54 protein-coding genes and 1 tRNA gene (1 of these 55 running past the window's edge) are annotated in these 57,303 nt (G+C 53.6%); 31 read left to right on the top strand and 24 right to left on the bottom strand.

The window, feature by feature from the left end; genetic code table 11:
- Positions 1-621, bottom strand: the 5' portion of a protein-coding gene (gene rpiA / locus ACYUBO_RS07875; protein WP_460373404.1) for a ribose 5-phosphate isomerase A. 36 nt of this gene lie to the left of the window's left edge; only the first 621 of its 657 coding nucleotides appear in the window; its start codon is at positions 619-621; its stop codon lies off the left edge, out of view.
- A 50-nt stretch (positions 622-671) separates the two neighbouring features.
- Positions 672-1,454, bottom strand: coding sequence for a 5'/3'-nucleotidase SurE (surE, locus tag ACYUBO_RS07880; RefSeq protein WP_460373405.1), 783 nt, complete (start codon positions 1,452-1,454; stop codon positions 672-674).
- A 78-nt stretch (positions 1,455-1,532) separates the two neighbouring features.
- On the opposite strand from surE, the gene ACYUBO_RS07885 reads away from it, so the two are divergent.
- Both ACYUBO_RS07885 and ACYUBO_RS07890 read left to right on the top strand, forming a co-directional pair.
- Positions 1,533-2,417 (top strand): ATP-grasp domain-containing protein, encoded by an 885-nt coding sequence (locus ACYUBO_RS07885; protein WP_460373406.1) that lies wholly within the window; start codon positions 1,533-1,535, stop codon positions 2,415-2,417.
- A complete protein-coding gene (locus tag ACYUBO_RS07890; RefSeq protein ID WP_460373407.1) occupies positions 2,414-3,322 on the top strand; it encodes a hydantoinase/oxoprolinase family protein in 909 nt (302 codons plus the stop codon). Before ACYUBO_RS07885 ends, ACYUBO_RS07890 begins: the two co-directional genes overlap by 4 nt.
- A gap of 77 nt (positions 3,323-3,399) precedes the next feature.
- Here ACYUBO_RS07890 and ACYUBO_RS07895 read toward each other — a convergent pair whose 3' ends face one another.
- Positions 3,400-3,987 (bottom strand): hypothetical protein, encoded by a 588-nt coding sequence (locus ACYUBO_RS07895; protein WP_460373408.1) that lies wholly within the window; start codon positions 3,985-3,987, stop codon positions 3,400-3,402.
- A 353-nt stretch (positions 3,988-4,340) separates the two neighbouring features.
- Between ACYUBO_RS07895 and ACYUBO_RS07900 the strand changes: the two genes are divergently transcribed.
- Positions 4,341-5,195, top strand: a complete 855-nt coding sequence (locus ACYUBO_RS07900; RefSeq protein WP_460373409.1) for a formate/nitrite transporter family protein — start codon at positions 4,341-4,343, stop codon at positions 5,193-5,195.
- A gap of 20 nt (positions 5,196-5,215) precedes the next feature.
- A complete protein-coding gene (locus ACYUBO_RS07905) occupies positions 5,216-5,755 on the top strand; it encodes a nucleotide-binding protein (RefSeq protein WP_460373410.1) in 540 nt (179 codons plus the stop codon).
- Between the two features lies 1 nt (position 5,756).
- On the opposite strand, the gene ACYUBO_RS07910 is transcribed toward ACYUBO_RS07905, so the two are convergent.
- The 4 genes from ACYUBO_RS07910 to ACYUBO_RS07925 are packed head-to-tail and all read right to left on the bottom strand — an operon-like array spanning position 5,757 to position 12,601.
- Positions 5,757-7,379 (bottom strand): ATP-binding protein, encoded by a 1,623-nt coding sequence (locus ACYUBO_RS07910; RefSeq protein WP_460373411.1) that lies wholly within the window; start codon positions 7,377-7,379, stop codon positions 5,757-5,759.
- Positions 7,333-8,307, bottom strand: coding sequence for a DNA double-strand break repair nuclease NurA (locus ACYUBO_RS07915; RefSeq protein ID WP_460373412.1), 975 nt, complete (start codon positions 8,305-8,307; stop codon positions 7,333-7,335). The genes ACYUBO_RS07910 and ACYUBO_RS07915 overlap by 47 nt, the downstream gene beginning before the upstream one ends.
- On the bottom strand, positions 8,304-11,471 hold the full coding sequence (locus ACYUBO_RS07920) for an AAA family ATPase (protein WP_460373413.1): 3,168 nt from the start codon (positions 11,469-11,471) through the stop codon (positions 8,304-8,306). Before ACYUBO_RS07920 ends, ACYUBO_RS07915 begins: the two co-directional genes overlap by 4 nt.
- Positions 11,468-12,601 (bottom strand): metallophosphoesterase family protein, encoded by a 1,134-nt coding sequence (locus tag ACYUBO_RS07925; RefSeq protein WP_460373414.1) that lies wholly within the window; start codon positions 12,599-12,601, stop codon positions 11,468-11,470. The genes ACYUBO_RS07920 and ACYUBO_RS07925 overlap by 4 nt, the downstream gene beginning before the upstream one ends.
- A gap of 85 nt (positions 12,602-12,686) precedes the next feature.
- Here ACYUBO_RS07925 and ACYUBO_RS07930 point away from each other — a divergent pair, with 85 nt between their 5' ends.
- Entirely contained in the window at positions 12,687-12,866 is a 180-nt protein-coding gene (locus ACYUBO_RS07930; protein WP_300333125.1) for a hypothetical protein, read from the top strand.
- Position 12,867: 1 nt separating this feature from the next.
- Positions 12,868-14,049, top strand: coding sequence for an O-phospho-L-seryl-tRNA:Cys-tRNA synthase (gene pscS, locus ACYUBO_RS07935; RefSeq protein ID WP_460373415.1), 1,182 nt, complete (start codon positions 12,868-12,870; stop codon positions 14,047-14,049).
- Here pscS and thiI read toward each other — a convergent pair.
- Positions 14,032-15,207, bottom strand: a complete 1,176-nt coding sequence (gene thiI / locus ACYUBO_RS07940; protein WP_460373416.1) for a tRNA uracil 4-sulfurtransferase ThiI — start codon at positions 15,205-15,207, stop codon at positions 14,032-14,034. The two genes, pscS and thiI, sit on opposite strands and share 18 nt — an antisense overlap.
- 63 nt (positions 15,208-15,270) lie before the next feature.
- Between thiI and ACYUBO_RS07945 the strand changes: the two genes are divergently transcribed.
- The gene (locus ACYUBO_RS07945; RefSeq protein WP_460373417.1) at positions 15,271-15,903 is read left to right on the top strand and encodes a DUF2150 family protein; all 633 of its coding nucleotides are present in this window, start codon (positions 15,271-15,273) and stop codon (positions 15,901-15,903) included.
- Entirely contained in the window at positions 15,904-16,356 is a 453-nt protein-coding gene (locus tag ACYUBO_RS07950) for a DUF5814 domain-containing protein (protein ID WP_300332506.1), read from the top strand. It abuts the gene before it with no gap.
- A gap of 69 nt (positions 16,357-16,425) precedes the next feature.
- Here the strand turns inward: ACYUBO_RS07950 and ACYUBO_RS07955 are convergent, their stop codons facing one another.
- On the bottom strand, positions 16,426-17,229 hold the full coding sequence (locus ACYUBO_RS07955; protein ID WP_460373418.1) for an EFR1 family ferrodoxin: 804 nt from the start codon (positions 17,227-17,229) through the stop codon (positions 16,426-16,428).
- A gap of 179 nt (positions 17,230-17,408) precedes the next feature.
- On the opposite strand from ACYUBO_RS07955, the gene ACYUBO_RS07960 reads away from it, so the two are divergent.
- The 3 genes from ACYUBO_RS07960 (at position 17,409) to ACYUBO_RS07970 (ending at position 18,868) form a co-directional block, all read left to right on the top strand.
- Positions 17,409-17,843, top strand: coding sequence for a C-GCAxxG-C-C family protein (locus ACYUBO_RS07960; protein WP_460373419.1), 435 nt, complete (start codon positions 17,409-17,411; stop codon positions 17,841-17,843).
- Between the two features lie 135 nt (positions 17,844-17,978).
- A complete protein-coding gene (locus tag ACYUBO_RS07965; RefSeq protein ID WP_460373420.1) occupies positions 17,979-18,656 on the top strand; it encodes a LytS/YhcK type 5TM receptor domain-containing protein in 678 nt (225 codons plus the stop codon).
- 139 nt (positions 18,657-18,795) lie between these two features.
- Positions 18,796-18,868 (top strand) — tRNA-Gln (locus ACYUBO_RS07970).
- Between the two features lie 502 nt (positions 18,869-19,370).
- Here ACYUBO_RS07970 and ACYUBO_RS07975 read toward each other — a convergent pair.
- The 4 genes from ACYUBO_RS07975 to ACYUBO_RS07990 all read right to left on the bottom strand — a co-directional run bounded on the left by ACYUBO_RS07975 (position 19,371) and on the right by ACYUBO_RS07990 (position 22,396).
- Entirely contained in the window at positions 19,371-20,000 is a 630-nt protein-coding gene (locus ACYUBO_RS07975; RefSeq protein WP_460373421.1) for a TetR/AcrR family transcriptional regulator, read from the bottom strand.
- An 81-nt stretch (positions 20,001-20,081) separates the two neighbouring features.
- On the bottom strand, positions 20,082-20,951 hold the full coding sequence (nudC, locus tag ACYUBO_RS07980; protein ID WP_460373422.1) for an NAD(+) diphosphatase: 870 nt from the start codon (positions 20,949-20,951) through the stop codon (positions 20,082-20,084).
- A gap of 31 nt (positions 20,952-20,982) precedes the next feature.
- Positions 20,983-21,780 (bottom strand): 4Fe-4S binding protein, encoded by a 798-nt coding sequence (locus tag ACYUBO_RS07985; protein ID WP_460373423.1) that lies wholly within the window; start codon positions 21,778-21,780, stop codon positions 20,983-20,985.
- Between the two features lie 301 nt (positions 21,781-22,081).
- Positions 22,082-22,396: a hypothetical protein gene (locus tag ACYUBO_RS07990; protein WP_460373424.1), complete on the bottom strand. Its 315-nt coding sequence runs from the start codon at positions 22,394-22,396 to the stop codon at positions 22,082-22,084.
- Positions 22,397-22,640: 244 nt separating this feature from the next.
- Here ACYUBO_RS07990 and ACYUBO_RS07995 point away from each other — a divergent pair, with 244 nt between their 5' ends.
- The 12 genes from ACYUBO_RS07995 (at position 22,641) to katG (ending at position 38,482) form a co-directional block, all read left to right on the top strand.
- On the top strand, positions 22,641-23,666 hold the full coding sequence (locus ACYUBO_RS07995; RefSeq protein ID WP_460373425.1) for a Fic family protein: 1,026 nt from the start codon (positions 22,641-22,643) through the stop codon (positions 23,664-23,666).
- A 63-nt stretch (positions 23,667-23,729) separates the two neighbouring features.
- A complete protein-coding gene (locus tag ACYUBO_RS08000; protein ID WP_300327967.1) occupies positions 23,730-24,161 on the top strand; it encodes a pyridoxamine 5'-phosphate oxidase family protein in 432 nt (143 codons plus the stop codon).
- Positions 24,162-24,295: 134 nt separating this feature from the next.
- On the top strand, positions 24,296-25,174 hold the full coding sequence (locus ACYUBO_RS08005) for an MBL fold metallo-hydrolase (protein WP_460373426.1): 879 nt from the start codon (positions 24,296-24,298) through the stop codon (positions 25,172-25,174).
- Positions 25,175-25,403: 229 nt separating this feature from the next.
- Complete coding sequence (gene cdhA / locus ACYUBO_RS08010; RefSeq protein WP_460373427.1) at positions 25,404-27,752, top strand: CO dehydrogenase/acetyl-CoA synthase complex subunit alpha; 2,349 nt, start codon at positions 25,404-25,406, stop codon at positions 27,750-27,752.
- Positions 27,749-28,285 carry a CO dehydrogenase/acetyl-CoA synthase complex subunit epsilon gene (gene cdhB, locus ACYUBO_RS08015; RefSeq protein ID WP_300327958.1) on the top strand — a complete coding sequence of 179 codons (537 nt, stop codon included), beginning with the start codon at positions 27,749-27,751 and terminating at the stop codon, positions 28,283-28,285. Before cdhA ends, cdhB begins: the two co-directional genes overlap by 4 nt.
- A gap of 3 nt (positions 28,286-28,288) precedes the next feature.
- Positions 28,289-29,665: a CO dehydrogenase/CO-methylating acetyl-CoA synthase complex subunit beta gene (gene cdhC / locus ACYUBO_RS08020; protein WP_460373428.1), complete on the top strand. Its 1,377-nt coding sequence runs from the start codon at positions 28,289-28,291 to the stop codon at positions 29,663-29,665.
- Positions 29,662-30,873, top strand: a complete 1,212-nt coding sequence (cdhD, locus tag ACYUBO_RS08025; protein WP_460373429.1) for a CO dehydrogenase/acetyl-CoA synthase subunit delta — start codon at positions 29,662-29,664, stop codon at positions 30,871-30,873. The genes cdhC and cdhD overlap by 4 nt, the downstream gene beginning before the upstream one ends.
- 13 nt (positions 30,874-30,886) lie before the next feature.
- The gene (gene acsC / locus ACYUBO_RS08030) at positions 30,887-32,323 is read left to right on the top strand and encodes an acetyl-CoA decarbonylase/synthase complex subunit gamma (RefSeq protein WP_460373430.1); all 1,437 of its coding nucleotides are present in this window, start codon (positions 30,887-30,889) and stop codon (positions 32,321-32,323) included.
- The gene (locus tag ACYUBO_RS08035; protein ID WP_460373431.1) at positions 32,320-34,221 is read left to right on the top strand and encodes an ASKHA domain-containing protein; all 1,902 of its coding nucleotides are present in this window, start codon (positions 32,320-32,322) and stop codon (positions 34,219-34,221) included. The genes acsC and ACYUBO_RS08035 overlap by 4 nt, the downstream gene beginning before the upstream one ends.
- A 59-nt stretch (positions 34,222-34,280) precedes the next feature.
- Complete coding sequence (locus ACYUBO_RS08040; protein WP_300328877.1) at positions 34,281-35,060, top strand: ATP-binding protein; 780 nt, start codon at positions 34,281-34,283, stop codon at positions 35,058-35,060.
- 109 nt (positions 35,061-35,169) lie between these two features.
- Positions 35,170-35,949, top strand: a complete 780-nt coding sequence (locus tag ACYUBO_RS08045; protein WP_460373432.1) for a 4Fe-4S binding protein — start codon at positions 35,170-35,172, stop codon at positions 35,947-35,949.
- Positions 35,950-36,286: 337 nt separating this feature from the next.
- Positions 36,287-38,482: a catalase/peroxidase HPI gene (gene katG / locus ACYUBO_RS08050; protein WP_460373433.1), complete on the top strand. Its 2,196-nt coding sequence runs from the start codon at positions 36,287-36,289 to the stop codon at positions 38,480-38,482.
- Positions 38,483-38,702: 220 nt separating this feature from the next.
- Here the strand turns inward: katG and ACYUBO_RS08055 are convergent, their stop codons facing one another.
- Positions 38,703-39,980 (bottom strand): ATP-binding protein, encoded by a 1,278-nt coding sequence (locus tag ACYUBO_RS08055; protein WP_460373435.1) that lies wholly within the window; start codon positions 39,978-39,980, stop codon positions 38,703-38,705.
- A gap of 156 nt (positions 39,981-40,136) precedes the next feature.
- On the opposite strand from ACYUBO_RS08055, the gene ACYUBO_RS08060 reads away from it, so the two are divergent.
- Positions 40,137-40,733, top strand: coding sequence for an acyltransferase (locus ACYUBO_RS08060; RefSeq protein WP_460373437.1), 597 nt, complete (start codon positions 40,137-40,139; stop codon positions 40,731-40,733).
- A 21-nt stretch (positions 40,734-40,754) separates the two neighbouring features.
- On the opposite strand, the gene ACYUBO_RS08065 is transcribed toward ACYUBO_RS08060, so the two are convergent.
- Positions 40,755-41,027, bottom strand: a complete 273-nt coding sequence (locus ACYUBO_RS08065; protein ID WP_460373439.1) for a type II toxin-antitoxin system RelE family toxin — start codon at positions 41,025-41,027, stop codon at positions 40,755-40,757.
- Entirely contained in the window at positions 41,024-41,254 is a 231-nt protein-coding gene (locus tag ACYUBO_RS08070) for a DUF7557 family protein (RefSeq protein ID WP_300328897.1), read from the bottom strand. The genes ACYUBO_RS08065 and ACYUBO_RS08070 overlap by 4 nt, the downstream gene beginning before the upstream one ends.
- Before the next feature lie 236 nt (positions 41,255-41,490).
- Between ACYUBO_RS08070 and ACYUBO_RS08075 the strand changes: the two genes are divergently transcribed.
- Positions 41,491-42,789 carry an ATP-binding protein gene (locus ACYUBO_RS08075; protein ID WP_300328901.1) on the top strand — a complete coding sequence of 433 codons (1,299 nt, stop codon included), beginning with the start codon at positions 41,491-41,493 and terminating at the stop codon, positions 42,787-42,789.
- An 18-nt stretch (positions 42,790-42,807) separates the two neighbouring features.
- On the opposite strand, the gene ACYUBO_RS08080 is transcribed toward ACYUBO_RS08075, so the two are convergent.
- Positions 42,808-43,644 (bottom strand): class I SAM-dependent methyltransferase, encoded by an 837-nt coding sequence (locus ACYUBO_RS08080; RefSeq protein WP_460373441.1) that lies wholly within the window; start codon positions 43,642-43,644, stop codon positions 42,808-42,810.
- 107 nt (positions 43,645-43,751) lie between these two features.
- Between ACYUBO_RS08080 and cooS the strand changes: the two genes are divergently transcribed.
- The 3 genes from cooS to ACYUBO_RS08095 are packed head-to-tail and all read left to right on the top strand — an operon-like array spanning position 43,752 to position 46,250.
- Positions 43,752-45,659: an anaerobic carbon-monoxide dehydrogenase catalytic subunit gene (gene cooS, locus ACYUBO_RS08085; RefSeq protein ID WP_460373443.1), complete on the top strand. Its 1,908-nt coding sequence runs from the start codon at positions 43,752-43,754 to the stop codon at positions 45,657-45,659.
- A complete protein-coding gene (locus tag ACYUBO_RS08090) occupies positions 45,656-45,979 on the top strand; it encodes a cupin domain-containing protein (RefSeq protein WP_460373445.1) in 324 nt (107 codons plus the stop codon). Before cooS ends, ACYUBO_RS08090 begins: the two co-directional genes overlap by 4 nt.
- Positions 45,980-45,983: 4 nt before the next feature.
- Positions 45,984-46,250, top strand: a complete 267-nt coding sequence (locus tag ACYUBO_RS08095; RefSeq protein ID WP_460373446.1) for an NAC family transcription factor — start codon at positions 45,984-45,986, stop codon at positions 46,248-46,250.
- On the opposite strand, the gene ACYUBO_RS08100 is transcribed toward ACYUBO_RS08095, so the two are convergent.
- From ACYUBO_RS08100 to ACYUBO_RS08110, 3 genes are read right to left on the bottom strand one after another with little or no spacing between them, the layout of a single operon-like run.
- Entirely contained in the window at positions 46,247-46,699 is a 453-nt protein-coding gene (locus tag ACYUBO_RS08100; RefSeq protein WP_460373447.1) for a hypothetical protein, read from the bottom strand. The two genes, ACYUBO_RS08095 and ACYUBO_RS08100, sit on opposite strands and share 4 nt — an antisense overlap.
- A gap of 13 nt (positions 46,700-46,712) precedes the next feature.
- Positions 46,713-47,393, bottom strand: a complete 681-nt coding sequence (locus ACYUBO_RS08105) for a metal-dependent hydrolase (RefSeq protein ID WP_460373449.1) — start codon at positions 47,391-47,393, stop codon at positions 46,713-46,715.
- Positions 47,394-47,425: 32 nt separating this feature from the next.
- Entirely contained in the window at positions 47,426-48,034 is a 609-nt protein-coding gene (locus ACYUBO_RS08110) for a response regulator receiver protein (protein ID WP_460373451.1), read from the bottom strand.
- A 146-nt stretch (positions 48,035-48,180) separates the two neighbouring features.
- Here ACYUBO_RS08110 and glyS point away from each other — a divergent pair, with 146 nt between their 5' ends.
- A complete protein-coding gene (gene glyS / locus ACYUBO_RS08115; RefSeq protein WP_460373453.1) occupies positions 48,181-49,896 on the top strand; it encodes a glycine--tRNA ligase in 1,716 nt (571 codons plus the stop codon).
- Positions 49,897-51,549 carry a DEAD/DEAH box helicase gene (locus tag ACYUBO_RS08120; RefSeq protein WP_460373454.1) on the top strand — a complete coding sequence of 551 codons (1,653 nt, stop codon included), beginning with the start codon at positions 49,897-49,899 and terminating at the stop codon, positions 51,547-51,549.
- On the opposite strand, the gene ACYUBO_RS08125 is transcribed toward ACYUBO_RS08120, so the two are convergent.
- Positions 51,482-51,928, bottom strand: a complete 447-nt coding sequence (locus ACYUBO_RS08125) for an Sjogren's syndrome/scleroderma autoantigen 1 family protein (RefSeq protein ID WP_300332255.1) — start codon at positions 51,926-51,928, stop codon at positions 51,482-51,484. The two genes, ACYUBO_RS08120 and ACYUBO_RS08125, sit on opposite strands and share 68 nt — an antisense overlap.
- A gap of 109 nt (positions 51,929-52,037) precedes the next feature.
- Between ACYUBO_RS08125 and ACYUBO_RS08130 the strand changes: the two genes are divergently transcribed.
- Positions 52,038-52,301: a stationary phase-response protein gene (locus ACYUBO_RS08130; protein ID WP_300332257.1), complete on the top strand. Its 264-nt coding sequence runs from the start codon at positions 52,038-52,040 to the stop codon at positions 52,299-52,301.
- Positions 52,302-52,304: 3 nt separating this feature from the next.
- Here the strand turns inward: ACYUBO_RS08130 and ACYUBO_RS08135 are convergent, their stop codons facing one another.
- From ACYUBO_RS08135 to ACYUBO_RS08145, 3 genes are read right to left on the bottom strand one after another with little or no spacing between them, the layout of a single operon-like run.
- Positions 52,305-52,718 carry a secondary thiamine-phosphate synthase enzyme YjbQ gene (locus ACYUBO_RS08135; protein WP_460373457.1) on the bottom strand — a complete coding sequence of 138 codons (414 nt, stop codon included), beginning with the start codon at positions 52,716-52,718 and terminating at the stop codon, positions 52,305-52,307.
- Between the two features lie 27 nt (positions 52,719-52,745).
- The gene (gene gyrA / locus ACYUBO_RS08140; RefSeq protein ID WP_460373459.1) at positions 52,746-55,232 is read right to left on the bottom strand and encodes a DNA gyrase subunit A; all 2,487 of its coding nucleotides are present in this window, start codon (positions 55,230-55,232) and stop codon (positions 52,746-52,748) included.
- Positions 55,222-57,195 (bottom strand): DNA topoisomerase subunit B, encoded by a 1,974-nt coding sequence (locus tag ACYUBO_RS08145; protein WP_460373461.1) that lies wholly within the window; start codon positions 57,193-57,195, stop codon positions 55,222-55,224. Before ACYUBO_RS08145 ends, gyrA begins: the two co-directional genes overlap by 11 nt.
- Positions 57,196-57,303: the final 108 nt, after the last annotated feature.

Raw genomic sequence — 57,303 nt, forward strand, 5'->3', positions numbered from 1 at the left:
ATATCGAGTGAACAGCCCTGATTCTATAATTCCCGGGATAGCGGCAAGCTTCATCTCAAGCTCTTCCGGCGAGGGGATCTCCGTGAATGTGCAGTCGATGATCAGGTTCCCGTTATCCGAGATGACGGGACCATCCTTTCCCGAGCCGGTCCTGATCTCCCCCGATCCCCCGAGATCAGTGATCCTCCTGAGTACCGGCGTACATGCAAATGAGAGCACCTCGACCGGAACTTTGCCGCTGAGATGCGTGACGCACTTTGACTCGTCGACGATGACAAGGAATGTCTCAGCAGCATCCACAACGCACTTCTCCCGGAGATGGGCACCGCCACGCCCTTTGATCATCCGCAGCTGTGGATCGACCTGATCTGCACCATCGATTGCCAGATCGAGGCGTGGATGTGCATCAAGGGTGGTGAGCGGAATCTCCATCTCAACAGCCCTGTAGGCTGTCTGGTAGGAGGTTGGCACTCCGAGAATGGTCAGTTTCTCCTCATACATCCTCTGCTGCAACCGCTCCATTGCATACAGCACTGTTGAGCCGGTGCCGATCCCGATTACATCACCGTCACGGACACGTTCTGCTGCCCTGTATCCGGCCTCCTGTTTGGCGCTATCCATATGATCTGGTATGATTGAAAGGGGTATGTAGCTTTGTATGCACCAGAATCCTATGCCGAAAACTGTCTTTTGACACCATCAAATGCAGCAGGGGCAGTGCAGTCCAGTGTCACGGGGGTGAGGGAGATCCTCCCCTCCCGTACCGCATGGACATCGGTTCCCTCTTCGGCATCCTCAACAAAGGGCCCGTCGATCCAGTAGTATGGCCTTCCTCTCGGGTCGAACCGTTCCTCAACACCTGTATGGAAGAGCTTGTGGGCAAGCCGTGTCACCTCGTACCCGCCACGGATCTCGGATGGGATATTCACATTCAGGACATTGCAATGCTCCGGGAATCCCTGATCGAATATCCGGGAACAGACATCCGTTATGATATGCCCAATCGATTCATCTTCGAGAAGAGCTGATCGCGGATCATCGAATTTCCGCCCCTGATCGCTCACCTGAAGGGAGAAGGCAACAGCAGGCGTTCCCTGGTTTGCAGCCTCAAGAGCGGCGCCAACGGTTCCTGAAGTCATGATGGACTCGAAACTGAGGTTCTCTCCGATATTGATCCCGGATACGACGAGATCAGGTTTCAGTTTGAGGGCATAGAGGCCGATGATAACCGCATCGGTCGGTTTTCCATCGACAGCATAGGCAGGGGAGCCATTGATATTCAGCTTATGCACCCGGATCGGCTCAAAGATAGAGATGGATCTTCCCACCGCGCTCTGCTGGGTGGATGGGGCGACGACGGTTACATCGGCGATCTCCGAGAGAGCAGCATATGCAGCCCAGAGACCACCTGAAGAGACACCATCGTCGTTTGTCAGCAGGACAGTCGGTTTCATGATTATGAGTCGTCGCCATGCAAAGAAATACCCTCGTATCGGCAAACCTCTTCTTCGCATGAGATCAATATTCCCTGTATGAAGGTTCTCCTCGCAGAGTATACGTTGCACCATGATCCCAGGCTCGCACCCGAAGGCGAAGCGATGCTGAAGACACTGAAGCAGAGTTTTGAAGATCTCGGATACACCGTGGTATCCCCCGGAGAAGGAGATTTTGGGGATGAGATCGAACGGCTTGCATCCGATTGCAGGTACGGGCTCGTCATCGCACCCGATCACCTCCTTGCCGGTTTCACAAGAAGGATGGAGGGGGTTACCCATAATGTCGGAACAGACAGTACCAATGCAGCAGTCTGTGCCAATAAACGACTGACCGCCAGTCTTCTCGCTGAGCATGGTATTGATGTCCCAAAGGAAGTATCAGCCGGGATGCGGGTGATCAAGCCGGTCAGGGGATCGGGCTCGGTCAATGTCCGGATCGGGGATGAAGAACCAGGGGATGGCGAGTTTGGCCAGGAGATCCTGACAGGAGATCAGATCTCGGTCTCGGTGATCGGATCCCGCGTCGTCGGTGATGTATGCAGTTTCTATAGCGGGGCACCGCCATTTGTCCTTGCCATCAACCGGCAGAAGATTACAATGGATGAGGGGAAGATCACCTACCTCGGCGGGGAGACGCCGGTGGATCATCCCCGTGCAGAGGAGATCAGGGAGATTGCACGGAAGGTTGTCACAACTCTCGGCTGCCAGGGGTACATCGGTATTGATATGATTGTCGGAGACCGGATCACCGTCATCGATGTGAATCCCCGGATCACGACAAGCGCAATCGGAATAGCCGCTGTGATGGAAGAGGAGATAGCTGACCTCCTGATCAAGGCGTCCGAGGGGATTGAGCCGGAGCCGGTTCACCTGAAGGGAACGGTGCTTTTTGATACACATGGTGGGATTATAAGGCAATGATCGGGATCGATATCGGAGGGGCAAATACCAAGATCGTCGATGGGGACGAGGTGATCATACGGTACTGCCCGCTCTGGAAGGAGGCGCCGATCACAGAGATCCTCTCGGAGTTTGACGGCGAAGCTGCTGTCGTGATGAGCGGGGAGCTTGCAGACTGTTTCTATTCAAAGAATGAGGGGATTTCGTTCATCGTCAACGCGGTGCGTGAGGTGCTTCCAAAAGCCCGGTTCTATGGAACGGATGGGCGGTTCCATACCAAACCGGTGCCTGAACTTGCAGCGGCAAACTGGCTCGCATCTGCGGATCTCCTGAGGGATCGGTATTCTGATTCGGTGCTGGTTGATTTTGGGAGCACCACCGCCGACATTATACCGCTCTCCCCCTTTGACGCACTGCTGGGACAGACCGATCTCACCCGTCTCAGGAAAGGCTATCTCATCTACTGCGGGATGCTCAGGACACCGGTTGCCTCGCTCCTCCGTTCTGTGATAATTAATGGAGAAGAGACGCCACTTTCAACAGAGTACTTTGCATCGGCCGGGGATGCACACCTTGTCCTTGGCCATATCACTCCTGAGGAGTATACGACTCCGACACCGGATGGAAAGGAGGCGACCCGGGATCTGAGCCTTGCACGGCTTGCACGATCCGCCTGTGCGGATCTGGATGAGATCGGTGAGGCAGGGGCGGTTGCGATCGCAACTGCATTCTGGAAGGCTGAACGGAACCTCATTGAAGAGTCGCTGAAGAGGATCGGGAAACGGCCGCTGCTTGCGGGCGGGATCGGATCTCGTCTTCTCGGGAGTTCCTTCGGAGGAACCGATCTCTTCGATGAGCTCGGGCAGTTTGCCGACGCACTCCCTGCATATGCAGTACGAGAGGTGGCAGAACGAAACGGTATCTGATCCCGCTCCTTCTCCTTGCCGGATCGGTTGCGATCACGGCACTCTCATTTCTCTTCGGGTACCCGTTCTTCTTCCTGCTATTCTTCTTCCCGCTCTTCTTTCTCAGGCGTAGGGGAACGAGAAGGTGCCCGGTCTGCGGGTGGGAGGCGAAGGGCGGCGAGCAGTTCTGCCCCTTTGACGGCACGCCCCTCGGCGATGAGCCCTGAAAGCGATATGATCCGGTTTGGAATGGGTATACCATACATATCAGTAAAATCTACAGAGAAACGAGGCGCATAGTTTCTGACTGTGCCCCGGTCAATCCTGATTCCCAGCGCCTCCAGAATGCGTGCTGTTCTGTGGAATGGATGTTTTTTAGCGATCGAAGTTGCGAGATCAACGAGTATAACCCCGTGGCGGGTATCAGGATAGAATGGCTCATCTGCATACCAGAGCCTCCCGCACCCACTGCACCGGTACCGTGCCACCTTTACGAATACCGGTTTTGTAATCTCATCAACAGAAAGGGTTGCGAACCGTTTCTTTTTGAGATCGTGTCTTCGAAGAGAGGAGGCACAGAGACTGCATTGCGTCGGGATCTCCGTGAATTCAACTCCGTCAAAGAGGGTGATCGATGATCTGATCATCTCCGAGAGGAAGGGGGGGATCATCTGTTTTCGAACCATCTGCACCTCAGTTACAAAAGCATTGGGCACGCAGGTAGTTAATCTGTCCTTTAAAGGGGAGGTATTCTGCGCGCAACCAGAGAGAATCGGAAATATTGGGGATTGACCCCGAAAAAGAGGGAGATGAAATGAGTTGAATATAAACAAAATGGTTAAGGTTTTCAATACAACTGGATTGACTATTTATATGTATCTAATAATCCGTTTTTTAGCCATTCTGAAAATATGCCCTACCAGAAACTATTTAGAAATGTTTTAATATCTTACCTTAAAATCATCAACTATGCCTATTCCGAAATGATCAGTTCATTTCGGTTGATAGGTTGGACATTTCAAAAGAGGTGTGTAGAAATATGGTATTCCATCCTCCAGTGCAGATTGTTGCAAAGGCGGGAGATGCAGGCAAGTATAAGGTAGGCCTGCCCGCCTGGAACATGATCATGCGTGGATTCATGTCCGGGGCATATATCGCCATGGGAGCAGGTCTTGCTACAGTCTGTAGCACAGGCGTTGCAGATTCCCTTGGACCCGGATTTGCAGCACTCGTTCGTGGTGCTGTCTTCCCTGTCGGACTTATTATTACAATCCTGACAGGTGCTGAACTGTTTACCGGCGACGCAATGCTCGCTCCAATGGCTGCTTTTATCCATAAGATCAGCTGGATGCAGGTCCTCAATCTCTGGGTCTGGGTCTATGTTGGTAACTTTATCGGATCTGTTGTCTATGCGTACCTGATGGCCTATGGCCCTCTCTCAAGCTGGGATGCAGCAGGAGCAGTCACCGTCAATGCCTTCGGTATGACGGCGTTAGGTATTGCAAAAGGAAAGGTATCCTATGTCGGCGGAGCCGCGATGTGGTCTCTCTTACTGAAGGCCATCGGCTGTAACTGGCTTGTGAACCTCGCTGTGCTGCTCGGTATATGTGCAGATGACGCCGTTGGCAAGTTCTTCGGCATCTGGTTCCCGATCATGGCTTTCGTTTCCAGCGGACTCGAACACAGTATCGCGAACATGTACTTCATCCCGGCCGGGATATTCGTGAACGGATTCCTGGCAGGAACGCCACAGTATATTGCCGAGCTGAACTGGGTCACCATGTGGACGAACAACGTCATACTGGTTACCATCGGCAACATCATCGGCGGTCTGCTCTTTGTTGGTATCATCTACTGGGTAGCATTCCGCAAAGAGATCGCTGCACTGAAGTAAAGTACTGGTAGTGTTATCACATGAAGATCGGAAATATAACGGTAAGAGTGACGATCATCCATCTGGGTGTCTTCGTCTTCTTCACCGCTATTTTCCTCTTCTCATTTTTTTCATCAGGTGACTTCAGGATGCTCCTCTGGGGTATCCCGACACTGATATTCATTCTCACCATTCCTATCGCAATGAACTACATGAGCCAGAGCCATTACAGGAGTTTAAAGCCGATGTACGAGGCTGAGGCAAAACCGATCCGGGCCAACCAGATCAGCGATGCGATGATGGGGAAGGTCGTTCGGTATGAAGGGCTCATTGAACATGTTCACTTCAAATTCCTTAACAGGCCACAGTACGTCATAGCAGATCGTACTGGAGAAGTATCAGTGAAGATGTTCACATCCCCTGAGGAAGATGTTGGGAAGGGGGATATTGTCGAGGTTCTCGGATCAATTATGCGCCGGTACATTATAACCGGAGATCCGATCGTCAATTGTGTTTCGATACGGAAAATTGTCAAAGAAACACGGGCTGAACCTGAAAAGAAAGAGAAGAAGAAGAGATAATCTACGAAAAACTATTCTTCAGGCCATCCCTGATCGGGTTGGTCTTCTTCATATCATCCTGTTTGATATAGCGATCAAACGCATGGATCCGGCAGCTGATCGGGAACGGGACCGAGAGGGTGCTGATCACCGCTTCTCCCCGTTCCAGTGTCTGGATCTCGCCATCCAGCGGGGTTAAATCCTGTTTTGCGCTCGATGCGATCATCTGCCGGTCGGTCTTGTCCGAGAGGCCGAGGACGACATAGGTGTTGATCTGGGCGAGGATCCGTGGATCGATATTCTTCGGCTGCTGGGTGATCACGCAGAGGCCGATCCCAAACTTCCGGCCTTCCATCGCACATTCGCGGAAGACAGCGGTTCCCCTGCCGGGCCCAAGCACCCGCTGCGCCTCCTCGATTGCAATTAAGACCTGGCCTGCCGGCTCGGTTTCATCTGCCCCAAATCCGTCATTCCTCCGCTCGTTTAAGAATGTCCGTGTGAGGAGGGAGAGGATGAAGAGCTCGGACTGTTCACGCATGCCGGGGATGTCAATTAAGACAACCTTCTGCTCTTCAAGGGCTCTCCTGATGCCATTGAGAGAGGAGCCCGATCTCCTGAAGAAGGGATTGTGGCGGGTCAGGATCTCAAGTTTCCGCTTGATTGATCTGAGTGAGGCTTCATGGAACTCCTTTAAGCGGCGGGCAAGCGGCGGGTTTGTCCCGGCATAGCCGTCATACCAGTCCTCGGTGAAGTCGGTTGCGGAAAAGAAGTCGATCAGGACTGAGCCGGAGATGTCGCTCAGCGTCTCTAAAATCTCGCTCTGCGCCTCCGAGAACTCGAATATCGGATAGAGATCAGATGGCCTGAAATCATCGTAGGCGATGCTCAGGGTGGATGCGCCATACCGCTTGATCGCCTGCTCATCCCGTGTCGAGAAGATCGCAAGGCCGCCTCTTCCTTCCCTGTAATGGATGAGGCCGGGATTCTCCCCGCCACCGGGTGCTGATCTCCCCTTGAGGTATTCGCCATGCGGATCGACCATCAGGAGTCCAAATGGCTGCTCTTTCATGCAGGATGCCGAGAAGACCTTCATGAAGTTGCTCTTTCCCATGCCGGTTGTGGCAAAGACACCCATATGCTGGTTTAAGTCATGGGGGTGGAGCCCGACTTTTGCAGTTGCGATGGTGCCGGTTCCGTTCCTGACAAGCCCGACCTCGATCTTCCCCATATACTCCTCCAGAAAGGCAAAATCCTCCTCTTCTGCTATCCTGACACTGGAGAATTTGGTTGGGACGGTCTTTGGGCGGCGGAAGTTGCCGTTCTGATCGAGATATCCAAGCGGGGTTGCTTCAAGGAGGAGGAAGACATCCTCGCCGAGATTATAGAAATGGGAGGTATGGGGGCGGGTGTCCCAGTTGGCATCGGAAAAGTTGCTCGCATGCTGCATGCCGGTCACTTTCGCATAGAAGGTGAACAGCTTCTGGCTGTCATGGATTGCCAGCAGATCACCCAAAAAGATCTCGCTTGTATAGGGGATCGCACACCGGTAGGTCGAGACCGTCTGGCCTATCAGGCGGAATTTTGCCGCATCATTGGTATCAATATCGATTAAGTTCGTCATGGTAATCTCCAAGAATCTCTTCATATCCTTCGTAGTTGATCGACTGGGTCGAACATCCGGCGATGATATCATGCCTGATCCGCTGCACCTGATCAGATCTGATCACCGCCTGACGATGGGCATCCATCAGGGGGTAGGGATACCCGACCACCCGGCCATCACCGGCATAGGAGGAGAGTGCCGAAAAGACTGCGGCCACTTCTTCCCCCAGATAGCCGTCCGGCATCGAAATCAGGAACGCCCGCTTCGCACGCGGGTGGAGGCAGGCGACATATCCCTCCTCCACCTTCAGGTACCAGGGCGGCGAAACACCAAGTTCTTCTGCGGCTTTCATCGCCGCCGGGACGATCGGATGCACTCCATCCCAGGTGGCGCCTGCGTTCTTGGTGACGGCGGCGAGGAGGAGGCCGCGTTCCCGGCAGATGCTTTGAAGCTCCCCGAGGATCGCGGTGTGGGAGGGATGTTCCGCATAGAGTGCGCCGTCCAGAAGGAGGAGAGTGCCGGGTTTTGATTCACGGGCTGCAATTGCGGCGAGGCCATACTCGATGGTATCGCGGAAGGCTGCCTCTGCTGCTAAAGTATTTCCTGTTTCAAGACCCGCATCGGGTTCCCGTCCGAAATACTCAGAATAGAGCTCGGCATAGTCCTCATCCTGCCCCTCGCCTATCCTGAAGATCCGCCATGAGGTGAGCCTGAGGCTGCTCCTCTCCTGGTCTTCATAGGCTGGCATCGCACCCCGGCAGACGATCAGGTTGAAGAAGGGGGTTGAATAGACGGTCGAATTGCTCCCGTCAATTGCGGTGACCGGCCGATCTGCTGCGGGTTCGATCGGGATGAAGTCGGTTCTCCGTATATTCTGTGCAGAGAGGAAGGACTCGCCACCCACATCTCCTCTCCGACGCCTGATCTCGGCGACCACCCGGACCAGATCCTGTATATAGGTGCCGTTCACTGCTCCACCTCCACTGCAAGACTGGTGAGATCGGGCTGCTCCTCTACCCTGATAACGGTCTGGCACTCCTCCTGCACCCCTTCGATATGGGAGATCAACAGGATCTGTGGGAAGTAGGGCTCCTGTTTTCTGAGTGCCGTCACCAGGTTTCTCCGCCGCTCCTCATCCTGGCTCCCGAAGATCTCGTCAAAGATGAGAACGGTCGCATCACGGATCCGGTGGGTTGCAGCAATATGGCGGGAGAGGGCGATCCTGAGTGCAACAGCGATATCATCCTGTTCCCCGCCTGAGAAACGGGATGCCGGATAATCATCGCCCGCCTCATGCACCCGGATCGAGAAGTCGTCATCGATTGTCACATACTCATACCGCCCATCGGTGATGAGGGAGAGGATCTCTCCCACCTCACCCTCGATCCGGCCCCGGACAGAGCCGATTAAGTGGTCGGCAAACTGTTTCATGATTGTGCCGGTTGTTTCAAGGAGGGCTTTCTCAGAGAGGAGAACTGCCTGCTCCTTCTCATAGGCTGCTGCTTTTGCGATGGATTCCAAAATCCTCTCCCTTTTCACCCGGACGCCGCCCAGAAGGCCGGTGATCTCGCGTATCCGGGCATCGCATCCCTTCTTCTCTTCATGAAGCGAGGCTTCTTTCTGCCGGATCGCCTCAAGCTCCTGCGGGACTGGTGCGTATCCTGCGATCCTCTCCTGGATTGCCGCGATCGCAGCCTCCTGAAGCGACTTCTCTTCGGAGCTCCTCCTGATATCAGCCTCAATGGACGGTATCCGCTCGATCCTCCCTTTCAGGGAGAGGTAGCGGTCATGGTTATCCGTTGCTGTTGCCAGCTCTTCCTCGGCTTTCTGGTACTGCGCCTCATCAAATCCGATCGTCCTGATCTCTTCCTCAACCTGGGCAGAATGCCGTTTGATCTTCTCGATCTCTTCTGTTTCAGCCCTGAGATTCTCTTCGAGACCCTCTCTCCCACGGGCAACAACCGAGGCTTCCCGGAACTCCTCGTAGATGGGATCGAGCTTTGTGAGAAGGGCGTCAAGCTCCCTCTGAGCATCCTCGGAATACCCGGATTGCTCGCGGAGGTGCAAGACCTCTTCCATCCGTGAGAAGAGGCTCTCGGCGCGGCCTGCAAGCGCCTTCTGTTCTGCCTCAATCCCGGGTATGCGCCTGAGTGCGCCTGCGATCTCATCCCTCTTCCGGGTAAGTGACTGGAACTCCTCAACCTGCAATTCGAGCTCATCGCAACTGATCGCCGGAAGCGCCAGTGCAGAAACGGCCTCCTGTTTTTCGAGGACGAGTGAGGCGAGCCGCTCCATCTCTTTTGTCCGCTCCAGTATCTGCGCCTCGATCCCGGCGAGGTTTCTTTCTGCTTCCATGCAGCAGGCGATCTGATCGTCCTTCTCACGGATCATCCGCTCCGTCTCCCTGATCCTGATTTCGCAGGAGGCGAGCCTCTCTCTCTTCGATTCGATATCAGATGCAAAGCCCGCGATCTGATCGAGGAGGAGGGTGCGGGCATCGCCATACCGTTCCTTCAGGGGTTGGCCGCAGGTCGGGCAGCTGCTCTCCTCTCCGGCAGCGTCAAGTTCCGCAAGATGCCTTTCTGCTTCACTTCGGGCAGTCTCTGCATGGGCAATCCCGGATCTGAGGGTGGCACTATCCCCCCGGATTTCTTCAGCCATCTTCCGTGCTGCTGCCAGATCCCCGGCTGCTGCCTCCTTCATCTCTACCTGAGACGCGAGCGGGGCGGCCTTTTCGCGTAAATCCCTGAGATTCGTATCGATTCCCGAGATCTGATCCCGCAGGAGCAGGCACTCCTTCTTCAGCCGTTCCCCTTCATGGAAACGCTCCCTGAGAGCGGAGATTCCTTTTTTAGTGCTGATCTCATCGCTTATCCGGGTGCATTCTTCTTCGAGTGCCGTGAGCTGCTCCCGTTCAAGCCTCAGCGCCTGCACCTGCTCCTTCAGCACCCTGATCTCAGATTCAAGCGAGGCAAGCTCCTTTCCGGTGCGGTGATAAGCTCCTTGCGCCTCTTCAAGTGAGCGGCGGCGTGCAAGCAGCTGATCCCGCTCTGCCGGGATATCGGCAAGGCGTGACAGGACGGCTTCTGCATCCCGTGCACGTGAGAGCTGCTCAAGTAGCCGTGCCTGTGAACGCGAGAGCTCCAGAAGCCGTGCACCGGCTTCATTGAGGCGCGTTATCGCATCCCGGTGCGACTCCCGTGCCTTCCGAAGCGCGAGTGTCCGGGTTTTTATCTCTTCGTACCGGGCCTCCTGCTTCTCTGCTGCTTTGAAGCAAACGAGATCATCCCTGAGCAAAGAGAGTTCCTTCCCTGCCTCCTCAAGCTGGCGTGTGAGTTTCAGAAGCGCCTCCTGCCTCCCGGATCGATCAGAAGAGAGTGCGGAGAGCTCCTGCATCTTCTGCTGGAGCGCCTCTTTCTTCGCAGTGTTCTCAGTCTCTGTGAGCTGGAGCGCCTCAAGTGCGGCTGTTGCTCTGGAGAGGGCGGCGGTATATTCCTTCTCCTTCTCCTCCTCCTCACCATCGGCTACCTTCAGGCGGTTGGAATCGATCTCCTCAAGCCTCCCTGAGAGGGTTGCGATCCGATCTTCAAGCCCCCGGATCTCTGTCCGGATCGCCTCCCATGATGCATCACGGATCCGCTCGATCCCAAGTGCACGCATGAACCAGCGTTTCCGCTCGACAGGATTCTTATCCAGGAGCGCAAGCAGATCCCGCTGCGGCGCATAGATGGTGGTCCTGAAGTCAGAGGGGCCCATCCTCAAAATCTGCTGTACCGCGTCCCGCACAGGGCTGACGCCGGTTGCAATCAGCCGCCCGTCCGCGAAGTTGAGCTGTGCATCATGGTGGGTTGTCTGCCCTTTCCTGAAAGACCGGACAATTGTGTAGCCTTCTCCGCCTGTCTGGAAGGAGAGCCGGACCTCGCATTTCTCTTTTGGCCCTGCCCCTGCGGAAACCACATACTCAGCATCGATCCCGGAGCCGGAGATCCCGTAGAGTGCAAAGACGATCGCCTCCATGATCGTACTCTTCCCGGCACCATTACTCCCGACTATGGCGGTGATCCCATCCCTGAAGGTGAACTCCTGATCCCGGTACCGCTTGAAGTTCTTCAGCGTCAGCCTGTCAAGGATCATTCGGTATCTGCCTCCTCCACAATCGAAGAGAGGATGCCTGATCCCTTCCCGAGGATATATGACTCGGTCTTCTCAGGGAGCCCCCGGCCTTTCACAAAGGCGATGAACTCTTCCTGGATATTAAAAGGTGAATCGCTCTGCCTCCGTTCCGGGACGATCTCGCCGGGCGAGATGGTTTTGATCCGGAGATCAAGCACCTGTTCCCGGATGCGTGCCATCTCCCGTCCGGAGAGGGCGCGGGCTGTTTCCTTTCTGATCCCCTCAAGGGTGATCTGTGCCATCGGGGGGGTGTGGGAGGAGATCGCCTCTATCCGCGCCTCGATCTCTCCGATGATCTCGCCAGCGGAGAGATCCTCTGCCAGCAGGGAACCGAGATCGATCATCGGTGTCTTTGGGAGGGGGAGGGGCTCTACTGTCCTCCGCGAGGTATCGACAGAGAGCCCGCCTTTCTTCTCATGGATCTCGCCATAGGTGAGGTGCTCTATTGAGCCCGAGTACCAGGCATGGGGTCCCACCTGGCTCTGGTTATGGTAATGGCCAAGGGCGATATAATCGAAGTCGGCGGTCGTAATGGTGGAGTCGATCTCATGTTCTGCGACTGTTGCCAGCCTTTTGTCGGCGATACTGCTCGCAAGCCCATGTGTGACCAGCACATTATTGTGGGAGGAGGAGCGTTCAACCTCGTTATATGCCTCCCGGTACTGATCGGGGTTGAGCATGTTTGGGATCAGGTGAAAGACCGTGTCACCTGCCTCGACAGACTCATACCTAAACCGGTATGCCATATGGACGGTGCCGGGGTGATATTCAAAGAGGGAGAATGGCGCGCGGGTATACCGGGTCTTTGGGATACTGTGGTTGCCTGCGATCATGATCAGGGGAATACCGGCATCAGAGAGGAGTTCCAGCGCATCAAATGCGGTGACATAGGCCTGTGTCCGCGGCTTCACCGAGTCGAATAGATCTCCTGCGTGGAGGAGCGCATCCGGCCGCAATCTACATATCTCCTCAATTGATGCAAGAAAATTCTGGTAAACCTGCGTCTCACGGAGATTCATGCCGGTCTCGGGATCAACACGGGAGAAGGCGGCGACACCGAGGTGGGTATCGGCGATATGGATGATCTTCATTGATCGTATCTTCAACCTCCAGAGAATTAAGTGCTGGGAGTGGAGGGTGAAAGTAAAAGGGAAGGCGGCACAATGATCCTATACCATGTCACAACGTGCAACTGATGCACTCTTTCAGTCACTCTTTCTCCTGACCGATATCAGGGTGATGCTCCGGGAGACAGCACCCCTCCATCAGCTGAGTGCTGAAGAGAAGGAAACAGCCGGGAAACTGCTGAAAAGCATACGGCGCCAGGTCGATATCCTTGAAGAGGAGCTGATCTGAGATGCGGTGTGCAGGCGATATCGAAGCCCGGCAGGTGGATGAGACAGCAATCAACATCGATCCGATCCAGGTGGGCGGGCGGCTTACTGCGGATGCGATGAAGGCGGTGATCGCATACGGCGATGGCTACTCGGTCTGTGACAACTGCCGCAAGCCATTCCGTCTCGACTATATCAAAAAGCCGCCGATTGCAGACTTCCATGCCGATCTCGCCTCCTGGGTTGAGATGGATGCCTGCCGGGTTGTTCCCGGTGCACGGCGCGGGTTCCAGGCGGTCTGCCAGGGATTGGTACAGAAAGGCGATCCGGTGATCCTGACCGCACTCTCCCACTATACCGAGTTCATTGCAGCCGAGTCGGTGGGAGCAGTCCCGCGTGAGATTCCAAAGGATGAGAAGAACCATATCACCCCGGATGCCGCCGCCGAGACGATCGAGCGGGTAATAAAAACAGAGGGAAAGGCACCTGCACTCCTCTTTGTCGAGGGAGTGGACTACCAGTTCGGAAACCACCATGATATCAAAGGGATCGCAAAAGTAGCCCACAGCTATGATATCCCGGTCCTCTATAACGGAGCATATACGGTCGGCATCCTCCCGGTATCGGGAAGAGCTCTCGGGGTGGATTTTGTGATCGGATCCGGCCACAAATCGATGGCGGCACCGGCACCCTCCGGCCTCGTTGCAACAACTGCTGAGTATGCGGAGAGAATCTTTGCCACCACTGCGGTGAAGGGGGATCAGACCGGCAGGACATTTGGGATCAAGGAGATTGCGATGATGGGCTGCACCTTAATGGGCGTCACCGTGATGGGGATGATGGCATCGTTCCCCCATGTAAAGGAGCGGGTGCTTGCCTGGGATGAGGAGCTTGCAAAGAGCAGGGTGATCATTGATGCGCTTCTCGCAATCGAAGGGACAAAGATCCTCTCGGATATGCCACGGGAGCATACCCTGACCAGGATAGACACACGCGAGTCATTTGACCGTGTGGCAGAGACCCATAAGAAACGTGGCTTCTTCTTCACAAGTGCGCTTGGAAAGAGAGGTATTGCCGGAGTGATTCCGGGGGCGACAAAGATCTGGAAGTTCAATACCTACGGGATGACAAAGGCACAGGCAGAGTACACCGCAGGCGCCTTCCTCGATATCGCAACTGAGAACGGCTTAGCCGTCAATGATTGAACCGGAGAGCGCGGTCCTTTTGACTGCGCTTTCCACTGCTTTTTGTATCAGATCATCCATCGGGAGCTTCGCCTCCTCCTCTTCGATCTGGAGGATCGTCGCGGCGGTGGCTGGCTTCTTCGGCACCATCCGGCAGGAATGATCGCCTGGGCGGGCGATGAAGGTCTTGATCTTCTTAGCGAGATTGACGATCTCCTCCTTGTCATAGGTGATGAGAGGGCGGAGTACAGGCAGCGTTGCTGAGGGTGTAACGGTCGCCAGGTTCTCAAGTGTCTGGGATGCGACCTGCCCGAGATTATCACCGTTCACAATGGCAGAGCATTGGTATTCTTCCCCGATCCGGCTTGCCACCCGGTGCATAAACCGCTTGCAGAGGATACAGCGAAACCGCGTTTCCTTCAATGTGAGCAGTGCCGAGAAGAAAGGCTCCATATCGACCTCGATTGTCGGGATCTGCGTTCCCATGCAGTGTGTCGAGAGCGTCTCTGCATGGTGAAATGCATCGTCACGCGTGGCAGCACCGGCATGCCTCCCGCCACTCATATGGAGAAGGAAGAGCTCGGTTCCCCTCCGCATCATCAGCCACGCGGCAACCGGCGAGTCGATTCCTGCTGAGATGAGGCAGACTGCCCTTCCCTGTGTGCCGAGCGGGAGGCCGCCGGGGCCGGGAGAGAAGGAGTCGGTGACAAATCCCCCATAATGGCGGGCTTCGACAAAGACCTCGTACTCCGGGTTCGTGAGATCGACGGTAAACTCCGGGTAAAGATCAAGGATCTCTGATCCGACGAATGCCCCGAGCTCCTGGCTGGTGAAGCCCTTGACCGCCTCCCGCCGTGCCCGGACCGCAAATGAGCCCTTTGTCCTGCCAGATCTGGTCACCAGCTCCACAGCGGCAGCTGCAATCACCTCCATCGTCGGTTCTGTCCGGGTGACGACAGATGTATCCACGACACCAAAGACACGGGCGGCTTCTGCTGCGCGAACCGGATCATCGCAGTTGATATAGAGCCGCCCCCGGTGCTCCTCCATCGTATGGGAAAGCCCCGCCGCTTCAAGCGCACGTCCGATGTTGCGGGTGAGTATCCTGATATAGTGGTGCATGACCGATTCGCTCTTCAAAAAAAGCTCCCCGTACCGCACCATCACCTGCTGCTGCATAGGTACCTCATTGGACTCAATAGCAGATGAGGGGAGCGGTAACCTCTTTAAGATTCAGGTGAGATGGTACATGAAATGGCGCGGAAGAAGAGTGAAGCAAAGAAAGAAGAGCCGATGAAGCTCTTCTATATCTTCTATAATCAGGAACGGTGGGATAACTGGCTTGTATCGCTTGCTGACGCAGACTTCGAGGGCGATGGCGAGGAGATGCCTGAAGGCTTCCGGATGCTCGAGAACTTCAGCGAGGATATCACGCTCGCTGTCCTGAAGATCATCAAGCTCTGGCAGAACGAGAGGATCACCCTTGAGGATGCGGAACAGAAGCTCGCTGAAGTAGAGGCGATTGTAATGGGGCCGGTTCCGGAGGACGAGCTTGGCGAGATCGTCGGATCAGTCCAGATCGCGATGATGGTCGTCTTCGCCTCATGCCGGAACTTCCTTGCTGGGGCAACTGAAGCCGATATCAAGGCGCTCGTGAAGGAAGGGAAGAAGGCAGCAGACAAGGATCCCGAAGAAACGCTCAGGATTGCAGCCGAGATTGGATCTGCCGTCATCGGCGGTGCTCCCTGCTGTGCACGGTACGTGAAGGATACGGATGATCCGACGATCTTTGACGAGTGGCTTGCGGCTGTCGAGAAGATGGGCGAGGCTATGAAGTCCCTCAAGAAATTCGATGAGGAAGTCGGAGAAACCTGAGTGATCGCAAGTAAAGCAAGGCTCCGTGCGGTCCGCAAGATCCAGCGGATCGCCGGGTACCGCCTGCCTGATTTCGCCTTCCATGGTGCGAACCTGGAGATGATTGATGGCGGGATCAACTACGAACAGCTCGATTCCACCCTCAGGGAACAGCTCCTCCGGTTCCAGAAGGACTTCCTTGACTGCAAGTGCAAAGGAAGGCCGCTCTGCGGATGCCCGGAGCAGAAGTTTGTCCTCATGATTATCGAGCTTAGGACGCTGGGGCTCGACCACCGCGAGATCCATGCCCATCTCCTCGATGAATATGGGATCGACCTCTTCCCCGCCGATATCCTCTCATTCCTCGAAGACGCCGTCCACCGGCTCGAGGCGATCCGGAGGGTTGCAGAGCTCGAGGGGCAGCATGAGCTCGCGAAGAAGACGGAAGACGCGATAAAGGGGATAGAGCAATAATCTCAGATACTTAATATCCCGGAGATTAAGCTCCCGTTTTTTTAGAAATAGCCATCATAGGGAGGGGTACTATCCACCCCTCTGCTCCACCATATCTTTCACTGTCACATCCGGGTGATGGTATCGCCGCCTTCCTTTTGTCCGTCCTCCTATCTCGACTGCCTCCTGGGGGCACCAGTGGATGCAGGCATAGCACTGTATACAGACGCTGCCCCAGGTGACAGCACTGTCGGTGACGGTGATATTCTCTGTCGGGCAGATCCGGGCGCAGATCCCGCATCGGTTGCAGCGATCGGTTGCATGGAGACGCCGGGTAGTGCCATAGACGGATGTTATGAGGAATCTGAAGAAGGATGCCACAACCCGGTAGGGTGTTGAGTCGGATCCTTCGAGTGGGCACTCCCTTTTATCGCGGATTGCATCAGCAATCTCCGGTATCCGCTCCCGTGCGGTTGTGAGTATTCCTTCAACCTTCTCCACCGGCTCCATCAGGTTCATCGGCCCGATGAAGTTCTCGGGCATCGTAATGGCTGCGCCAAGGGAGAGATGTGCTCCTTTTGTTTTGAGGAGAGCATCGAGGTTAAAGAGAGCGCCGCCGGGGCTCCCTCCGCAGGTGGCGACCCCAAAGAGATAGGGGTTGCCGCTTATCTGAAGCCCATGTACAAACTCCTGCACAATAGCGGGCATATCAACATAATAAATCGGGAATGCAAACCCGATTGCATCTGCCGTCTCTGCCTCCGGCGGGAGGGGGGCGTCTTTCATCGCCCGCGTAATCGGGATGATGGTCGTATCGCCAAGAGCGTCTGCAAGCTGCCGGGCAACCGCGAGGCTGTTGCCGGTGCCGGTGAAGGAATAGATGATGGTTGTCATGGTATCAGCGGGGGGTTTCGGTCAGGGGTATTCTGTCAGAAGTATTCTCTCAGAGGTATTCTAAATGCAGGGATTAATTCGCCTGTATTCATTCGCATGCATTTACTCTCCTTTTCATAACAATTCGGGATAAAGATATCCACACAGGAATTCAAACGATATCCGGAGGAATATAAAAAATGGCAAAACCAGACGACGCACTCACGGCATTTAATAATGGCTTCACCTGCTCTTCCGCAGTCTTCTCGGCATTTGCAGACGATCTCGGGCTCACCGGGGATCTGGCAAAGAAGATCAGTTGCGGGTTTGGCGCCGGAGTCTCACGGACAGGCAATATCTGCGGCGCCGTCTCGGGTGCCATCCTTGCAATCGGCCTGAAATACGGGAAAGCCGAAGTGGGCGATTCCGCCGCAAACGAGAAGACGCGGGCACTTGTGCGGCAGTTCATCGATGAGTTCATAGAAAAGAACGGATCAATCAACTGCACAGGGCTCCTCGGATATGATCTGAGCGAGCAGAATGAATACGATAAGGCACGGGCAGAGAACCTCTTTGCGACGAAATGTCCTGAGTACGTGAAGGATGCTGCGGCGATCCTTGAAAGACTTTTATAAATAAAACTTCATATTCATTTTATTCCTTTTAATCGCCATTAAAGCCGATTCAGGATATATAGGCAATACCACCGGACGAACGCAGATCCATATAATTTATTGAGAAAGAACAGCAACCTGTTCTGGATTGTCACCATGGATGGATCGTTCTTACCACAGTTCAATGTTCTTTTGCAACTCATATGCGTCATCATTGTTGCTGCATATCTCCTGACACAGAGCCGGATATTCCCTGAGATCCTCGATGGCAACCCGACCTTAAAAACCCGTATCATCCTCATCCTCTTCTTCGGCGGGCTCTCAGTCTATGGATCGATCTCCGGCATCGATTTCCTCGGATCTATTGTGAATGTCCGGGATCTCGGGCCAATGGTTGCCGGGCTGCTTGCCGGGCCCTGGGTTGGCATTGGGGCAGGGCTGATCGGGGCTGCCTACCGCCTGAGTATGGGCGGTATCACCATGTACTCCTGTTCAATTACCGCCATCTTCGCCGGACTCTTTGGTGGACTCATATGGATCTATTATAAGAAGAGATTTCCCGGAACAACCGTAGCTGTTGCATTTGCGGTTCTGATGGAGGTCTTCCACATGGCACTCACGCTCATGATGGTGAAGCCCTTTGATGAGGCGGTTGCCATTGTCAGCAGAGTGTATCTGCCGATGGTCCTTGCCAATGCCGCCGGAATGTTCGTCTTCGCCATGATGGTGAAAAATATCCAGAAAGAGCGGAAGATACAGGCAGAACGTGATGCACTCCTCAGAGAGATGAAGCAGAGAGTGAATGGAATGCCCTGTACTGATGATACCAGATAGAGATAATCCACTCTTTTCTCAAAAAGATTGATTTGAAAAAGGAATTGTGTCTGGATGCAGATTGACCTGATCACAATCGGCCCGGAACTCCCAGAAACCACTATATCTTTTTACTGTTAATATACTGGAGAATCTTCTCACTCCCGTAGTGTAGTGGTCAATCATGCAGGACTTTGGATCCGGCGACGGCGGTTCGAATCCGCCCGGGAGTATGAAAATCATCCGTAATACTTTTTTTTTAGATCAGAGACAATTCCACGATATTTTGGGTATGCCGATACTTTTATCGTCTATTCGGTAACAAGACGTTCTGATCCCTATGAACGAAAAGATGGAAAATTACCGATCCTGGATTATGGGATTTCTCATGATCCTGGTTGTTTGCCTGGTCGCAATCTGTGCCTATTACATCGGGGTTGATGCAGGATACCAGATTGGGATTGCAAACGGACTTGCCATAGTCTGAATCAGCACCCGTCTGCATTTCACACATTCATTATTAGCCTCTGCAATTGTCAAGGACTGAACAATCTGCAAACCGGCAAAGCGTAGCCATAGCAGGCGGTATGCTAACAGAAAGCGATTAGAACAAGGTGAACCGGGTTTCTCGAGAAGGGTGAACAAGAAAACCCGGATGTAAGATCGAGCGAATTCCACAATACTGAGGGAGAGCCGGATTTCTCTTCTTTGGATCAGATCAAGCTACTCCTCTGATCATCTGCCAGTAATCGCAGGCATGATGAACCGGAAATACTCTTTTGAGAACTTTTCATTGCTGAAACCCTCTGCTGCAATCACCTGCTTCCATTTATCTTCCAGTGAGAGCGTGCCCATAAACGAGATCATCAGGTACATCGAGATGAGGAAAGGATCGATATCGGATCGAATCGTTCCATCGCCAATACCTTCACAGATGGCATCCTGCAGCAGCTTCCGGGACATTCCATACCCCCTGCCGATCCCGGCGGTATATGGATTCTCTCTGGAAAAACGTTCAGATCCATAAAAGTGAATCATCCGGAGGTAATCCGGATATTCTTCTGAAAACTGAAGATAAGCTTCCCCCATACGAGCAACCTTCTGAAATCCCGAATCCTGATTCTCCATACATTCCAGGTATTTTGCATGCAGCATATGGACACCCCGAAGCACAATAGCAGCATAGAGCGCTTCCTTACTCTCGAAATAGAGATAGAGGGTTGCCTTGTTCAGCTCGACCTGAGCGGCGATATCATCCATGGAGACTTCATCATATGCACGGGAGAAGAAGAGGCATTCGGCTGCATTGATGATCTCCTTCTTCCGCTCTTCCTTCTCCCGTTGTCTTCTCTCAGAAACTCCCATAGCTCAACTCCTTCTTGTTCCATTCATGTTGTTTGTCTCAGATCTGATCTTTGGAATACAAACCGGGAGATCCCGGCAGGATCAGATCTCCCCCTGAATCCATGACTCAATAAGTGCCCTGGAAATACTCGTCTTTGAAGGAGATGGAGGCAGCTCATTCCGTTTAAACCATCCAGCCGCCTCAATCTCATTATTGTCAATCCGGATCTCTCCGCCGGCATAATCTGCCACAAAGCCGATCATGAGCGAATCCGGAAACGGCCATGGCTCGCTCCCGAAGTACCGGAGATTATGCACTTTTATGCCAACCTCCTCGCCAACTTCCCGGTGTATAGTCTGCTCAAGATTCTCACCGGGTTCATTGAAGCCGGCAATAACCGAGAATACACCCGGAGGAAAACGGGGGGAGCGGGCGAGCAGGATCTCATCGCCTCTTTTTATCAGGACGATGATGGCAGGCGAGATCCGGGGATAGATGATCTGATTGCACTCGTTACAGATCCGAGCCCGTTCTGTATTGAGAGGGCGTGTCCTGGCACCACACCTGCCACAGAAGGCATTCGACATCTCAAAATCAACCATACGGACTGCATAGGCAGAAAAAGCCATTTCGATACCAGGAACCTTACCGTCCAGCTCCCGGACAGGCGACAGAATCCAGTCAGCCGGTGGCGTGGCAGAAGCGGGGATCTCAACGGCATGGTAGATGCAATCATCGCGTATGCCGAGGTATACCGGTGGTGAGGATGCATAAATATCCGGAAGCGGATCCGGCATGAGGACAGTCCCAGATCCAGAACCGCTGCAATAGAAGACAGCATTGCCCTGTACAACAATCCAGCGTTTCTGTGCTGCCGAATAATCTGCTGGCTCGGGATAGGCGGGGCAGAGGGGGCGAACTGAATAGAACGGGTGGTGATTCATATGATATCCTGCTTTTGTATTCTTCATGATCTCCTGATTATCGGATCAGATCGGCGCATCATAGAAATAATTCCGGCACTTTTCGCTCCGTATACAGTGTACTCAGGCGCACCGAGGCATCCCTGACAAGACCGGGCTTCATCATCCTTGCGTGTTCCGGGCATTTTTTGATGCAGGCACAACACGTGATGCATGCTTCAATCCTAATCTGCCGTGGATCCTCAGGATCGATTGCGCCAGTCGGGCAGGAATCCACACAGACGTTACAACCAATACATGCATCACTGACTGCAATAAAATCAACGACCCACAGTTTCGGATCTCCCCGGTACGGATGGCAGCCGGGGATAGACAGATCCGGGATCATCGGCGATGAAAGAGATGCCAGTTTTTCTGAGATCTTCTGCCCAAAGAGTGATGCATGCTGAAGGTCAGCTGCATCGGGGCGGCCTTCTGCGGTTGGCGTTTGTGGAGAGGAGAAGGAATGCTCCCCGATATATGCTGCACCGGCGATCGGGTTGCATCCGGCTCCACGTACGAAATCCGTCAGCTCAAGGAGTGCATCTTCATACACGCGGTTGCCATAGACGACAACACAGACAGCGGGCGTATTATCTGCCTTCATCATCTCCAGCCAATCGACCAGAAAGGCCGGAATCCGGCCCATATACACCGGCAGACCGATGATGAGCAATTCCTTTTCCGATAGGGAGAGCGGCTCTTCCCGTGCAGAAGGGCGGGTTATGTCAAGCTGCTCCACCCTGCCGCAATGAATTCCAGATGCAATGCCGTTCACAACCGCCTGCGTTGTTCCCGTAGGTGAGAAATATACCAGTTTCAGAGATGAGATTTCCATTCAGATCGCTTCCAAGACATTGTTGGTGTTATTCCGCTTTGATCAGACCAATTCCACAAACGCCTCCCGGCAGGCATCGGTATCCCTTCTCCACGCCCGTATTTTTGGGCATGGAGAGGAGACAGGCTGCATCTGTATCCTCTTCTCTTCACCTGTGCCGGGAGTATGGATTCGTATGATCCAGTGGTTTCACTCAATAGCATTAACTCTTAGTTATATTATAACCATTGGTTAGTTTGTAAATGAGAGGTTTGAAAGTTCGTAAAGGATACATGAGAAGAGGAGGAGATAGCGAGCCCAATCAGTGATCAGAAAAAGCCAGATCCATATACTCCTTCAGTTTCTTAACCAGACTATGCATGGCAAGATATTCGGGAGATTGTTGATCCTTATACAACCCCTTATAATCGGTTTCAAGCACATAGCCATACACCTCATATAAAGCCTCAATATCCCAGCGGTAGAGACCGATTGGACGCTTCCCTTTGTATTTTCTTATCCTGGCATTCAGTCCAAAACACTCCACAAGTTCTTCTGCGTGACATACGAATTCTTCTACCTCATCCTCAGTAAAGGTGAGATAGTATTTCCTGTCATTGGAGCCTGGTTTAAGCATTCTGACTCATCTCCTGTTTGGATGAATTGGGTGTCGTGGTTGAAAACCTCATAGGGAGCTACCATCATCATTACTCGAACGGAAGGATGAAGCTATTGGGGTATCAAATGAGGGTATTGCCATAGATTGGGTGAGCATTCCATAAGCTATTTTTACCTCATTCCAAGAATAGGTTTTATTCATCTAAATATTCGTTAACCCAACAATACCTTTTTCTCCCTCAAAAACATTCTACAAAAAAGAGATGCCTCCACTCTCAATAAAGTCAATAAAGGGGAATAAATACCTCTATTTACAGGATAGAGTAAAAGTTAACGCTAAATCCATTTCTCTACAGAAATATGTAGGAAGATGGGAAAAAACAACCATTGAGGAAGTTATATCAAAAATATCAGAACTGGAGGATCTGAGGTTAACTACATACCTCGACTACCGGCTCAACCACTACCAATACACCATCCTCGACACCACCGGGGCAACAGCGCTTGAGACCATCCGTTATTACTACGAACGCTTCAGAGAGCACTATCCGGATGAGAGCAGGCGTTACCGTGATGCAATGTATATCCGGTACGTTCAGGGCACAACTGCAATTGAAGGCAACACAATCACCCTCAGGCAGGCAGAGGAGCTGCTGGAACATGACATCTCACCCGCCGGAAAGAAGATGGAGGAGATATATGAGATCCTTAACTTCATCGCACTCAGAAGGTACCTTGAGGACTATTCCGGCGACATCACGGAGATGCTTATTAAAAAAATCCCTGAGCTGCTCCTCAAGGGTATCCTCCACAGCCCCGGCGAGTACCGCAATATCCAGGTAGGAATTGAGAAGGCTGCATTTGAACCGCCTCCGGCGATACTTGTTCCTGATGAGATGAAGAGGCTCATCGCATGGTACAGGAAGAACCGGAAAACAATCGCACCATTTGAACTCGCCATACTCTTCCATGCACAGTTTGAGATGATTCACCCCTTCGTTGATGGGAACGGACGGGTGGGCAGGGCACTGGCAAACGTCATCCTTGAACGGGCCGGATATCCGACACTCTACCTTGGGCCTGAACACCGTTCTGCGTACCTGGATGCACTCGCAGAGGCAGATGAAGGCAACAGCAGGGCAATTGTCCAGACACTGCATGCAATCTACTGCAATCAACACGGGTCAATTAGCGAGGGGATGAAGCAACAGCAATCCCAGGAAGGCTACCAGAAAAGGGAGCCATACGCAGGCGTTATAAAAGCGTTCAGAAAACTAAAGAGAACCTGACACCCCAACTCCCCCCGCAATATTTATCCTTCTCCTTCCCGAATGGAGTTATGAGGAACCAGAATGGACTTTTCAGAATGCGTGAAATTTGCAAATGAGAACCCGGTGACCTATATCGCCACCATGGACGGCGACCAGCCACGGGTCCGGGCATTTGCCATGTGGTTTGCCGATGAGACAGGATTCTACTACCATACCGGTATTGGGAAGAATGTCTGGAAACAGCTCACGAAGAACTCCAAAGTCGAACTCTGCTTCTTTGCTCCCGGTGACGGTGCCGGAAAGATGATGCGGGTGGCAGGTTTAATGGAGCCGGTGAGCGATATCACCCTCAGGAAAAAGCTGCTCAGCGACCGCCCCTGGCTGCTTGATATCGGGGTCACCGGCGCAACGGATCCAAAACTTGTCGTCTTCAGGATCGCCCATGGCGAGGCGTATTTCTGGACGATGGAATACAATATGCGGGAAGCAGAGGCTCCACGGGTAACCTTCTGAGCTCATAGTTCCGGGCAGATAGGATTTCAGCAGACAACGTGGAAGAGGGGGGGGCTGCCACACCAGTATTTACAGTCCTTTTTACCAGTACTTTTTATACCTCCTTCTTTCCTATACCCTTCATAGGAGATCTTATGGCAATCGCACCCTCTGTCCAGGCACTGAAGCTGAATTTTACGATCCCGATCGCCCCCGGCGTGACACTTGATCGGTTCGTCTACTGTTATCTGATCTTTGGGGAGACGATCACCCTGATCGACTCAGGCGTTGCCGGATGCGGAACCGAGATCTTTGAGGCGATCCGGGCAGCCGGCCGCGACCCTCAAGAGATCGGGCGGATCATTCTGACCCATGCCCACCCGGACCATATCGGAGGGGCATGGGCAATACAGCGGGCAACAGGCTGCACAATCGCGGCACATCCAGCGGATCGTGCCTGGATAGAGGATCTTGATCTCCAGAACAGGGAGCGGCAGGTGCCCGGCTTCGAGTCGCTGATCAGCGGACCCATCACCATTGACCGGGAACTTGAAGATGGGGACAGAATCACCCCGGATACATCCGGAGACGCCATGACGGAACTGACGGTGATCCATACGCCGGGCCACTCGCCGGGATCAATCTCGCTCTTCATGGAGGATACCGGCATCCTCTTCTCAGGCGATTCCATACCTGTGCAGGGCGGATTCCCAATCTATGACGAACCAAAAGCCTCAGTTACATCCATCAAACGTCTCCGCGAACTCGAAGGAGTGAATATCCTCTTTTCTTCATGGGATCTTCCTGCCGAGGGATCGGATGCCTATCTCAGAATGGATATCGGGCTTGCTGCCATCCAGAGGGTGCATGCGACAGTGCTTTCATCTGTTGCTGAGGGAGCGACCGATCCGGCAGCAATCGCCGATCGCACCATCGCAACCCTCAGCCTCCAGGGACAGGTTCCCGGTCCCCTGATCGCCCGGACGATCGCCGGGCACCTGGAGCTGCAGGAGATCCCAAACCTCCTTGACTGATCCGGATACTGAGGTGACCGGATACTACGATTCCGACCCTTTTCACCTCATATTCCGGGCAGCTGTTCTCCCGGTATATGTATGCACTCTCCCCTGCTCCAACCAATGACTCCGATAGAAACTATTTTAGCCCCATAAAGGATTGAATCACTGATATAGAGGGTTCACACAACATGTACCAGAATTGTGGTGGATGAACCCTGTTCAATAGAAACAGATGGTGGTAGCAATGGGCACAAAAGAGATCAATATCAGTATTAAGGAGATCGAGACCGAGATAGGGAATATCAAAGATCTCAGGTTTTCTGTTGGCAGGCTCGCACAGGAGACCTGGGATGAACCGCAGGGACCGACACCGTTTCCGTCGATGTCCACCCTCAGGAACTGGGATCTGACCCTCCTGAACCGATACAAGCCATTTTACCTCCCATTCTGTGATCTCTGCTGCCTCTGTACCTACGGCAAATGCGACCTGACCGGAGACAAGAAGGGTGCGTGCGGCATCACGATGCCGGGACAGCAGTCCAGAATCGTCCTTCTTGCCGCCTGTATCGGAGCAGCAACCCATACAAGCCATGCCCGTGAGCTGGTCACCCACCTGATCGAGGAGTTTGGTGCAGATACCCGCCTCGATCCGGGCGGCCTGAATATCAAGGTTGAAGCGCCGATCACCCGCCTCGTCTGCGGCATGATGCCGGAGACGCTTGGCGATCTGGAGACGGTGCTCGATTACTCGGAGCAGCAGATCACCTCGCTCCTCGCATGCACCCATACCGGGCAGGAGGGCAACCCCTTCGACCTGGAATCAAAAGTCATGCACACCGGCATGATCGACCATCTCTCAATGGAGGTTGCGGATATTGCCCAGATCTCCGCATATGATCTCCCCAAAGCCGATCCGAATGCACCCCTTGTCGATATAGGGTTTGGTTCGGTTGACACCAAAAAGCCGGTAATTCTGGTCATCGGCCATAATGTTCCCCCATCTGTTGAGATCATGGACTATATGCAGGATAACGAGCTGACCGGCGATATCGAGGTGACCGGGATCTGCTGCACCGGGATTGATATGACCCGGTACTCTCCGAAGGCAAAGATCATTGGCCCGATATCCTGGCAGATCAGGTATATCAGGAGTGGCATTCCCGATATCATCGTCGTTGACGAGCAATGTATCAGGACTGATGTGCTGGATGAGGCACATGCCCTGAAGATCCCGGTGATCGCAACAAGCGAGAAGAACTGCCTCGGACTCACTGACAGAACGGGAGACCCCCCTGAAGAGATCATCGGGGACCTTGTGAGCGGAACGATCGAGGGCGCCTTAATCCTCAACCCTGAAAAAGTCGGGGTTGTTGCCGTCAGGACTGCGATGCAGATAGCTCCGAAGCGGAAGAAGGAAAAGAAGGGCATATTCCTCTCACATGACGAAGCGATGGAGATGGCAAAGGAATGCACCCAGTGCAGGGAATGCCGCCGTGCCTGCCCAAATGACATGCATATCCCCGATGCGATAAAGGCCTTTTCGCGGGAGGAGCCCGAGATGCTTCAGGAGATATATGAATCATGTGTCGGGTGTATCAGGTGTGAATCGGCATGCCCCCAGGGGATCCCGATCCACTCGTTAATTGTAGCGGCAGGGGAAGATACGCTCAGAAATGAGTCCTTCAAGCTCCGGGCAGGTCGGGGTGCGATCCAGGATATCGAGATCCGGCAGGTCGGCGGACCGATCGTCCTCGGCGAGATCCCGGGGATCGTCGCATTCGTCGGGTGTGCGAACTATCCAAAAGGCGGTAATGAGCTTGCCGAGATGGCGATAGAATTTGCAAACCGGCGTTTCATCGTCTGCACCTCCGGCTGTGCCGCCATGACGATCGGCATGCACCGGGATGAAGATGGAAAATCACCCTATGAGGTATATTCAGGTAATTTCGAAGCAGGGGCAATTGTGAATGTCGGCTCCTGTGTCTCGAATGCCCATATCTCAGGTGCAGCCGTCAAGATTGCGAGCATCTTCGCCCGCAGGAACCTCCGCGGCAACTATGCGGAGATCGCAGATTACGTCTATAACCGGGTCGGTGCCGTCGGGGTTGCCTGGGGTGCGATGTCACAGAAAGCCGCATCGATTGCAGCAGGTTTCTGGCGGCTCGGGATACCTGTGATCGTCGGGCCTCATGGCACGAAGTACCGGAGGATGCTCCTCGGACGATCTGACCATGATGAAGACTGGTATGTCGATGATACACGGACCGGCGAGAAGGTGTATGTGGGACCGGTTCCAGAACACCTCTTCATCGCCGTTGAGACGAAGGAGGAGGCGATGGTGATGATCGCCAAGCTCTCGATGCGGCCAAATGATACCTCACGCGGACGGGCGCTGAAGCTGACACATTATATCGATCTCCACCGCAGGCTCCTCGGATCGATGCCGACAGACATCCATCGGTTCGTCAGGATGGAAGCGGATATCCCGATCACCATGAAGGAGGATATCGTCGCCATCCTCAAAGAGAAGGACTGGAAGGAGACGGTGATCCCCGATCCCACTCTCATTCCAAAGAAGGAGGCCGCCCCATGAGCCAGGAAGCCTGGCTGACCGCCGAGGTGGCCGGCCCGAAGAAAGCCTCCCTGATCACAAAGCCGGAGATTGCGGATGCGATGATCAGGCAGGCAAAACGGCCGGTATTCGTCGTCGGGAGCATTGCCGCCGAGATCGATCTTGAAGAGAAGAAACTGATCGATTATGTCATTGCAATGGCAAAACGATGCAAAATTCAGGTAGTCGCAACCGGCAATACAAACAACGAGTTCCTGAAACGGGGTTTCACCCCGGATGCGGTGATGCCCGCTGTCGATATCGGAAACCGGCTCACTGATCCAAAATGGCAGGGCGTGGACGGGAAAGGGCCGCATGACCTTGCGCTCTTCGTCGGCCTCCCCTATCAGATGGGATGGACGATCCTCTCAGGGCTGAAGAATTTCGCCCCGAACCTGAAGACGATCAGCCTTGACAATGTCTACCAGCCAAATGCCAGGTGGTCATTCTCGAACATCTCGATTAAAAGCTGGATCATGAACCTTGAAGCAATCCTCGGGAAAAGGGAGGACTAAGCGATGTTCGAAGATATTCCTGTTGATGTCGGGCTTGTCCATGAGGGAGAGCGGATCAGAAAGAGCGACATGCAGTTTGAACTCGGCGGCCCGAAGGTCGCAGAGAAGTTCGAGCTCGTCAGGCTGAAACCTGCAGAGGAGATCGAATCCGGGGCCATCCATATCATCGGCCCGGATATCCCCGACCTCGAAGAGGGGAAGAGCCATCCGTTTGGGATCTTAATCGAGATCGCAGGGACTGAACTTGAGGAGAACCTGGAAGGGGTGATCGAGCGGCGTATCCATGAGTACTCGAACTATATCGAAGGCTTCATGCATCTCAACCAGCGGTACGATATCTGGATCCGCCTCTCTAAAAAATCCTTTAAGAAAGGGCTCAATTCATTCCGGTTCATCGGAATGGCGATGCAGGAGCTCTTCAGGAACGAGCTGCCGATCATACAGGAGATCCAGATCAGTTTCATCACCGATCCCGAAAAGATAGGGCCTCTGTACACCGAAGCAATGGCCATTTATGAGGCACGGGATGCACGGGCACGCGGCCTCTCTGACGAGGATGTAGATGTCTTCTATGGATGTGCACTCTGCCAGTCCTTTGCACCGACCCATGTCTGTGTCGTCACCCCACAACGGTATGCAAACTGCGGGGCGATCAGCTGGTTCGACGGGCGGGCTGCTGCCAGGATCGATCCGAAGGGGCCGATCTTCCCGATTGAGAAAGGAGAGTGTCTCGACCCGGAGGCAGGCGAGTACACCGGGGTGAATGAGAGTGCCCAGAAGCGATCAATGGGTGAAGTGGACCGGATCCAGCTCTACTCGGGCTTCGGCTATCCCCATACTTCCTGCGGCTGCTTCGAGGCGATCGCCTTCTATATTCCTGAAGTGGAAGGATACGGAATCGTCCACCGTGGTTTCCGTGATCTCGCCGTAAACGGTCTTCCCTTCTCTACAATGGCAGACTCAACAGCTGGTGGCCGCCAGATCGACGGGTTCCACGGGATCTCGATCGAGTACATGCGATCACAGAAGTTCCTCCAGGCAGATGGCGGATATGAGGCGGTCGTCTGGATACCGGAAGAGATCAAGGAGCGGTTGAAGGAGTATATTCCCGAATCTGTCTTCGGTGCGATCGCAACCGAGAAAGATGCCACCAGCATTGATGAGCTGAAAGCCTTCCTGACCGGGAAGAGCCACCCGGTTGTCAGTCGATGGGTTGAGGTTGGCGAAGAGGGAGAAGAGACGGCGGTGATCACCGCAGGCGAACTCCCGATCACCACCGGAGGGTTCAGGATTCTCCTCAAGAATGCCCGGATCTATGCGGACAAGGTGATCATCCAGCCTGTGCAGCCTAAAAAACCCGGACGGGGGGAGAAGCAATGACGAAGAAGAACCAGATTCATGCAGATTCCGTGCTCGGAGAACGGCTGCTCTCGCTCCTCTCGGGGGTGGAGCAGGTCGAGTTTGAGAACTTCAAGATGGAGATAGGTGATCTTGAGCTCTTTATACCGGTTGGTATCGGCGGTGTACCCGGAATCGTCCTGCCGGAAGAGCCGGGGAGGCCGACAGAGCTGTTCCGGGAGGGGTTCAGCCCGGCAGTAGAGAGCTATCCCGGCTCGATACGTGAGGTGACCCTCGGTGCAACGAAGAAAGACGGGGGCAGCAGGGGGAGCACCATCACTATCGGCGGATCGACTACACCCGCATTCTCAAATCCCGCTCTTCCCCCAAAGAACCGGACTGCGATCTCAATGGATGTCTTTGACATGGCTGTCGCATTGCCGAAAACCCTGAAGGCCGCTGTTCTGGATGTGATGGATGATCCGGCGGAATGGGCGAGGATGAATGTGAACACCTTTGGCGCTGATTGTGTAACGGTTCACCTGATGAGCACTGATCCCCTCATCCAGGATCGATCGCCACAGCAGGCGGCAAACATCGTTGAAGAGGTGCTCCAGGCAGTCGATGTTCCGCTTATTATAGGCGGATGCGGCGATCCCAAGAAGGATGCCGCCGTCTTCACCGAGGTTGCCGAACGAGCCGCTGGCGAGCAGCTGCTCTTAAACTCCGTCACCCTCGATATGGCCGAGGCAAAGACCCTTGAAGGGGTGGCAAAAGCCGCACATGATAACGGCCATCTGCTCCTTGCCTTCACCGGCCTCGAATTGAACAGTGCGAAAGAACTGAACAGGCGGCTCTATGAGTACCTGCCTCCTGAAGAGATCGTGATGGATCTGACAACCGTTGCACTCGGGTATGGGCTTGAGTACTCCTTCACCATCCATGAACGTGCACGCCATGCCGCCCTGATGGGGGATACCGAACTCCAGCACCCGACGATCTCAGCATCCACCAATGCCTGGGCGGCTCGGGAGGCATGGATGACGATGGAGCCCGAATACAGCCCGAAGGAGATCCGGGGGCCGATATGGGAGACAGTCAATTCCCTCACCCTCCTCCTTGCGGGAGTGGATATCTTCATGATGATGCACCCCTCAGCCGTCCGGACGATGCAGGATGTCAGAACATGGATGATGCAGCAGGAGATCACAGTTCCGCAGGCACCCGACTGGGTGAGGACGAGGTGCTAGGAGGGAGGAAGATATGGCCACGAAGAACGCGAAGAAGAGCATCAAGGAGATCAGCCCGATCGATGTCTACAAGCTCCTGCCAAAGACGAACTGCGGCGAATGCGGCGAGGCAAACTGCATGGCATTCGCAACAAAACTGGTCAATGGCGAGTATACCATCCCGGACTGCCCGCCACTTTCAACTGATAAATATGCCGCCCTCCTGCACGATCTGGGCGAGCTCCTCGCCCCCCCCGTGAAGGGGGTAACAATCGGAACCGGCGAGCATGCGATCCTCATCGGGGGAAAACATGTCCTCTACCGGCATGACTTCACCTACCACAACCCGACCCCGGTCATCATCGATATCGATGACAGCATGCAGAAGGAAGATATCCTGAAGCGAATCGAAGCAATCGAGGGGTTCACCTACCAGTACATCGGGCGGGATCTCCGGCTGGACGGGATCGCAATCCGATCCATCTCCGGCGATCCTGAAGTATTCAGGGAGACGGTGAAGACGGCGGTAGCTGCCACCACATATCCTTTAATTCTCTGCTCCCTCGATCCGGCGGTGATGGAGGCGGGGCTTACAGAGGCGGGTGATTGCCGCCCACTCATCTATGCAGCAACTGAGGAGAACTGGCAGGCGATGGCCGACCTCGCCCTCCGGTATGATGCTCCCCTTGTTGCATCTGCACCAGGCGATATCGCCCTTCTCAGGAGCCTTGTCAAGACCCTGACAGCATGCGGCATTACTGATCTTGTCCTTGATCCCGGCACATTCCCAGATGTTGGGTTTGCCGGGACCATCTACACATTCACCCAGCTCAGGAGGGCAGCATGCATCGCCCGTGACGAACTTGCAGGATTCCCGCTCCTCGGCACCCCGATTGCCGCCTGGGCGGGGGAAGAGCTCGCAAAGGAGGCGGTGCAGTGGAAGGAGACGTACATGGCTGCGATGCTCATCTCCCGGTATGCGGATCTCATCATCATGCACAGCATGGAGGCATGGAACGTTCTTCCCCAGCTGATCTGGCGGTTCAATATCTACACAGACCCACGGAAACCGGTATCGGTCGATGCGGGCGTCAGATCATTTGGGAACCCGGACAGAAACTCTCCCCTCCTGATCACGACGAACTACGCTCTCACCTTCTTTACGGTGGAGGCTGACATCAAGTCCGCCCATCTCGACTGCCACTTGATTGTCGTTGATACGAGCGGGATCAGTGTCGAGAGTGCGGTTGCCGGGAGGTACCTCACCTCGGACGTGATGGCAGAGGCACTGAAGATCTACGAGGCTGAGAAGATCGTCGATCACCACACCCTGATCATCCCCGGCCTCGCAGCACGCCTCTCCGGCGAGACTGAAGAGGTGAGCGGCTGGCGGGTGCTTGTCGGCCCGAAGGACTCATCCGGCCTGAAACGGTTTATCGAGGAATACTGGCCGCCGAAGGACGACGAATGAAAGAGGAGTGCAGGGTTATCTTCCACCCCCTGAATACGGTCGTCTCCGTTTCGCCGGGGACGAACCTCCTCGCCGCACTCAGGAATGCACACGTGCAGATCGAGAGCATCTGCGGGGGCAAGGGCGAGTGCGGGAAGTGCAGGGTGATCATCGAATCCGGGGATTATAGAGAGAAGAGGCTCACCCAGAAGAACCATCTGACAACGGCAGAGCGGGAACGGGGTTACCGCCTCGCCTGTGAGATCTTCGTCACCGGAGACATGGAGGTGACGATCCCAATCGAGAGCCGGATCGAGCGGCCGCAGATCCTCTGCGGGCTCTCCGGTGAATGCGACTGCGGCGGGATGGATCCAGCGATCAGGCTGTATCCGCTTGAGATCAGATCCAACCCAACTCTTCCCCACGCAGGTACATCAATCCGCCTGAAAGAGTATTCAGGGAAAAGGCCTGCCATCAGCGATTCAGTATACCGGAAGATGCAGGAGTCAGATTCCGGGCTCGTGGCCGTTCTGACCGAAACAAACGGCTATCCCGAGGTGATCGATGCCATACCAAAGGAGAAGGCCGGCCCGCCCCTCGGCATCGCCCTCGATCTTGGGACAACAACGATCGCCTGTGCACTGGTAGATCTGGATTCCGGGCTTGTCATTGCTGAAGAGACCACCATGAACAAGCAGATCACCTATGGGGAAGAGGTGATCACCCGGATCGCCTTTGCCATGAAGGGTGACGGGCTCCGGATCCTCCAGCAGGCAGCAGCCGGGAGTATCAATGTCGCTATCCGGCGTGTTGCGGAGACTGCCGGTGTGGACCCGCTCGATCTGGTGGAGATTGCTGTTTCAAGCAATACCGTGATGAACCACCTCCTTACCGGAACCGATCCGGGATACCTGGAGCTGGCAGATGCCGATGTTCCCCGGAAGCCGTTTATCAGGAAGGCAGCATCGCTTGGGATATCGATCCATCCCGAAGCCTATTGCTTCTGCCTCCCGAACGTGAGCCGCTTTGTCGGCGGCGATGCGGTATCAGGGGTGCTCTCCTCTGGGCTGCACTGCGGATCGGATATCTCCCTCTTCATCGATCTCGGCACGAACGGAGAGATCGTGATGGGCAATAAGGACTGGATCGCCTCGATCTCCTGTGCATCGGGCCCCGCATTCGAGGGGGCAGGCGTCAGCTCCGGGATGCGGGCGATGCACGGTGCAATCGAGAAGGTGGCGATCGAGCCGGAGACTGGCGAGGCACACTGCATGGTGATCGGGGGTGGGAAGCCACGCGGTATATGCGGTTCAGGGCTGATCGATTGTGTCACCGGGATGTTTGGAGCAGGCATCATTGACTTCAAGGGCATCCTCACCGACCATCCGCTCGTCCGGGAGGGGCACAATGGCCCTGAATACGTGGTTGTGAGAGCAGAGGATTCCCAAACAGGCAGGGATATCGTCATCACCCAAGCGGATATGGACTACTTCATGGACTCTAAAGCCGCCCTCTGCGGAGGGATCGGCGTGCTCCTGAAGAAATACCGGATGAAAGTGACAGATATCAGGCATATCTTCCTCGCGGGAGCGTTTGGGGCTTTTGTGGATATTCACAATACCGTTGCATTTGGGATTATCCCATACTTTCCCAATGCAGAGGTGCACCCGGTTGGAAACACCTCACTGAAAGGTGCATATGCGGCACTGGTATCGAAAACCAAGCGGAGGGAAGCGGAGAAGATTGCCGGTACCATGGTCTATATCGATCTCCTCGTTGATGTTGACTTTATCGAGGAGTATACCGCTGCCCTCTATATTCCGGGGAAGGAGGAGTATTTTCCAGGCAGAGTGGATCCGGCATCAGGACGGGAACCTGATGGAGAAGCGGATGGTGAGGAGAAGGGATTTTCCCACTGAAGCTTTCAGAGGTGCTGAATAGTTACGTTTGGGAAGGCATATGATGAGGTAAAATGGAAATGGATGGTGATTTAGACATGAAGACACTTGTGACGATGGGACGGGGAGGAACAGGAAAGACGAGTTTTACGGCACTTGCGGCAAAGCACTTCATCGCAAAGGCTCAGACACCGATCCTCCTTGTGGATCTCGATCCTGACCAGAACCTCGCCGAGATGGTGGGGATCGATCTCGATAAGGAAGGCGTGAAGACGATTGCAGATCTCATCTCAGAGACTTTTATAAAGCGGGGCGGCACCACGACAGGGGTTGCACCCACTGAGCGGATTGAGAGCAGGATCTGGGAGGATGGCCTGTATGAAGGCGGTTCATTCGATCTCATCGCAGTCGGGACGAAGTGGGTGGAGGGCTGCTACTGCCTTCCTGACTCGGCACTGAAAGGAGCACTCGCAACTATTACGAAGAACTACCGGTATGTGCTGATCGACTCACCGGCAGGGCTTGAGCATCTGAACCGGAAGGTGGCAAGCCAGGTTGACGATATCTTCGACATCATGGGACCCTCGCACAAGTCATTTGAGCATGTGAAACGGGCACACCGGATCATCAGGGAGGTGAAGATCGGGATGAACCGGTTCTTCATTGTGGGAGGATATCTCTTCCCGGAATCAGAGGAGGAACGGGCAAAGACAACCCTCCCGCATGAGTATCTCGGGAAGGTGACACAGGACCCACTGGTGCAGGAGTATGTCCTCTCCGGCAGATCGCTTCTGGATCTCCCTGATGATACACCAGGCTATCTCTCGGTAAAGGAGATCCTTGGGAAAGCCGGGTACTGAAGAAAAAATGGTTAGGCAAAGGGGGGGAAAAGGGAGGAAAGAAACAGAATGCCTTCCGGACTCTCCTTCGAGCGGTAAATGAAGACCGATCACGTTTGAGGCATAATAGATGGATCTGCATGCTTTTTTCCGGGACGAATCGATAGAGATGTACGGCGAGGCATCTCTCCCTGCCCTCTCAGAGAGGGATAGGGGATATGTGAAGGAGTTCTTTCCTTTCGGCGAATCAGTGATCGTCTTCGGAGAGGCAGTTCCGGCTGAAGCATATTCCCTAAATGCAAGAGATCAGACGAAGATCATGCTTGGAATTGCAGAAGGGCTGAATGACGCCGCGATCCGGCTTGAGAGCATGCTCGATGGCAAGGGCATCCCGGCCCGGCATATCCCCCTCTATCTCCCGATCAGGATCGAGGATGGCCGGGTGCGGGGCGTGGTGCGGCTGAAGCAGGTTGCAGCTGCCGCCGGCCTTGGAGCACCGGGGAAGAGCACCCTGCTCCTGAACAGGGAGCATGGGCCCCGGCTGATTCTCTCCGGTGTTGTCACCGGAGAATCTAATCTTATCAAGACCAATAGCGTGCAGAAACAGGAGAACGCTGGAGATCACGCGAACCAGAACCCGGATATCTGTATTGGGTGCGGGAAATGCATCAAAGCCTGCCCGGCTGGTGCCATCGGCCCTGATGGTGTCGAGGTCTTCCGCTGCAGGACCATCAGCCCGTGGGTTCCGGGGCCGTTTGTCCCGATAGCAAAATGGCTGATCGGCAGGCAGCTCCTCCTCAGGTGCATAGCACCAATCGCCCCCTGGATTGCGAAGACGGCGACGATTCGGTGCAGCAGGTGTGTGACGGAATGCCCGGTGTTTGGGGGCAGGAATTGGACGCAGGAATAAAAGAGAAAATCCCAATTAACTGCATTTATCGTATTAGAGGGCATTTACAATAAGAATTTATGAATTTAGGCCATAGATGATCTGAACATAGGGATTTGTTCTCTTCGCAAATGACAAGACACTAAAAAAATCTCTAAATAACCTTAAAAGCACATATTCTCGATTTTATTGCATCTTCTGCCATTTTATGAGCCGCACCGTTAGGTTAATGACATGAGAGTTTAATGTTACAGACTGAGAACGGACGAACGCAAAGTGAACAATCCAAATGGACAGATAGGTAAAAAGGCCGTTTTCTGAAAGATATCCACCCAATAGGTATTCAGGAGATGACAGTATGACCGACAAAAACAAGGGCCCGGCAATGGGCGAAGGAAATCCAATGATGAGTGGGAAAGGAAGAACGATCCAGGACTGGTGGCCAAACCAGCTGAACCTGAAGCTGCTTCACCAGCACTCCCCCCTCGCAAACCCGATGGGAGAAGAGTTCAACTATGCCGAAGAGTTCAAAACACTCGACCTGAAGGCCGTCAAAGCAGATCTGAAGTCACTGATGACGGCTTCAGAAGAGTGGTGGCCAGCGGACTTTGGCCATTACGGACCCTTCATGATCCGCATGGCATGGCACAGCGCCGGCACCTACCGCAGTGGAGATGGCCGGGGCGGCGCCGGTTCAGCTCAGCAGCGGTTTCCGCCCCTCAGCAGCTGGCCTGACAACGTCAATCTCGACAAGGCACGCCGGCTCCTCTGGCCGATAAAACAGAAGTACGGCAGAAAGATCTCATGGGCCGATCTTATGATCCTTGCCGGAAATGTTGCTCTTGAGTCAATGGGTTTTGAGACATTCGGCTTCGGTGGCGGCCGCAAAGACGTATGGGAGCCCGAAGAAGAAGTCTACTGGGGATCAGAAGAAGAATGGCTTGGTGACAAACGCTATTCCGGTGAACGGAACCTTGAAAACCCGCTTGCAGCTGTCCAGATGGGATTAATTTACGTCAACCCGGAAGGCCCTAACGGCAACCCGGATCCGGTTGCTGCTGCAAAGGATATCCGCGAGACCTTCGCCCGCATGGGGATGAATGACGAAGAGACCGTCGCCCTCATTGCCGGAGGACACAGCTTCGGAAAATGCCACGGTGCCGGTCCTGCAACCCATGTCGGCCCCGAGCCGGAAGCTGCCCCTATCGAGGAGCAGGGTCTTGGCTGGAAGAGCAGCTTTGGCACCGGGAAGGGTGGCGACACCATCTCAAGCGGTCTTGAGGTTACCTGGACGAACACGCCGACGAAGTGGAGCAACAACTTCCTGCGGATTCTCTTCACTCACGAATGGGAGCTGACAAAGAGCCCTGCCGGTGCTCACCAGTGGAAGCCAAAGGGCGACGGAGGCGCCGGCACAGTGCCGGATGCCCACGATCCATCGAAGCGGAATGCCCCCTCCATGCTGACGACAGACCTCTCCCTCAGGTTTGATCCCATCTATGAGAAGATATCACGCCGTTTCTATGAGAATCCCGATCAGCTCACCGAGGCATTCTCCCGTGCATGGTTCAAGCTGACACACAGGGACATGGGGCCCCGCTCACGCTATCTCGGCCCCGAGGTACCAAAGGAAGATCTGATCTGGCAGGACCCGATCCCCGCCGTCGATCATAAACTGATCGATGCAAATGATATCGCCTCACTCAGGGAGAAGATCCTCGCTTCCGGCCTTTCGGTTTCAGAGCTGGTTGCAACCGCATGGGCATCGGCATCCACCTTCCGCGGCTCTGACAAGCGGGGCGGTGCCAATGGTGCACGCATCCGCCTTTCGCCGCAGAAAGACTGGGAAGTCAACCAGCCCGCCCGTCTGGCAAAGGTTCTGAAGACGTTAACGGATATACAGGCTGCATTCAACAGTGCACAGAAAGACGGGAAGAAGGTATCACTTGCAGATCTGATCGTCCTTGCCGGATGTGCCGGTGTCGAAAAAGCGGTGAAGAATGCCGGACATACCGTGACAGTCCCCTTCTCGCCGGGACGAACTGATGCCTCACAGGAGCAGACCGATGTGGAGTCATTTGGCGTTCTTGAGCCGAAGGCAGATGGTTTCCGGAACTACCAGAAGACCCGCTATTCTGTATCGGCTGAGGAGCTGCTCGTTGACAAGGCGCAACTGCTGACCCTGACTGCGCCTGAGATGACGGTGCTTGTTGGTGGTATGCGTGTGCTGAACACCAACTACGGAGAGACCAAATACGGTGTCTTCACCAACAAACCAGAGACGCTCACAAACGACTTCTTTGTCAATCTGCTTGACATGAGGACCGGGTGGAAACCAGTCTCAAAGGATGCAGACATCTTTGAAGGACGCGATCGCAAAACAGGCGACCTCAGGTGGACCGGCACCCGTGTCGATCTCATCTTCGGATCAAATGCCCAGCTCCGGGCACTGGCCGAGGTGTATGCAAGTGAAGATGGAAAAGAGAAGTTTGTCCATGACTTTGTGGCGGCATGGGCAAAAGTGATGGATCTGGATCGGTTTGATCTCACCTGATTGAGGGTCAGAAGCATTGAGATAGTGGAAAACTTCTGAGGAGGATGGATCATAGAGGAACTGGAGAAAATCGCCGATAAAATGTGGATTGGATATTTGACAACAGATATCTGGCAGAAATGATTAATCCCTTTCCTTTTTTATGAATCATTGCAGGATTAAAAAACAGGATAGTCCGGACCATCTGCATTATGCAACGACACCGTGGATGAAAGCATCATTACAGGCTGCGATTGCCCGTTCTATCCCCCGATCCTTCTATCAGCCACTGCCAGACCGGCATGACATGAACCTTCATCCCATCGGGAGTGAGAATCTCCTCCTCCTGGTTATAGGTGAGAATCGTGCCCTCTGAGAGAGCATGAGCCGCCATAGCCTGGGAGAGCCCTGCGATCTCACGGTCACGATCAATCGCATTCAGTTCATATGAGATCTGGAGCACATCTGTTGTGTGATCTCTCTCACGGAGGATAAAATCGCATTCACCAGATTCTTTGAAGAAGAATATCTCCGCACCTCTCCTTCTCAGCTCGATGAATACCAGATTCTCTAACAAGCGGCCGGTATCCTGTGAAAAACGGAATGCAATGGCATTTCTCATCCCGTTATCTATCACGTACAGCTTCTTCTGCCCTGCATACTGCCGTTTCAGGGAAGCATCGTATCTGTAGAGTTCAAAGACAAGATATGCTTCTTCCAGATAACCGATGTATGCCCTAACTGACATCGGACTCTTGATCTCAACTGCTTTTGCGAGTGAATTGTAACTGGTCTCCTTTCCCGCATTTGAAAAGACATACTGAACAAGCTGCTGGAATGCCTTTACCTCCCGTATACCAAACCGGGAGACAATATCGCGGTAGATGATATCATCATATGTCCGTTTCAGGTACTCCGGATCACCGAATTTCAAAAATTCGGGAAAGCCGCCCTCTTCAAGATAGCGATCAAAGGTTCTCAGGATATCGGCTTTCGTCTTCGAGGTCAGTGAACCGGCGTCTATCCCATGGAATGTAAGAAGCTCAGGGAATGAGAAAGGATAGAGTTCAATCTTTGCGTATCTGCCGGTAAGGTGTGTCCCAAGTTCTGAAGAGAGGAGGCGGGCATTTGATCCTGTCAGATAGATCTTGTACCCCTCATCATGGATGCGACGGATAAAACGCTCCCATCCCGGGATATTCTGGATCTCATCGATAAAGATAGTCCGGGTATCTTTTGCAATCTTCTGAAAGATGATCATGAGCCGGGAGAAATCCGCGGCGCTAAAATCGATTAGCCGCTCATCATCAAAATTCATGTAATAATAGGAGTCATAGTGAGTGGCAAACTGACGCAGGAGTGTCGATTTTCCACACCGCCTCACCCCTGAGATGATAACGATCTGATCGTGCCGCATATACCTGTCGTACTCGATGGAACGGTTCACACCGGGATCCTTTGCTATGAATACCTCCTGTTGATCGAGGATGATCTCTTCAAGGGTGCGATCGGTTAACATGCATATTACCAATATTGATTTTACATCTATTTTGTATATTAGCAATATATACTTTTTGTCAACCTCACAGTAATGAGAAAGATCCCACTTCAGGAGGAGCGGATATAGACCCTGACCCCTCCCTTTTTCTCCAATCCCCACCCATCTCTTTTTCAGATGATCGAATACGGCATCAATACCATCGGTAAATCCCTCACCGTCTTTGAGCCGGTCACCATCGGCTTTCCCTCCCGCGACTATATCGGGAAAGTTGATCACCCCGGCACCGTGATCGGCACAGGCGTGACACTCAGATCCGGCACCATCCTCTATGCCGACGTCACCCTCGGGGATCGCTGCAACACCGGCCACAATGTCCTGATCCGCGAGAAGACAACAATCGGGAATGAAACCTCGGTTGGCACCGGCACCATCATCGAGGGGAACTGTTCAATCGGATCCCACGTGAGCATCCAGAGCATGGCATTCATCCCAACCCACACAACTATCGGGGATCATGTCTTCATCGGTCCGCATGTCACCCTCACAAATGACCGCTACCCGCCATCCGGCAAGCCCCGGCTTGAGGGGCCGGTGATCGAGGACTATGCAGCAATCGGGGCGGCCGCCATCATACTCCCCGGCGTCTCCATTGGACGGGGGGCGGCCGTTGCAGCGGGATCGGTTGTTACGCATGATGTACCGGCAGGGATGATGGCAGTCGGATCTCCGGCCCGGATCAAGTTGCTGCCGGAAGAGATGAAGAGGGGATAGAAGAGAATATAAGGAAACTTGTTACTTTCCGTACCGTTGATAGATTGTGCTTCTATGCCCTATTCCATCAACAAGAAGCACTTTTTCTGATTGATCAAGGAGCAGGATCACCCGGTATTCGCCAACCCTGAACTTATATTGTGGAGGGTTCTTTGCTCCTTTCATCTTTTGAATATGGGCAAAAGGATCTTCCCTGATATCACCAATGGCAAAGACAATCTTTTTAATAACCTCAATGGGCAACTTTGAGAGATCTCTGTCTGCTGCTTTAGAATAATGGATTTCAAAGGTCATTTAAGGGCATATTTCTTTATAATCTCGTCTTCAGTCAGAGATTCACCCCTTCGGTATTCAGAGATGGCTTCTTTTGCCCTTTTTGCCCATCCTGAGCAGAGAGAAGTATCCAGGTCATCATGATCATCGAGTAATTGTTCAATAACCTCCTCATACGACTCCCCTGGCCTCTTTATCTTATCCAGCCGGGTTTTTATCTCCGGTGAAACAGGGATTGAAACGCTCATATATATCCATCCTCATCATACCATCATATATCTTTCACTTATATCAAAACTAATCGCCCAGACTTTTCCAGAACCAGATCCCACCGATCAGCTTGAATGAGAGGGGTCTCCCGCCCACATTTTAGGGAGTACACTATGCCATATCTTTGAAAAAGTGTACTCCCATGACACTTTTTCGATCCAAAAAGTGTACTCTGGCAACACTTTTATTATGTTGGAAGTGAAGAGATGACAGCATGGAGCGAAAGATATCTGCCAGGCTCAGGCAGTGGAAAGATGACCACAATCGTAAACCTCTTCTCCTGTATGGCGCCCGGCAGGTGGGAAAGACATACTCGGTTCTTGATTTTGGGAAAACACACTATGCAAATACAATCTATGTAAATTTCGAGGCAAATACAGAGGCAGCAAACATCTTTGCCCGTGATTTAAATCCGGAGAGAATTGTAAAGGAACTCTCTGCATTATATGCACAAACAATTCTTCCTTCTGATACGCTCATCTTCTTTGATGAAATCCAGGTATGCGAACGGGCACTGACATCCCTGAAATATTTCTGCGAAGATCAGGCTGACTACCACATTATCGCAGCCGGAAGCCTCCTTGGAGTTGCCCTGAACCGGGAGCAATACTCATTTCCTGTCGGAAAAGTCGAGATGCTTTCCCTCTATCCTCTGGATTTTGAAGAGTTCTTATGGGCGAATGGACGAACGGAACTTGCGGATCTGATCAGGGAGTCATACAATTCCAATACCAGAATGTCGCTGCATGAAACAGCTCTTGATCTCTTCCGGCTCTACCTTGTGGTTGGGGGGATGCCGGGTGCGGTTCTTGAATACAAGGAGCGTGAGGATATGGACTACCTTCATTCCGTCCAGAAAAATATCAGTAATGCTTATATCGCAGATATGGCAAAATACGCTGCTCCCGAAGAGACAGCTCGAATAATGGAGGTATTTCAGAGTATTCCCACACAGCTTGCAAAACCCAATAAAAAATTCCAATACCGTATCATCAAATCGGGGGCACGGGCAAATACCTATGATTCAGCACTCAACTGGCTGAAAGAATCAGGGATCATTATAATCTGCAATAAGGTCAATGAAGCTGTCCTGCCCTTAACGGTTCATCACGATCCATATTTTTTTAAGATCTACATGACCGATACCGGTCTCCTGTGTGCTCACTTCGGGCTACCTGCACATCTGATTCTGCAAAAAAGTTCACAGATGGACAGTATTAAGGGAGTCCTGACAGAAAACTATGTCTGTTTCGCACTCCGTGTAGCCGGTTATACCCCATATTACTGGGAATCAAAAGGAAATGCGGAGGTAGATTTTGTCATTCAGGGCAGATCCGGAAATATCATCCCAATTGAAGTGAAATCCTCAGGAAATGTCCGGTCAAAAAGTCTCACCCAATTTACCGAATACTATCATCCTGAATATGCCATCAGGATATCCTCAAAAAATTTTGGACTGGATAATGAGATACGATCAGTCCCTCTGTATGCAGTCCACTGTATCAGCGATTGAGGAAGATCTCCCCTCTACTCACTCACCCTTATTCCACGAGACCATCGCCGTCGTCCTGACAGATCGTTCATGGTACTTCCCCTCACTATCCTTCTCCAGCCGCTCCCTGAAGTGCCGGGTCACAAGATCGATGTCCTCAAAATCCGGTGCATGCATCGTGATCCACTGCTCTGCCGCCTCTTTGGGAGACTCATACACCGTCTCCCAGAGGGCACGGTAGATCCTGATATCCGCATAGATGCCAAGCCCGTGCAGGATGTTCACCAGGAAGAGGGCATCCGGGTATCCAACCTGCCGGGTTCCCTCCTCCCCGTGGACTGCGGTATAGAGCGCCATCTCCTCAGGCTCCCTCCAGGGCCCCATATGCCAGAAGAGATGGACAGAGCGGCGGGCAGCGGAGTCCAGCTTCCGAAGGGCCGCCCCGACATCATAGAAGCCGAGCGAGAAGGCAGCGATCACCACATCATGCACGGGGATGTCGCTACCGATCACAACATCCTCCCACCGCTTCACCACAACATAATAGTTCATCCTCCCTTCTGCTGCCATCCGCTGCTCAAGATGTGAAAGCATCCCGGCAGACGCATCCAGTGCGGTGACATGGGCCACCCTGCCTGCAATCGGGACAGCCAACCGCCCGGTTCCCGCCCCCATATCGAGGACGGTGTCGTTCGGTAAAAGATCGAGCATCGAAATCTCCTGTTTCGTCGACTCCTTCTCATCCTTTGTAATACGGTTATATGCGCCAGCTTTCTTGTTCCAGATCTTCCCCGGATCACGATCCTTATCGGTACGGAGACGTGAGCTGACATGAATTGCCTTCCAGAGTTCACTCCAGTTGATGATCGTATCCATACTGATTCCTTCATCCTGAGATGCTATCAAATGGATGGTCAGGGTATACCCCGGCCTTCCGTCATTCACTCACAGGTTATGGCAAACTATTAAGATAGACCAATACAATGCCCGAACTGTTGGTGAAGAAGATGGATGCAACACGGATCTCTTACCATGACTCTGTAAGAAGAGTCTATGAACGGCTGAAGGAAGACGGCATGTCAAATGTCTGGGACCGGTATGAAGCACAGGGGCTCGGGTCAAGCCCGGATACCAGGTGTAAGTTCTGCATGGGCGGTGTCCGGTGTGACTTCTGTTCAAACGGACCCTGCCGTGCCGATGCGGCATCAGATAAACGCGGCGTCTGCGGCATCTCGGCAGACGGGATGGCGATGCGGATGATGCTCCTCCGGAATGTGATGGGCGCATCAACCTACCAGTACCATTGTGAAGAGACGATCAGGACGCTCAGAGAGGCAGCAGATGGAAAAGGGCCATTTACGATTCGAGAGCCAGAAAAACTGGCTGACTTCAAAAAGAGGCTTGGCATCACCGGGGACATCCATGCACTCTGTAACTTCCTCCAGGAGGACTTCCACAGGCGATCGCATGAAGAGAGCAGGATCGTTGAGATGCTGGCACCGGAAGATCGCAAGAAGGCGTGGCGCGAGCTTGGCATCTTCCCCGGAGGCATCTATGGCGAGATGGTGCTGGCAACCGGCTCCTCGCTCACGAGTGTCGATGGATACTATGTCTCGCTCGCCAAAAAGGCGATGCGGCTTGGGGTGGCAATGGCATACCAGAGCCAGATCGTCCTTGAATCGCTTCAGGACATCCTCTTTGGGATCCCAAGGCCGCATGAGGTGAAGGTCGATCTCGGCGTCCTTGACCCGGACTACGTCAACATCCTGCCAAACGGCCATGAACCGTTCCTCGGTTTTGCACTGGTCGAGGCGGGCCGGCGTGCTGACCTCCAGAAGGCTGCCCGTGATGCCGGGGCAAAGGGGCTTCGGATCATCGCGAACATCGAGACCGGGCAGGAGATGATCCAGCGATGGAAGATGGATGATGTCTTCTCCGGCTTCACCGGGAACTGGATCATGCAGGAGGCGGTGCTGGCAACCGGTGCAGTTGATGTCTTCGTCGCTGACATGAACTGTTCGCTCCCGATGGACCCGCTCTATGCAGAGAAGTACCACTTCCGGCTTGTCCCGGTGAGCCAGCTTGTCGCCTTTGAAGGAGAGACGGATCGCGAGGATTACGAGCCACTGAATGCGGACGCACAGGCTGAAAAGCTGATCAGGATGGGAATAGACAACTTCCGGAAACGGAGATCAACAGTCACCCCGGTAACCGGCCTCCCGGTACGAACCGCAATAGCCGGGTTCTCACCTGAAAGCATCGTCGCCGCACTCGGCGGATCACTCGACCCACTCCTTGATGTGATCAAGGACGGAACAATCCGGGGGGTCTGCGGCCTTGTATCCTGCACAACATTGAGGGATCACGGGCAGGACGTCCATACGGTGGCAATCGCAGAAGAATTGATCAAACGCGACATCCTCGTCCTCTCGATGGGATGTGGATCAGCCGCCCTCCAGGTAGCGGGGCTTGCCTCGCCTGAGGCAAAGAAGAGGGCGGGCCCCGGTCTCTCAAAGCTCTGCTCCACCCTCAATATCCCCCCGGTACTCTCATTTGGCACCTGTACCGATACCGGCAGGTGTGCGGATTTGATCAAATCGATTGCTGATGCACTCGGAGTAACGGTCACGCAGCTCCCGGTCGCAGCAGCTGCACCCGAATACATGGAGCAGAAGGCAACAATAGATGCAATCTTCGCCCTTGCCTTTGGCCTCTACACCTATGTGAACCCGATCCCAACCGTTACCGGAGCTCCCAATCTGGTAAAGCTCTTAACAGAAGACCTCAAAGGATTAACTGGCGGAGTCCTCTCGGTTGAGCCGGACCCGGTAAAAGCGGTCGACGGAATCGCCGCACATATCGAGGCAAAGAGAAAGGAGCTTGGAATATGAGTGATGATATCAAGGGAAAAGTGATCCGGCTGGATGAGCTTGTTGAGTATCAGGATGGAACGGTTGCAAGCAGGATGGTGATCAAGCAGAAGCATGGCAACATCACCATCTTCTCTTTTGATGAAGACGAGGGGCTCTCGGAGCATACCGCACCCTTTGATGCCCTTGTCACCATCCTGGATGGCGAATGCGAGATCTGGCTTGAAGGGAAGACGTTTGAGATGAAGACGGGTGACTCGATCATCTTCCCGGCAAACGCCCCGCATGCCCTCTCGGCGATCACGAAGTTCAAGATGTCGCTCACCATGATCAAGGAGTAAGAGAATGGCAGATGAAGGCGATTACTGCACAGTCTGCGGGGGAACCCCCCCTGACAAGATTTTGATCAAAAAGATCCTCGTTGACGGCAAGGAAACAGGCATCGACAAGCTTGACTGGATAATCGAAGAGGTGAAGAAACTGAAACTCACCAATAAGCAGGCGATTGCAGATGAGATCATGCTCAGGGTTGCCCAGTTCAATTACATCCCGACAAAAAAGAGAGAGGCATACCAGGAGGCACTCCTTGAAGAGTACCACCGGTCAGCCTAAAGAATATCAACCCGATAATCACTCATCAGGGCGGCTGAATAGTACTCACCCCTGATGAACCTGATTCCTTCAAGATCTTCAATATTTAATGTCTGGCCATCCGCAGTCGTTGCACCAGTCAGTACAAGGAATGTCCCGGACTTCTCCAGGTGGAGGGTCACCACATTTCCGGAGAGGGGAGCCAAATAGGTGATCGCAAGGGAATCGGGAGACTCTTCCCATCTTCCGGTGACAACATCCGCATAGCCGGGCCGGTCCGGATCTTCCAGCGACAGGAAGACGATATTTGCATCTCCGTTCGTATAGAACTGGAAGAGGAAGACGGGATGGCCGGAATCATGCACCCAGACCCCGGCGAGGGGATCGGCGGTTGTTGCCGGTTCCACCTCACTCACACAGCCTGCCGTCAGGAGGAGGAAGAGCGATATACAGATCAGATACCATTTCATCAGATAACCTTTCTCACAATTGCTTATGGGCGTTTGCATCAGGAATCTCAACCCTCTCTCCCGGAGCAAGGATGGCAACCCGCATATCGGTTGTCTTCTCTATTGCATGCTTAAATGACGCTGGATCCTGGGCGATCTTCGCCCAGGTATTATAGTGGATCGGGATGACAAGGGGTGCCCCGATATAGGAGGCTGCGATCATCGCCTCATCAGGTCCCATTGTGAACCGATCCCCGATCGGGAGCAATGCTACATCGGGATGGTAGAGATCCCGGATCAGCTTCATATCAGAGAAGAGTGCGGTATCCCCGGCATGGTAAATCGTCGCCCCATCCATTTTAATGATATACCCGGCAGCCGGTCCGCCATAGTAACCGCCACCGGCATCCTCAATCCAGGAGGAATGAATAGCCTGCGTCATCGAGATCAAAACACCATCCAGAGCTATGCTGCCCCCGATATTCAGTGCTTCAGCTGGAACGCCCTGCGCTGTGAGGTACTTCGCCAGTTCATTCGGGGCAACCGTCTTCTGTTTCATTGAAACCGTCTCTCCCAGGTGATCGGCATGGCCATGCGTTACGCATACGATATCACAATTCGGGGGAGTATCGCCGGATGGGATGAAGGGATCAATTAAGACACGTTTCGATCCCTCGATAAGGATACAGGAATGTCCGTAATATGACAGATACATGGGAAGAAGATCGGGTGAGAGAGTAAAAAAGGTTAGCTGAGATCAATCATCTCAGCTTCGGTAATATCGATTGCGTCACCAAGGCTGTCCCGGGTAACGGCAAGGGTCATCTGTTCGGTGAGATCACGATCCTCCATCACATCGCGGATGCGTTCAAGATAGGGATCAAGGGTGGTATCCTTCTGCTCATCAAGGACATGGCGGTACTCCCTGAGGGTGGAAGGGCTGATCCCAAGATGCTCTGAGATCTCCTTCATCGTGAGATCCTGTGCAAGCAGATCATCAAGAATTGCCGGATCAAACGGCATCTTGAAGTCGAGATCGCGGAAGAGCTTCAACCGTACCCGGGCCCTGGCAACCGTCTTTGAGAGTTTCTCATCGCCAAGGCTCCGTGCAATCTCTGTATCGTTCTTGCCATTATCGTAGAGAGTGATCAGACGCGCAAGCTGTATCGGCTCAAGTTTGGTCTTGAAATGACCCGCATCGAGGATTTCACGCATGATCAGCGCTATTTCACGTTCAACTGCATCTTGGTCGCGTAAAGTACCGTGGATCTTCTTCATCGGCTCGACAATCTTTGTCTTACTGGTGATATCGGCGAAGAGCTTGAGAAGATCTTTTTGTTTATTGGTGGTAGCCATGTCTGTATCGACCTATTCCTATGATCTTCACATCTCATCGGGCTTATACCATAAATAATTTGCCTATCCGGAAGAGGAGTGGCGCGAGATGGCAATCATATCAAATACCGCCTCATCCAAAGAGTAAGGAAGAGTTGTGTTGCTCAATGGTGGATATATATGAAAAAGTGATCGATCTCTCCCGGCGACGTGGCTATGTCTGGCCATCCGGGGAGATTTATGGGTCTGTAGCAGGTTTTATTGATTACGGCCCCCTCGGCGCGATGATGAAACGCCGGATCGAAGATACCTGGCGGGAGTTCTATGTCATCCGTGAGGGATACTACGAGATAGAATGCCCCACAATCGGGATTGAGCCGATCTATCTCGCCTCCGGGCACCTGAAAGGGTTCTCTGACAAGATGTTCGAATGCCCGCACTGCCATGAGTTCTTCCGGGCAGATCATGTTGCTGAAGAATATGAGATCCACAATGCCCAGGCACTCTCAAAAGAGCGTCTTGCGGAAGAGCTGAAAGGCAAGACATGCACCTCCTGTAACAAGCCTCTCGGCGATGTCGATGTCTTTGATTTCAACCTGATGTTTGGGACATCAATAGGGCCGGGCGGACAGCGGAAAGGATACCTCCGCCCGGAGACTGCACAGGGGATCTTCACCGACTTCGGACGCCTGCTCAGGTTCTACCGTGACTCCCTCCCCTTTGGAACAGTTCAGATAGGGAGATCCTACAGGAACGAGATCTCGCCCCGGCAGGGCATGATCCGGCTCAGAGAATTTACCCAGGCAGAAGCCGAGATCTTCGTCCACCCGGACGAGAAAGATCACCCGAACTTCTCCCGGTATGCAGACTACAGGATGCCGCTCTTTGGAATCGAGCAGCAGCAGGAAGAGACAGAGGCGATCACCCTCACCATGCGTGAGGCAGTTGACAAAGGCCTTGTCGCAAGTGAATATGTCGCATACTACCTTGCTGTTACCCATGACTTCATGATCAGGATCGGCGTTGATCCCACAAAGATCCGGTTCCGGCAGCACCTGCCTGACGAGCGGGCACATTATGCAGCAGACTGCTGGGATGCAGAGTATCATTCATCCCGGTTTGGCTGGGTTGAGGCGGTCGGAATCGCCGACCGGACTGACTATGACCTCCGGGCTCATGCAGCGGTCTCGGGAGAGAAGATGACCGTCTTCATCCAGTACCAGGAGCCCCGTATCGAGAGAAGATATGCAATTGTTCCGAAGATGGGCAAACTCGGCCCCCGATTCAAAAACCGGGCAAAAGAGGTCGGGGAGAAGATTGCCGCATCGGTTCCACAGGATGACGGTACAACAATCGAATTTGATGGCGAGAGAATCTTCATCGAAGCAGATCTCTTTGAGATCAGGGATGAAGAGGTGCTGGTGCGTGGAGAAGAGATCATGCCCCATGTCATCGAACCCAGTTACGGGATAGACCGGCTCTGTTACGCCGTCCTCGAACACTCCTTCTATCAGGACGAGGTCGATGGCGAGGTTCGGACCGTGCTCCGCCTACCCCCGGCAATTGCCCCCGTGCAGGTGGCAGTCTTTCCCCTGATGAACCGTGATGGTCTCAATGAGATCGCACACCAGATCACAGACGCCATCAAGAGTGAAGGAATCCTTGCCGAATACGATGATTCCGGTGCAATCGGGAGGCGGTATAGGAGGCAGGATGAGATCGGAACACCCTATGCGATCACCGTCGACTATGAATCAAAGGACGATGATGCTGTAACGCTCAGGGAACGTGACAGCATGCAGCAGATCAGGGTCAGAATTGATGAGATCCCATCCACCATCCGAAAGCTCATCAGGGGCGAGATACCGTTTTCACGGGATTAGATGATGGAGACGATCCAGCACCCGTTCATCAGACCAGACACGGTAGAAAAACGCCAGTACCAGCTCGCAGTCGCGATGAGGGCGCTTGAGGAGAACACCCTTGTTGTCCTCCCCACAGGACTTGGCAAGACGGTGATCGCACTCCTTGTTGCCGCCTCCCGGCTTCTGAATGAGGGGGGAAGGATTCTGATTGTCGCCCCCACAAAACCACTCGTTGACCAGCATCTCAGGTTTTTTCAGAGCACCCTGAACCTGCCCGATCCACAGGATTTGGACTGTGTCAGTTTCACGGGCGATACCCCCCCTCCGAAGAGAACCCGGCTCTGGGAAGGGTGCCGGGTCTGCTGCGCCACCCCGCAGGTGATCCAGAACGATGTTGAGCAGGGCCGCTACACCCTCTCAGAGGTCTCTCTTCTGATTGTGGATGAATGCCACCGTGCTGTCGGCAATTACGCCTATACCCATCTTGCAGAACAGTATCTCGAACAGGCAAAAAAACCCCTGATCCTCGGGATGACCGCATCACCGGGGAGCGATCAGGCCAGGGTTGGCGAGGTCTGCACCCATCTTGGGATCACCCATGTCGAGACTCGGGACGAAACCGATCCCGATGTGATCCCCTATATCCACGAACGGACACTGGAAGTGATCCCGGTTGAGTTGCCGCTGCCGCTGAAACGGATCGTCCAGCTGACAGACGCTATGATAGACAGCCGCCTCGGCACACTTGCATCACTCCAGTACTCGCTCCCAAAACGTGAGGGGCTCTCGATGAAGACACTCTCACATCTCCATGCGACAATCCAGGAACGGATCGCAGCAGGAGATGCACGTGCCTACTCGGCTGCCTCGCTCTATGGCGAGATCATGAAACTCCGGCATGCCGTGATCCTCGCAGAGTCACAGGGATCCCGTGCACTCTCACTCTATCTCGAAAAACTCAACACCGAAGGGCATTCGAAGAAGGGGAGCAAAGCAAGCCAGCGGATGGTCGCGGATCACCGCTTCACAGAGATTACACGGATCATCACCGGGATAACAGGAGAGATCCACCCAAAAGCCGGGATCACCGCAGCTATCATCAGGAACCAGCTCATCGACGATCCAAACAGCAAAATCATCGTCTTTGCAAGCTACCGGGACTCGGTATCGATGCTTGTCGACTACCTGACAGAAGAGGGTATCACTGCCTGCCGGTTCGTCGGCCAGGCATCAAAACAGAAAGAGAAGGGGCTCTCACAGAAGAAACAGATCGAGGCGATCCAGAGATTCCGGGGAGGGGAGTACCATGTCCTCGTCGCCACTTCCGTCGGAGAAGAAGGGCTTGATATCCCATCCACCGATCTTGTCATCTTCTATGAGGCGGTGCCATCCGAAATCCGGAGCATCCAGCGGAAAGGGCGTACCGGCAGGAGTGCAGCAGGCAGGATCATCGTCCTCGTCACAAAGGGAACAAGTGATGAGACATTCCGGTGGGTTTCAACACGGCGCGAGAAGGCGATGGCAACCGGAGTGAGGCGCCTTCAGGAGAGAAGCGAAAAAGAAGAGATCAAAGAGGAGATACAGGCAAGTATCGGAAACTATATCACTCTCTCCGATGATGATACGGCTCATTCCCCCGGAGAGCCGCAATCGAAAGAGCCCCTTCCCTGATCGCCTGCATATAGAGAAGGCACCGGGCCGGATCGGGCTCGTTTGCAATCCTGCCACAGAGCAGCACCATCGCATCTGAGATCGGATCGACACACGAGGGGATATCAGCCTTATTCTGATGCTGAGAAATATCTGCATCAACATTTCGGACCGGGATAACCTGTTTTGGAGGATCAGCTGGTGTCGTACGAGTGGGGATCGGATCGACCGGCATTTCAGAGCCTGATTCAGCCGTCTCTTTCGCAGATTCAGCACAGACCACACAGAACTGTCTGCCCTTGTACTCAAAGAGCGGTGCGTGGCAGACCGGACAGGTCTTTGCCAGCATCTTCGCACCCTTCAGAAGATATTCAGCCATTATCTCATCAATTTCTGCCATAAACACCAGATCTGTATAGGCGATAGGGGATGATGAAAGATACTCTTTCATCCATGAAACTATATAAGTCCACAGGGGGAATACTAAAGAGCAAGATGGAGGGTTCCAATTGGCAGAAACAAACAATACAATACGAAATTGTGTACAGATTTTACAGATGATGAAGGATGATAACACAATTCCAAGGAATATCCGGCGAGTAGCTGACGAGACCATGAACATCCTTCTTGACGAGAAGATGCAGCCAGGTCTCCGTGCGGCAACGGCAATCTCAAAGATTGACGAGGTCAGCACTGATCCGAATATGCCGGTTCACGCACGCACACGGATCTGGGAACTCGTCTCACAGCTCGAATCAATTCCACTCGACTGAGATTCAGGGTAAAATCGTCAGCAGAACGCTCCTTTCTCTGGCATGGCGGATATCCAGCTCGCAGAGCACGATCTGCTGCCATGTTCCATTGAGGAGCCTCTTTTCAGCAAAAGGTATTGAGAGGGAGGGGCCGATTATCGCCGCCCGCACATGGGATCGGCCATTGCCATCCCCCCACCGGTCATCATGTGCATAGGTTGCATCAGCAGGAGCAATCCGTGATAATGCAGTCCGAAGATCGCTCACCGCACCGGGCTCATATTCAATGGTTGTCAGGGCAGCGGTTGATCCCACCACAAAGAGGTGGACAATCCCTGTATCCGCTCCACTCTTAACAACAGCATCCGAGACAAAAGGGGTGATATCGATGACATCCCCTTCCCCTGAGGTCTTCAGGTGAATGGTAGTCTGAAACATAGAGAGGGGTTATTTCCCCCCCGGTATCTATTCGTTGTGGTCTTCTTCTTCAGAGCCGCCCTCTTCCTGTGAAGTGAGCATCTCCTGGGTGACGATCGCAAACCCGGTAACCCTGTCACCATCATCGAGCCGGATGATCCGGACACCACGGGTGCTCCGTTTCTGGATTGCAACCTCGTTCACACAGGTCCTGATAACAATCCCGGATGCCGTCATGACGATGATCTCATCGGTATCCGAGACGGAACGGGAAGCAACAACCATCCCTGACCTGATATCTGTGACGATGTTCCGGACACCGAGCGTTCCCCTGCCATGGCCGCGGAACTCGTCGAAATCGGTTCGTTTGCCATAGCCGTTCTCGGTTATGGTCAGCAGATGATCGTTATGGATGACCGTTACCGCCTGGAGATGATCGCCATTACGGAGCGAGATGCCGCGGACACCCATCGCACCCCGGCCGACCGGCCTGACCGCCTCCTCATGGAATCTCAGGCTCTGACCATGGCGGGTGGTCAGGATCAGCTCGCGATCGCCGTCAGTCCATTTTACATCCACGAGACGATCGCCTTCCCTGAGTTTGATCGCATTGATACCGGTCTGCCTTGGATGGGAGAACTGATCGAGTGCGATCTTCACAACCGTTCCATTCCTTGTTGCAAAGAAGAGGAACCGGTCGTCCCTGAACTCGGTAACCGGAATAACTGCCTGTATCGTCTCATTATTTATATTCAGAAGGTTCACAATCGCCTTGCCACGGGAGGTGCGTGTTCCCTCAGGTATATCATAGACCTTCAGCCAGTATGCCCGTCCCAGATCAGAGATACAGAGGAGGTAATCATGGGTGGATGCAACAAAGACAGAGCTGATGCAGTCCTCCTCCTTGGTGGACATGCCGATGATCCCACGGCCCCCTCTCCGCTGCTGCCGGTAGGTATCAAGCGGCATCCGCTTGATGTAGTTGTGTTCGGTGAGGGCGACAAAGACCTTCCTCTCCTCGATGAGTGCTTCTTTATCAAGGAACTCAGCAGAATGTGCAATCTCGGTCCTTCGTGGGTCGCTGAACTTCTCACGGATCTCCCTAGTCTCTTCCTTTACAACCGAGAGGATTGCTGCCTCACTTGAGAGAAGTTCCATGAGCCGTGCAATCTCTGCTTCAAGGGCATTCTTCTCATCCTCAATCTTCTGGCGTTCAAGTGCTGCAAGCCTCCGAAGCTGCATCTTCAGGATCGCATCTGCCTGGATCTCATCGAGCCCGAACCGGGAGATTAAGGCGACACCCGCTTCTTCCACCGATGCCGAGGCCCTGATGGTTGCGATCACTTCATCAATTCTGTCAAGGGCAATTAAGAGGCCAACGAGGATATGGAACCTGTCACGAGCCTTTCTGAGCTCAAACTCCGATCTCCGCCTGACAACCTCCACCCGGTGGGCGAGGAAGTACCGGAGCATATCGGTGAGCGGCAGCACCTTCGGCTGGCCATCGACGATCGAGAGGTTGATGACCCCGAATGTGGTCTGGAGCTGGGTATGCTTATACAGGAGATTCAAAACCACCTGGGCATTGATCCCTTTCTTCAGCTCGATGACAATCCTGATGCCGTCCTTGTCAGATTCGTCACGGAGATCGCTGATCCCTTCGATCTTCTTCTCACGCACGAGATCGGCGATATTCTCGATCATCCGTGCCTTATTGACCTGGTAGGGAATCTCGCTGATGATGATCCGTTCCAGATCCCGCTTGCCGGTCTCGATCTCGGAGACGCCACGGACGATGATCCGTCCGTATCCGGTGGTATAGGCGTTCATGATGCCGGCAGATCCCATGATCATGCCGCCGGTCGGGAAATCCGGACCCGGCATGATCGAGAGGATCTCCTGTGGAGATATCTCCGGATTATCGATGAACTGTTCAACGAGAGTGCAGACCTCGCCCAGGTTGTGGGGAGGCATGTTGGTTGCCATTCCAACCGCAATTCCGCTTGTTCCGTTGACAAGAAGGTTCGGGATGCGGGCAGGAAGAACTGTCGGCTCCTGCGTCGATCCATCGAAGTTCGGGATGAAATTGACCGTCTCCTTCTCGATATCTATCAGGAGCGCCTCAGCCGCTTTTGTAAGCCGGGCTTCGGTGTACCTCATCGCTGCAGCAGAGTCGCCATCAATCGAGCCGAAGTTCCCCTGCCCTTCAACAAGCATGTACCGGTAGCTGAAGGGCTGGGCCATCTTCACGAGGGTATCGTAGATGGCGGAGTCACCGTGAGGGTGGTAGTTCTCCATCGTGGCGGCGACCGCCTTGACGGATTTTCTAAATGGCTTGTCAGAGGTGTTCCCTGACCCCCACATCGCATAGAGGGTACGACGGTGTACTGGTTTCAGACCATCGCGGACATCGGGGATCGCACGGCCGATGATGACGCTCATCGCGTAATCGATGTAGCTCTTCTTCATCTCCTCTTCGATTGGAACCGAAATAACCCGTCCCACTGGCGGCATTGCCGGTTCTTCAGATGTCAAGGTTCTTCACCTCCCCTGCATGGCGTTTGATGAAATCTTTCCTGGCAGATACATTCTCGCCCATAAGTTTCTCGAAGATATCATTTGCGTGAATCGCATCCTCGATCCTGACCTGTTTCAGCACCCTGCGTTCGGGATCCATCGTCGTCTCCCAGAGCTGGGATGCATTCATCTCACCAAGACCCTTGTACCGCTGGACATGGACACCGGTCTCACCCATCTCACCGACCGCCTTTCGCATCTCATCCTCGCGGAAGACATAGACCTCCTTCTTCCCCCGTGCAATGCGGTAGAGAGGAGGCTGGGCGAGGTAAATATAGCCGAGATCGATCAGCTCCTTCATGTACCTGTAGAAGAAGGTGAGGAGGAGTGTGCTGATGTGAGCACCATCGACATCCGCATCGGTCATGATGATGATTGCGTGGTACCGGGCACGTTCGGGATTGAAATTTGTGCCGATACCGGTTCCAATCGCAGAAATTAGCGTGTTGATCTCGAGGTTCTTTAAGATTTTATGTTCGGTTGCCTTCTCGACATTGAGGATCTTTCCCCTGAGAGGAAGAATCGCCTGGAATCTGCGGTTTCTCCCCTGCTTTGCCGATCCGCCTGCCGAATCTCCCTCGACGATATACAGCTCGCTCTTTGAGGGGTCGCGTTCGGAACAGTCGGCAAGCTTGCCGGGAAGTGTGGATGACTCAAGAGTGCTCTTTCTCCGGGCAAGTTCCCGTGCATTGCGTGCCGCTTCACGGGCACGGGCCGCTGAGGTTGCCTTCTCGGCAATGATCCCGATGGTCTTTGGGTTCTCTTCGAAGAATTCGGAGAGGCAGCTGTAGACAAGGGAATCAACTATGCCACGGACATTGGAGTTTCCAAGCCGCATCTTGGTCTGCCCTTCAAACTGGGGGTTTGCGATCTTGACACTGATGATGGCGCAGAGCCCTTCACGGACATCATCTCCTTTGAAGGAGAAGTCGCCTTTCAACAGGTTGTTCTTCTTTGCAGACGTATTGATCGCCCGTGTAAGGGCTGAGCGGAATCCTTCGAGATGGGTACCGCCTTCCCGGGTATTGACGCTGTTGACGAAGGTGAAGAGAGTTTCACCGTACCCGCTGTTGTACTGGATGGCAACATCCACCTCCATCTTATTCTCTTCATCCTTTCTTGAAATCGAGATAACGTCGGGAAAGAGCGTCTCTTTGCCTTCATTTAAGTATTTGACAAATTCGCTGATCCCGCCTTCATAGTAGAAGGTCTCTCCATCCCCGCTCCGTTTGTCAAGAACCCGTATTCTCACGCTGCTGTTTAGGAACGCAAGTTCACGGAGGCGTGAGCTGATGATATCAAAGTCGAAGTGTGTGGTTTCGAAGATGGTTGAATCAGGCTTGAAGGTGATCCGTGTTCCGGTATAGGAGGAGAGATCATCAGTATCCTTTGCTTCATACCCGGATCCAAACCGCTTTCTCAGCCGCTGCCTCAGCTCATCAGGCGACTCCGGCACAGATGTCAGGGGCGATACTACAGCACCCCGTTCAAACCGCATCGAGTAGATGACTCCGCCACGGAAGACTTCCGCAACCATCCACTCGGAGAGGGCGTTTACAACCGAGACACCAACACCATGAAGCCCTCCTGACACCTGGTACGAGTTCTTATCGAACTTTCCACCGGCATGCAGGATCGTCATGACCACTTCAAGGGCACTCTTCCCATACTTGGGCATGGTATCGATCGGGACACCCCGCCCGTCATCCTCGATGGTACAGGACCCGTCTGCGTTGATTGAGATATCAATATGGCTGCAGTATCCTGCCAGAGCCTCATCGATTGAGTTATCCACCACCTCATAGATGAGATGGTGCAAACCCCGGCCGTCTGTGCTCCCGATATACATCGCCGGCCGCTCGCGTACCGGACTGAGACCCTCAAGGACGGTGATCTGTTCTGCGTTATATGTACTATTCATGCATGACTCCGATTATGGCAAAATGAAAGGGAAAATGCCCGGAAACAATTCCTTGCCATTTTTTTGCAGACTGGATGGATACCAGCCGCTCTACCAGTATATATTGGT

It is taken from the genome of Methanocalculus sp. MC3 (assembly GCF_054767395.1).

Bases quoted from the DNA above. Each gene is read 5' to 3' on its own strand.
- katG (WP_460373433.1), top strand. From the start codon at position 36,287: ATGACCGACAAAAACAAGGGCCCGGCAATGGGCGAAGGAAATCCAATG.
- ACYUBO_RS07920 (WP_460373413.1), bottom strand. From the start codon at position 11,471: ATGATCCTTGACAGGCTGACGCTGAAGAACTTCAAGCGGTACCGGGAT.
- ACYUBO_RS08075 (WP_300328901.1), top strand. From the start codon at position 41,491: ATGGAGCGAAAGATATCTGCCAGGCTCAGGCAGTGGAAAGATGACCAC.
- ACYUBO_RS07885 (WP_460373406.1), top strand. From the start codon at position 1,533: ATGAAGGTTCTCCTCGCAGAGTATACGTTGCACCATGATCCCAGGCTC.
- ACYUBO_RS07890 (WP_460373407.1), top strand. From the start codon at position 2,414: ATGATCGGGATCGATATCGGAGGGGCAAATACCAAGATCGTCGATGGG.
- pscS (WP_460373415.1), top strand. From the start codon at position 12,868: ATGCGGTGTGCAGGCGATATCGAAGCCCGGCAGGTGGATGAGACAGCA.
- glyS (WP_460373453.1), top strand. From the start codon at position 48,181: ATGGTGGATATATATGAAAAAGTGATCGATCTCTCCCGGCGACGTGGC.
- ACYUBO_RS07945 (WP_460373417.1), top strand. From the start codon at position 15,271: ATGGTACATGAAATGGCGCGGAAGAAGAGTGAAGCAAAGAAAGAAGAG.
- ACYUBO_RS07925 (WP_460373414.1), bottom strand. From the start codon at position 12,601: ATGAAGATCATCCATATCGCCGATACCCACCTCGGTGTCGCCGCCTTC.
- ACYUBO_RS07985 (WP_460373423.1), bottom strand. From the start codon at position 21,780: ATGGAAATCTCATCTCTGAAACTGGTATATTTCTCACCTACGGGAACA.
- cdhD (WP_460373429.1), top strand. From the start codon at position 29,662: ATGACGAAGAAGAACCAGATTCATGCAGATTCCGTGCTCGGAGAACGG.
- ACYUBO_RS08145 (WP_460373461.1), bottom strand. From the start codon at position 57,195: ATGAATAGTACATATAACGCAGAACAGATCACCGTCCTTGAGGGTCTC.
- ACYUBO_RS08055 (WP_460373435.1), bottom strand. From the start codon at position 39,980: ATGTTAACCGATCGCACCCTTGAAGAGATCATCCTCGATCAACAGGAG.
- ACYUBO_RS07905 (WP_460373410.1), top strand. From the start codon at position 5,216: ATGAAGATCGGAAATATAACGGTAAGAGTGACGATCATCCATCTGGGT.
- ACYUBO_RS08005 (WP_460373426.1), top strand. From the start codon at position 24,296: ATGGCAATCGCACCCTCTGTCCAGGCACTGAAGCTGAATTTTACGATC.
- ACYUBO_RS08060 (WP_460373437.1), top strand. From the start codon at position 40,137: ATGATCGAATACGGCATCAATACCATCGGTAAATCCCTCACCGTCTTT.
- surE (WP_460373405.1), bottom strand. From the start codon at position 1,454: ATGAAACCGACTGTCCTGCTGACAAACGACGATGGTGTCTCTTCAGGT.
- ACYUBO_RS07900 (WP_460373409.1), top strand. From the start codon at position 4,341: ATGGTATTCCATCCTCCAGTGCAGATTGTTGCAAAGGCGGGAGATGCA.
- ACYUBO_RS08125 (WP_300332255.1), bottom strand. From the start codon at position 51,928: ATGGCAGAAATTGATGAGATAATGGCTGAATATCTTCTGAAGGGTGCG.
- ACYUBO_RS08045 (WP_460373432.1), top strand. From the start codon at position 35,170: ATGGATCTGCATGCTTTTTTCCGGGACGAATCGATAGAGATGTACGGC.
- ACYUBO_RS08035 (WP_460373431.1), top strand. From the start codon at position 32,320: ATGAAAGAGGAGTGCAGGGTTATCTTCCACCCCCTGAATACGGTCGTC.
- thiI (WP_460373416.1), bottom strand. From the start codon at position 15,207: ATGCAGCAGCAGGTGATGGTGCGGTACGGGGAGCTTTTTTTGAAGAGC.
- ACYUBO_RS08040 (WP_300328877.1), top strand. From the start codon at position 34,281: ATGGATGGTGATTTAGACATGAAGACACTTGTGACGATGGGACGGGGA.
- ACYUBO_RS08095 (WP_460373446.1), top strand. From the start codon at position 45,984: ATGGCAGATGAAGGCGATTACTGCACAGTCTGCGGGGGAACCCCCCCT.
- ACYUBO_RS07995 (WP_460373425.1), top strand. From the start codon at position 22,641: ATGCCTCCACTCTCAATAAAGTCAATAAAGGGGAATAAATACCTCTAT.
- ACYUBO_RS07965 (WP_460373420.1), top strand. From the start codon at position 17,979: ATGGATGGATCGTTCTTACCACAGTTCAATGTTCTTTTGCAACTCATA.
- ACYUBO_RS08080 (WP_460373441.1), bottom strand. From the start codon at position 43,644: ATGGATACGATCATCAACTGGAGTGAACTCTGGAAGGCAATTCATGTC.
- ACYUBO_RS08120 (WP_460373454.1), top strand. From the start codon at position 49,897: ATGATGGAGACGATCCAGCACCCGTTCATCAGACCAGACACGGTAGAA.
- ACYUBO_RS08110 (WP_460373451.1), bottom strand. From the start codon at position 48,034: ATGGCTACCACCAATAAACAAAAAGATCTTCTCAAGCTCTTCGCCGAT.
- ACYUBO_RS07910 (WP_460373411.1), bottom strand. From the start codon at position 7,379: ATGAAGAGATTCTTGGAGATTACCATGACGAACTTAATCGATATTGAT.
- ACYUBO_RS07990 (WP_460373424.1), bottom strand. From the start codon at position 22,396: ATGCTTAAACCAGGCTCCAATGACAGGAAATACTATCTCACCTTTACT.
- acsC (WP_460373430.1), top strand. From the start codon at position 30,887: ATGGCCACGAAGAACGCGAAGAAGAGCATCAAGGAGATCAGCCCGATC.
- cdhC (WP_460373428.1), top strand. From the start codon at position 28,289: ATGTTCGAAGATATTCCTGTTGATGTCGGGCTTGTCCATGAGGGAGAG.
- ACYUBO_RS08000 (WP_300327967.1), top strand. From the start codon at position 23,730: ATGGACTTTTCAGAATGCGTGAAATTTGCAAATGAGAACCCGGTGACC.
- ACYUBO_RS07895 (WP_460373408.1), bottom strand. From the start codon at position 3,987: ATGGTTCGAAAACAGATGATCCCCCCCTTCCTCTCGGAGATGATCAGA.
- ACYUBO_RS07955 (WP_460373418.1), bottom strand. From the start codon at position 17,229: ATGACAACCATCATCTATTCCTTCACCGGCACCGGCAACAGCCTCGCG.
- ACYUBO_RS07975 (WP_460373421.1), bottom strand. From the start codon at position 20,000: ATGGGAGTTTCTGAGAGAAGACAACGGGAGAAGGAAGAGCGGAAGAAG.
- ACYUBO_RS08135 (WP_460373457.1), bottom strand. From the start codon at position 52,718: ATGTTTCAGACTACCATTCACCTGAAGACCTCAGGGGAAGGGGATGTC.
- ACYUBO_RS07930 (WP_300333125.1), top strand. From the start codon at position 12,687: ATGTCACAACGTGCAACTGATGCACTCTTTCAGTCACTCTTTCTCCTG.
- nudC (WP_460373422.1), bottom strand. From the start codon at position 20,951: ATGAAGAATACAAAAGCAGGATATCATATGAATCACCACCCGTTCTAT.
- ACYUBO_RS08105 (WP_460373449.1), bottom strand. From the start codon at position 47,393: ATGTATCTGTCATATTACGGACATTCCTGTATCCTTATCGAGGGATCG.
- cdhA (WP_460373427.1), top strand. From the start codon at position 25,404: ATGGGCACAAAAGAGATCAATATCAGTATTAAGGAGATCGAGACCGAG.
- cooS (WP_460373443.1), top strand. From the start codon at position 43,752: ATGCCCGAACTGTTGGTGAAGAAGATGGATGCAACACGGATCTCTTAC.
- ACYUBO_RS08065 (WP_460373439.1), bottom strand. From the start codon at position 41,027: ATGACCTTTGAAATCCATTATTCTAAAGCAGCAGACAGAGATCTCTCA.
- ACYUBO_RS08100 (WP_460373447.1), bottom strand. From the start codon at position 46,699: ATGAAATGGTATCTGATCTGTATATCGCTCTTCCTCCTCCTGACGGCA.
- cdhB (WP_300327958.1), top strand. From the start codon at position 27,749: ATGAGCCAGGAAGCCTGGCTGACCGCCGAGGTGGCCGGCCCGAAGAAA.
- ACYUBO_RS07960 (WP_460373419.1), top strand. From the start codon at position 17,409: ATGGCAAAACCAGACGACGCACTCACGGCATTTAATAATGGCTTCACC.
- ACYUBO_RS08090 (WP_460373445.1), top strand. From the start codon at position 45,656: ATGAGTGATGATATCAAGGGAAAAGTGATCCGGCTGGATGAGCTTGTT.
- ACYUBO_RS08070 (WP_300328897.1), bottom strand. From the start codon at position 41,254: ATGAGCGTTTCAATCCCTGTTTCACCGGAGATAAAAACCCGGCTGGAT.